This window comes from Muricomes intestini (genome assembly GCF_004346165.1).
GTDB lineage: Bacteria > Bacillota > Clostridia > Lachnospirales > Lachnospiraceae > Muricomes > Muricomes intestini.
Window position 1 is genome coordinate 1 of the sequence record NZ_SLZZ01000021.1, and the last position, 57,671, is coordinate 57,671.

Annotated in this window: 42 protein-coding genes and 1 riboswitch (1 of these 43 running past the window's edge); of the genes, 37 read left to right on the plus strand and 5 right to left on the minus strand. The window is 45.0% G+C overall.

The features are described from left to right. Positions 1 to 153: 153 nt before the first annotated feature. Positions 154 to 1,218, plus strand: a complete 1,065-nt coding sequence (locus EDD59_RS13100) for a branched-chain amino acid aminotransferase (protein ID WP_279233364.1) — start codon at positions 154 to 156, stop codon at positions 1,216 to 1,218. A 55-nt stretch (positions 1,219 to 1,273) separates the two neighbouring features. Here the strand turns inward: EDD59_RS13100 and mgtE are convergent, their stop codons facing one another. Further along, a complete protein-coding gene (mgtE, locus tag EDD59_RS13105) occupies positions 1,274 to 2,602 on the minus strand; it encodes a magnesium transporter (RefSeq protein WP_132382686.1) in 1,329 nt (442 codons plus the stop codon). Between the two features lie 141 nt (positions 2,603 to 2,743). Further along, a riboswitch (M-box (ykoK) riboswitch) is annotated at positions 2,744 to 2,910 on the minus strand. Positions 2,911 to 3,195: 285 nt separating this feature from the next. Between mgtE and EDD59_RS13110 the strand changes: the two genes are divergently transcribed. From EDD59_RS13110 to EDD59_RS13135, 6 genes are all read left to right on the plus strand, one after another. Next, positions 3,196 to 3,984 (plus strand): class I SAM-dependent DNA methyltransferase, encoded by a 789-nt coding sequence (locus EDD59_RS13110; RefSeq protein WP_132382610.1) that lies wholly within the window; start codon positions 3,196 to 3,198, stop codon positions 3,982 to 3,984. Further along, on the plus strand, positions 3,984 to 4,874 hold the full coding sequence (hslO, locus tag EDD59_RS13115) for an Hsp33 family molecular chaperone HslO (protein WP_132382612.1): 891 nt from the start codon (positions 3,984 to 3,986) through the stop codon (positions 4,872 to 4,874). The genes EDD59_RS13110 and hslO overlap by 1 nt, the downstream gene beginning before the upstream one ends. A 77-nt stretch (positions 4,875 to 4,951) precedes the next feature. Continuing rightward, positions 4,952 to 6,886, plus strand: coding sequence for an NAD(+) synthase (locus EDD59_RS13120; protein ID WP_132382614.1), 1,935 nt, complete (start codon positions 4,952 to 4,954; stop codon positions 6,884 to 6,886). Next, positions 6,873 to 7,892 (plus strand): molybdopterin-binding protein, encoded by a 1,020-nt coding sequence (locus tag EDD59_RS13125; RefSeq protein WP_132382616.1) that lies wholly within the window; start codon positions 6,873 to 6,875, stop codon positions 7,890 to 7,892. Before EDD59_RS13120 ends, EDD59_RS13125 begins: the two co-directional genes overlap by 14 nt. Before the next feature lie 67 nt (positions 7,893 to 7,959). Beyond that, positions 7,960 to 8,664, plus strand: a complete 705-nt coding sequence (locus EDD59_RS13130) for a response regulator transcription factor (RefSeq protein ID WP_132382618.1) — start codon at positions 7,960 to 7,962, stop codon at positions 8,662 to 8,664. After that, positions 8,661 to 10,064, plus strand: coding sequence for a sensor histidine kinase (locus tag EDD59_RS13135; protein WP_132382620.1), 1,404 nt, complete (start codon positions 8,661 to 8,663; stop codon positions 10,062 to 10,064). Before EDD59_RS13130 ends, EDD59_RS13135 begins: the two co-directional genes overlap by 4 nt. Positions 10,065 to 10,106: 42 nt before the next feature. Here EDD59_RS13135 and EDD59_RS13140 read toward each other — a convergent pair whose 3' ends face one another. Together EDD59_RS13140 and EDD59_RS13145 are read right to left on the minus strand one after the other, a co-directional pair. After that, positions 10,107 to 11,114, minus strand: a complete 1,008-nt coding sequence (locus tag EDD59_RS13140) for an ATPase P (protein ID WP_132382622.1) — start codon at positions 11,112 to 11,114, stop codon at positions 10,107 to 10,109. A gap of 108 nt (positions 11,115 to 11,222) precedes the next feature. Beyond that, positions 11,223 to 12,677, minus strand: coding sequence for a carbon starvation CstA family protein (locus EDD59_RS13145; RefSeq protein ID WP_132382624.1), 1,455 nt, complete (start codon positions 12,675 to 12,677; stop codon positions 11,223 to 11,225). A gap of 273 nt (positions 12,678 to 12,950) precedes the next feature. Between EDD59_RS13145 and clpB the strand changes: the two genes are divergently transcribed. The 19 genes from clpB (at position 12,951) to nifJ (ending at position 39,299) form a co-directional block, all read left to right on the plus strand. Next, positions 12,951 to 15,536 (plus strand): ATP-dependent chaperone ClpB, encoded by a 2,586-nt coding sequence (gene clpB / locus EDD59_RS13150; RefSeq protein WP_132382626.1) that lies wholly within the window; start codon positions 12,951 to 12,953, stop codon positions 15,534 to 15,536. Positions 15,537 to 15,544: 8 nt separating this feature from the next. Then, positions 15,545 to 16,789: a Y-family DNA polymerase gene (locus EDD59_RS13155; protein ID WP_132382628.1), complete on the plus strand. Its 1,245-nt coding sequence runs from the start codon at positions 15,545 to 15,547 to the stop codon at positions 16,787 to 16,789. Next, positions 16,770 to 17,783, plus strand: coding sequence for an acyltransferase (locus EDD59_RS13160; protein ID WP_132382630.1), 1,014 nt, complete (start codon positions 16,770 to 16,772; stop codon positions 17,781 to 17,783). Before EDD59_RS13155 ends, EDD59_RS13160 begins: the two co-directional genes overlap by 20 nt. A 105-nt stretch (positions 17,784 to 17,888) precedes the next feature. After that, positions 17,889 to 19,373 carry a UDP-N-acetylmuramoyl-L-alanyl-D-glutamate--2,6-diaminopimelate ligase gene (locus tag EDD59_RS13165; RefSeq protein ID WP_132382632.1) on the plus strand — a complete coding sequence of 495 codons (1,485 nt, stop codon included), beginning with the start codon at positions 17,889 to 17,891 and terminating at the stop codon, positions 19,371 to 19,373. A 9-nt stretch (positions 19,374 to 19,382) separates the two neighbouring features. After that, the gene (priA, locus tag EDD59_RS13170; protein ID WP_132382634.1) at positions 19,383 to 21,608 is read left to right on the plus strand and encodes a replication restart helicase PriA; all 2,226 of its coding nucleotides are present in this window, start codon (positions 19,383 to 19,385) and stop codon (positions 21,606 to 21,608) included. Positions 21,609 to 21,658: 50 nt separating this feature from the next. Continuing rightward, positions 21,659 to 22,135: a peptide deformylase gene (def, locus tag EDD59_RS13175; RefSeq protein WP_132382636.1), complete on the plus strand. Its 477-nt coding sequence runs from the start codon at positions 21,659 to 21,661 to the stop codon at positions 22,133 to 22,135. A 1-nt stretch (position 22,136) separates the two neighbouring features. Beyond that, a complete protein-coding gene (gene fmt, locus EDD59_RS13180; protein ID WP_132382638.1) occupies positions 22,137 to 23,078 on the plus strand; it encodes a methionyl-tRNA formyltransferase in 942 nt (313 codons plus the stop codon). 49 nt (positions 23,079 to 23,127) lie between these two features. Next, the gene (locus EDD59_RS13185) at positions 23,128 to 23,826 is read left to right on the plus strand and encodes a zinc metallopeptidase (protein WP_132382640.1); all 699 of its coding nucleotides are present in this window, start codon (positions 23,128 to 23,130) and stop codon (positions 23,824 to 23,826) included. Positions 23,827 to 23,839: 13 nt separating this feature from the next. Then, positions 23,840 to 25,195: a 16S rRNA (cytosine(967)-C(5))-methyltransferase RsmB gene (gene rsmB, locus EDD59_RS13190; RefSeq protein ID WP_132382642.1), complete on the plus strand. Its 1,356-nt coding sequence runs from the start codon at positions 23,840 to 23,842 to the stop codon at positions 25,193 to 25,195. Continuing rightward, positions 25,195 to 26,235 (plus strand): dual-specificity RNA methyltransferase RlmN, encoded by a 1,041-nt coding sequence (rlmN, locus tag EDD59_RS13195; protein WP_132382644.1) that lies wholly within the window; start codon positions 25,195 to 25,197, stop codon positions 26,233 to 26,235. The genes rsmB and rlmN overlap by 1 nt, the downstream gene beginning before the upstream one ends. Positions 26,236 to 26,246: 11 nt before the next feature. Further along, the gene (locus EDD59_RS13200) at positions 26,247 to 26,990 is read left to right on the plus strand and encodes a Stp1/IreP family PP2C-type Ser/Thr phosphatase (protein WP_132382646.1); all 744 of its coding nucleotides are present in this window, start codon (positions 26,247 to 26,249) and stop codon (positions 26,988 to 26,990) included. Beyond that, a complete protein-coding gene (gene pknB / locus EDD59_RS13205; protein WP_132382648.1) occupies positions 26,984 to 29,032 on the plus strand; it encodes a Stk1 family PASTA domain-containing Ser/Thr kinase in 2,049 nt (682 codons plus the stop codon). Before EDD59_RS13200 ends, pknB begins: the two co-directional genes overlap by 7 nt. A gap of 68 nt (positions 29,033 to 29,100) precedes the next feature. After that, complete coding sequence (gene rsgA / locus EDD59_RS13210) at positions 29,101 to 29,979, plus strand: ribosome small subunit-dependent GTPase A (protein ID WP_132382650.1); 879 nt, start codon at positions 29,101 to 29,103, stop codon at positions 29,977 to 29,979. A 4-nt stretch (positions 29,980 to 29,983) separates the two neighbouring features. Then, positions 29,984 to 30,646 carry a ribulose-phosphate 3-epimerase gene (gene rpe, locus EDD59_RS13215; RefSeq protein WP_132382652.1) on the plus strand — a complete coding sequence of 221 codons (663 nt, stop codon included), beginning with the start codon at positions 29,984 to 29,986 and terminating at the stop codon, positions 30,644 to 30,646. Next, the gene (locus EDD59_RS13220; RefSeq protein WP_132382654.1) at positions 30,639 to 31,292 is read left to right on the plus strand and encodes a thiamine diphosphokinase; all 654 of its coding nucleotides are present in this window, start codon (positions 30,639 to 30,641) and stop codon (positions 31,290 to 31,292) included. The genes rpe and EDD59_RS13220 overlap by 8 nt, the downstream gene beginning before the upstream one ends. A 36-nt stretch (positions 31,293 to 31,328) precedes the next feature. Next, positions 31,329 to 32,426 (plus strand): redox-regulated ATPase YchF, encoded by a 1,098-nt coding sequence (gene ychF / locus EDD59_RS13225; RefSeq protein WP_132382656.1) that lies wholly within the window; start codon positions 31,329 to 31,331, stop codon positions 32,424 to 32,426. A gap of 37 nt (positions 32,427 to 32,463) precedes the next feature. Then, a complete protein-coding gene (gene lgt, locus EDD59_RS13230) occupies positions 32,464 to 33,318 on the plus strand; it encodes a prolipoprotein diacylglyceryl transferase (RefSeq protein ID WP_132382658.1) in 855 nt (284 codons plus the stop codon). 140 nt (positions 33,319 to 33,458) lie between these two features. Further along, positions 33,459 to 35,549 (plus strand): sodium-translocating pyrophosphatase, encoded by a 2,091-nt coding sequence (locus tag EDD59_RS13235; protein ID WP_132382688.1) that lies wholly within the window; start codon positions 33,459 to 33,461, stop codon positions 35,547 to 35,549. Positions 35,550 to 35,756: 207 nt separating this feature from the next. Next, positions 35,757 to 39,299, plus strand: a complete 3,543-nt coding sequence (gene nifJ / locus EDD59_RS13240; protein ID WP_132382660.1) for a pyruvate:ferredoxin (flavodoxin) oxidoreductase — start codon at positions 35,757 to 35,759, stop codon at positions 39,297 to 39,299. 194 nt (positions 39,300 to 39,493) lie between these two features. Here nifJ and EDD59_RS13245 read toward each other — a convergent pair whose 3' ends face one another. After that, positions 39,494 to 40,417, minus strand: coding sequence for a magnesium transporter CorA family protein (locus EDD59_RS13245; protein WP_165920943.1), 924 nt, complete (start codon positions 40,415 to 40,417; stop codon positions 39,494 to 39,496). Positions 40,418 to 40,562: 145 nt separating this feature from the next. Between EDD59_RS13245 and glpK the strand changes: the two genes are divergently transcribed. From glpK to EDD59_RS13285, 8 genes are all read left to right on the plus strand, one after another. Continuing rightward, a complete protein-coding gene (gene glpK, locus EDD59_RS13250; RefSeq protein WP_132382664.1) occupies positions 40,563 to 42,065 on the plus strand; it encodes a glycerol kinase GlpK in 1,503 nt (500 codons plus the stop codon). A gap of 227 nt (positions 42,066 to 42,292) precedes the next feature. After that, the gene (locus EDD59_RS13255; RefSeq protein ID WP_132382666.1) at positions 42,293 to 45,220 is read left to right on the plus strand and encodes an insulinase family protein; all 2,928 of its coding nucleotides are present in this window, start codon (positions 42,293 to 42,295) and stop codon (positions 45,218 to 45,220) included. Positions 45,221 to 45,229: 9 nt separating this feature from the next. Next, entirely contained in the window at positions 45,230 to 46,129 is a 900-nt protein-coding gene (era, locus tag EDD59_RS13260) for a GTPase Era (RefSeq protein ID WP_132382668.1), read from the plus strand. Between the two features lie 116 nt (positions 46,130 to 46,245). After that, entirely contained in the window at positions 46,246 to 46,431 is a 186-nt protein-coding gene (locus EDD59_RS13265) for a hypothetical protein (protein WP_132382670.1), read from the plus strand. Then, entirely contained in the window at positions 46,397 to 47,113 is a 717-nt protein-coding gene (gene recO, locus EDD59_RS13270) for a DNA repair protein RecO (protein ID WP_132382690.1), read from the plus strand. The genes EDD59_RS13265 and recO overlap by 35 nt, the downstream gene beginning before the upstream one ends. Before the next feature lie 70 nt (positions 47,114 to 47,183). Further along, positions 47,184 to 48,575, plus strand: a complete 1,392-nt coding sequence (locus EDD59_RS13275) for a glycine--tRNA ligase (protein ID WP_132382672.1) — start codon at positions 47,184 to 47,186, stop codon at positions 48,573 to 48,575. A 32-nt stretch (positions 48,576 to 48,607) separates the two neighbouring features. Continuing rightward, positions 48,608 to 49,975, plus strand: coding sequence for an aminopeptidase (locus EDD59_RS13280; protein WP_132382674.1), 1,368 nt, complete (start codon positions 48,608 to 48,610; stop codon positions 49,973 to 49,975). Positions 49,976 to 50,173: 198 nt separating this feature from the next. Continuing rightward, positions 50,174 to 51,565 (plus strand): aminopeptidase, encoded by a 1,392-nt coding sequence (locus tag EDD59_RS13285; RefSeq protein WP_132382676.1) that lies wholly within the window; start codon positions 50,174 to 50,176, stop codon positions 51,563 to 51,565. Positions 51,566 to 51,692: 127 nt separating this feature from the next. On the opposite strand, the gene sstT is transcribed toward EDD59_RS13285, so the two are convergent. Further along, on the minus strand, positions 51,693 to 53,000 hold the full coding sequence (gene sstT / locus EDD59_RS13290) for a serine/threonine transporter SstT (RefSeq protein ID WP_132382678.1): 1,308 nt from the start codon (positions 52,998 to 53,000) through the stop codon (positions 51,693 to 51,695). 304 nt (positions 53,001 to 53,304) lie between these two features. On the opposite strand from sstT, the gene tdh reads away from it, so the two are divergent. The 3 genes from tdh to ppdK all read left to right on the plus strand — a co-directional run. After that, on the plus strand, positions 53,305 to 54,369 hold the full coding sequence (gene tdh, locus EDD59_RS13295; RefSeq protein ID WP_132382680.1) for an L-threonine 3-dehydrogenase: 1,065 nt from the start codon (positions 53,305 to 53,307) through the stop codon (positions 54,367 to 54,369). Between the two features lie 42 nt (positions 54,370 to 54,411). Next, complete coding sequence (locus EDD59_RS13300) at positions 54,412 to 55,614, plus strand: glycine C-acetyltransferase (protein WP_132382682.1); 1,203 nt, start codon at positions 54,412 to 54,414, stop codon at positions 55,612 to 55,614. Between the two features lie 205 nt (positions 55,615 to 55,819). After that, positions 55,820 to 57,671, plus strand: partial view of a pyruvate, phosphate dikinase gene (gene ppdK, locus EDD59_RS13305; protein WP_132382684.1) — the 5' portion only. It continues 779 nt past the right edge of the window; only the first 1,852 of its 2,631 coding nucleotides appear in the window; it begins with the start codon at positions 55,820 to 55,822; the stop codon falls past the right edge of the window.

The window sequence follows — 57,671 nt, forward strand, 5'->3', positions numbered from 1 at the left end:
AATCAGATTCCTTATATTTGGGACATTTTTTGAAAGTTGTTTATAAAGACATGGTTTAATTCAGGTCTATGTGGATAAAACTGCGGAAACTCAAGCAGAGTGCATTCTTGAAAATCAAATCCGCAAGTATTATAATTGACACAGAAATAGATTTTGCGGACGAATAAGAGCAGTGAAACGGAGGAGTTACAGATGGACAAGAAAAATATCGACTGGGAGAACTTAGGGTTTGACTATGTGGCGACATCTAAGAGATATGTAGCCAATTTCAGGGACGGAAAATGGGATGAGGGAATACTGACAGAAGACTCAAATATCACATTAAATGAATGTGCGGGAGTTTTTCAGTATGCACAGACAGTTTTTGAAGGGCTGAAGGCGTATACGACAGAGAATGGGCATATTGTAGCCTTCCGTCCTGACCTGAATGGACAGCGCATGACGGATTCTGCAAAAAGGCTGGAGATGCCGGTATTTCCTGTAGAACGTTTTGTGGAAGCAGTTGTGGAAACCATAAGAGCAAATGCAGCATATGTCCCCCCGTTTGGCTCAGGGGCTACATTATATGTAAGACCCTATATGTTCGGAACGAACCCTGTTATTGGGGTAAAACCTGCAGATGAATATCAGTTCCGTGTGTTCACTACACCGGTAGGACCCTATTTCAAAGGAGGAGCAAAACCCCTCACACTGTGCGTCTCTGACTTCGACAGGGCGGCTCCTCACGGAACAGGACACATTAAGGCGGGACTCAACTACGCCATGAGTCTTCATGCAATTATGACAGCCCATGCAAATGGTTTTGATGAAAATATGTATCTTGATTCCGCCACCAGAACAAAAGTAGAAGAGACAGGAGGGGCCAACTTTATCTTTATTACAAAAGACAATACAGTCGTTACTCCTCAGTCCGATACAATTCTGCCCTCTATCACCAGACGTTCCCTGCTTTATGTGGCAGAGCACTATCTGGGACTCAAGGTAGAGGAAAGAACCGTATATTTTGATGAAGTAAAAGATTTTGCCGAATGTGGACTTTGCGGGACAGCAGCAGTCATTTCTCCGGTAGGAAAAATAGTTGACCATGGAAAAGAAATCTGTTTCCCAAGCGGTGTAGAGAAAATGGGGCCGACCATTCAAAAACTGTACGACACACTGACTGGCATCCAGATGGGGCACATTGAGGCTCCGGAAGGATGGATAAAAGTAATTGAGTGAAGCACAAAGTGCGGAGCAATCCGTAGGTATCAGAGGGCAAAATACCTTTTGACCCCTACATCAATATATGTGTTGCAATATTAAAATACACCAGGAGTGAGCAGATATCCACCAATGTTGTGATAAGTGGCGAAGCCATAATTGCCGGGTCCAGATTTACTTTCTTTGCAAGAAGCGGCAGTATGCACCCGATCAGTTTGGATATGATAATTGTAACCATCAGGGAAAGACCGATGACCAGGGCCATTGTAGCATTGTGATACATAATCAGAATCCTGACCCCGTTTGCAGCAGCCAGAACAACACCTACCATGAACGAAACTTTAAATTCCTTAAACATAACCTTGAAAATATCTTTAAAGTGGATTTCGTCCAGTGCAATCCCTCGGATAATCAGAGTAGAACTCTGGGAACCACAGTTTCCGCCGGTATCCATCAGCATGGGAATGAAGGAAACGAGCAGAGGAATTGCTGCAAATGCATTTTCATATTTTGTAATAATAGTCCCTGTAAAGGTTGAGGAAAACAGTAGTATCAAAAGCCAGCCGATGCGGCGTTTTGCATGGACAAAGGCGGAAGTTTCAAAGTAAGACGATTCACCGGGGCTCATAGCAGCCATCTTTGTAATGTCTTCGGTTGCCTCCTCCACCATGACATCCATGGCATCGTCGAAGGTAACAATTCCTACCATAAAGTTGTCGGCATCCAGTACAGGAAGTGCGATCAAATCGTATTTCCTGAACAGCTCCGCCACCTCCTCTTTGTCAGTGTGTGTATTGACGGAAATGATTTCTGTCTCCATCAAATCCTCAATCGCCACATAATCCTCAGCGGTCATCAGATCTTTTGCTGTCACAATCCCGACCAGTTTTCGTCTGTCCATAACATAACAGGTGTAAATAGTTTCTTTGTGTATACCCGTCCTCTTAATGTGCGTCATGGCTTCAGAAACGCTCATATGACGCCGAAGTCCCACGTATTCTGTAGTCATAATACTGCCGGCGCTGTCATCCGGATAGTCCAGAAGAAGATTGATCATATTTCTATCAGACTGACTGACAGTGTTGAGAATACGGGTGACAAGATTTGCTGGAAGTTCCTCCAGCATATCTACTGTATCATCCATATATAAGTTATCTAATAACTCTTTCAACTCTTTTTCCGTAAACATTTCCACCAGATAAGACTGCATAGAATTGTTCATATTAGCAAATACCTCCGCTGCTTTATCCTTGGGTATCAGCCGGAATGCAAGAGCCAGTTCTTTGTCATCTAAATCAGAAAGAAGCGAGGCTATGTCCACTTCGTTCATGACATCCAAAATATTCCTTACTGCTTTGAAATGATGCTGGGTAAGGAGTTCTACAAAAATATTCTTGTCCATCATAGTTATATCTCCATTCTATATGCAAATCTTCTAATTTCTGCGAGTGATAACCGGCATCTGCGTCCATAACCTCACCTCCCTTTTTATATAGAAAAAAGCTCCATCACTGCCTGAACAATGATGGAGCTAAAAGCTTCCGCCATAATACATCGTCCAAGCTTTAGCATCACAGGGCATATCAATTGCATTAGGTTACGCCTTCACGACATAGCCTGCTAACCAGCTTGTTGTGTCTCCACAATCTCACGGCAGCAATCTCAGGAAAATCCAGATCCCTGTGGTAGCCTCACCTACCGAAAAAATTAAATTATATCCTAGTTTATTTTAGAACGCTGTGGTGGCTGTGTCAAGGGGAAATTGCCCCGCAAAGGGGTCGCAAAGGGGTCAGACCCTTTTGCGGACCATTGTCAGAATATTCTCATTATAAAAAGGGTATGGAAATTTTCTTAAGTGTACTTGACAACAATAAAATATCTGTCTAATGTTTTAAATGTGCTCTGCTGATAAATTTTGTGATATAATGCTCTTACTTGGCGAGGTGTTTGCGGGCCTAGAAAGAAAAAACGGTAATGACAGAGGTATTATATAAGATGAATAGTAATATCGAATCCAATGCATACAGCAGCTTTGCGGCTGTGTATGACACATTTATGGATAATGTTCCATATGAGGAATGGGGAGCATATTTACATGGGTTTTTGGAGGAATACAACATTGAAGACGGACTGGTGCTGGATTTGGGATGTGGCACAGGTACTATGACGGAGTTCCTGGCTGCTCTTGGATATGACATGATTGGAGTGGACAGCTCTGGAGACATGCTGGAGCTGGCACTTGAAAAGAAAGAAAAGTCTGGTCATGATATTTTATATCTGCAGCAGGACATGCGGGAATTTGAGCTGTATGGAACGGTAAGAGCAATTTTTAGTATCTGTGATTCCTTGAACTATATTACGGAGCCGGAGGACTTAAAACAGGTGTTCTACTGGGTGAATAATTATCTGGATTTGGACGGAGTCTTTATTTTTGATTTTAATACAGAATATAAATATCGGGAGATTCTGGGAAATACAACCATCGCAGAAAACAGGGAAGAATGCAGCTTCATCTGGGATAATTATTATTATAATGAGGAGCGGATCAACGAGTATGAGTTGAGCCTTTTTATAAAGGATGAAGAACTCTCATTGGGGAATGGAGATATTTATCGTAAATATCAGGAGACGCATTTTCAGCGGGGCTATACCCTGAAGGAAATGACGCAGCTGGTGAAGTCCTCAGGGATGAAGTTTTTTGCGGCATATGATGCGTTTACAAGGGAAGCGCCTTCTGAGAACAGTGAAAGAATTTATGTGATAGCAGGAAAAGGAGATTTTTAATGGCAGATTATATTGTAAGAGCAACGGCTGCAAATACACAGCTTCGTGCATTTGCGGTGATTACAACTGAGTTGGTTGAGACAGCGAGGCAGCACCACAACACAAGCCCGGTGGCCACGGCAGCTTTGGGACGGCTTCTGACGGGCGGCGTGATGATGGGGAGCATGATGAAGAATCAGCAGGACATGCTTACCTTGCAGATTAAATGCGGCGGCCCCATCGGGGGACTGACGGTCACAGCGGACAGTCAGGGAAATGTGAAAGGATATGTGAATAACCCGGATGTACTCCTTCCTCCGAAAAATGGAAAACTTGATGTGGGAGGAGCTTTGGGTCCGGGATTTCTTAATGTCATTAAAGACATGGGACTGAGGGAGCCGTATTCCGGGCAGACTATTTTGCAGACAGGCGAGATTGCGGAGGATCTTACGTACTATTTTGCCACATCGGAACAGGTACCCTCTTCCGTAGGCCTGGGTGTTTTAATGGAGAAAAATAATACGGTCCGGTGTGCCGGCGGTTTTATTGTACAGGTGATGCCGTTTATTGAGGATGAGGTCTTAAATAGGCTGGAGGAAAACATTAAGAAAATCCGTTCTGTGACTGCTATGCTGGACAACGGACATACGCCGGAGGAAATGCTGGGAGAAGTCCTGGAAGGACTGGACGTAGAAATAGTGGACACGCTCCCGGCACAGTTTTACTGTAACTGCTCAAAGGAGAGGATTGAAAAGGCAGTCATCAGTATCGGAGAGAAAGACATTCAGTCCATGATTGATGACGGGGAGGACATTGAGGTAAAATGTCATTTCTGCAATACTGCCTACAATTATACTGTTGGAGAGCTGCAGGAGCTTTTGAAAAAAGCAGGTAGCCGCAGAAGGCTGTGAAGTTATTAAAAATAAAAAAGCGGACCATATGCTGCCTGGGCATTCTTAAAGCTCCGCTTTGACATAGGAGGTCAGGTATGAAACATGGATTTGTAAAGGTTGCGGCAGCCACACCGGATATACGGGTTGCAGATGTAGAGTACAATACAGAAAGAATCTGTGAGGGCATTTCACAGGCAGCTTCAGAGGGAGCAAAAATCGTGGTATTTCCCGAATTGTGTGTTACTGGGTATACCTGTGGAGATTTGTTCACTCAGGAAGTTCTGTTAAGGTCTGCAAAATCGGCTCTGCACCGGATTGCCGCTTTTACTGCGGATAAGGATATACTGGTATTCGTGGGCGTTCCCCTCAGTGTGGATGGAGAACTGTACAATGTGGCCGCAGCGCTGAACCAGGGGGAAGTGCTTGGACTGACAACAAAAACATTTCTTCCCAATTACGGTGAGTTTTACGAGATGCGCCAGTTCACCCCCGGACCTAAGAACGCAAGGGAAATTTTGTTTGAAGGGAAACACATTCCTTTCGGACCTCAGATTTTGTTTCAGGCCGCGGAAATGGAGGAGTTGATTGTGTCTGCGGAAATCTGTGAGGATGTATGGTCCCCGGTGCCTCCCAGTATCCGGGCTGCAATGGAGGGAGCAGTGCTGATTGTAAATTGCTCTGCCAGTGATGAGACCATTGGAAAGGATAATTACCGCAGGGAGCTGATCCGGGGACAGTCTGCCCGCCTGATAGCCGGTTACGTGTATGCTAATGCCGGGGAGGGGGAATCTACTACAGACCTGGTATTCGGAGGACATAATCTGATTACGGAAAACGGAGCTGTTTTACAGGAGGCCAAAAGATTTCAGAATGATATCATTTATTCGGAGATAGATATACACAGGCTTTTCGGAGAGCGGCGTAAAAATACAACGTTCAAAATTTCTGATGAGCGTCAGCTTATGAGAGTTCCATTTTCCATAAAAATGGAAGAAACCGTACTGACCAGACATTTTCCAAAACAGCCCTTTGTCCCGCCCAATGAGCAGGAAAGAGAGCGAAGGTGTGAAGAAATTTTCACGATTCAGGCAATGGGGTTAAAGAAACGTCTGGCCCACACACATGCAAAGAGTGCGGTAGTGGGTATTTCCGGCGGGTTGGACTCTACATTGGCTCTGCTGGTAACTGCACGCGCCTTTGATATGCTGGGAAGAGATAAAAAGGATATCTTTGCGGTAACCATGCCCTGTTTTGGAACTACAGACCGGACCTACCAGAATGCATGCAGGATGGCCAGACAGGTGGGGGCACAGCTTCGGGAAGTGCCCATAGCGGACGCGGTGAGTATTCATTTCAGGGACATCGGTCATAACCCTGAAGATCACAGCGTGACCTATGAAAATGCCCAGGCAAGGGAGAGGACTCAGGTGCTGATGGATATCGCCAATGAGTCCGGCGGGCTGGTAATAGGAACAGGCGATATGTCTGAGCTGGCATTGGGATGGGCGACTTATAACGGTGATCATATGTCTATGTACGGGGTTAATGGGTCCGTGCCGAAAACCCTGGTCCGACACCTTGTGAAGTATGCGGCAGATGTGGCAGAAGATGAAGAATTGAAGACGGTGCTCTATGATGTCTTGGATACACCGGTCAGCCCGGAACTGCTTCCGCCCAAAGAGGGAAATATTGCCCAGAAGACAGAGGATCTGGTGGGGCCCTATGAGCTTCATGACTTTTACCTGTATTATATGATTCGGTTTGGATATGAGCCGGGCAAAATCTACAGGCTGGCGCTGTACACTTTCGAAGACAGCTATGATTCCGCCACCATTTTGAAGTGGCTGAAAACGTTTTGCAGGAGATTTTTTTCTCAGCAGTTTAAACGTTCCTGTCTCCCGGACGGGCCGAAGGTAGGTACAGTGGCACTTTCTCCCAGAGGGGATTGGAGGATGCCAAGTGATGCATGCGTAGATTCCTGGATGAAGGATTTGGAAAATATAGGAGACCTTTTCGATGAAATTAATTAGAACAGAAGATGCGGTGGGAAGTGTTCTGTGTCATGATATTACGCAGATTATTCCGGGAGTAATGAAAGACGCAGTATTTAGAAAGGGGCATATTGTAACTGAAGAGGATATTCCTGTACTGCTGTCGGTGGGCAAGGAACATTTGTATGTATGGGAAAATCAGGAAGGTATGCTTCACGAAAATGATGCGGCAGAGGTGCTGCGCCGGGTATGCCAGGGGGACTATATGACCCCCACGGAAGCAAAAGAGGGGAAAATCGAGCTGAGAGCGGACTGTGACGGTCTGTTGAAGGTGGACAGAAAAAAACTAAATCAGATCAATGGCATGGGGCAGATAGTCATTGCTTCAAGGCACGGAAATTTCCCTGTTAAAAAGAACGATAAGCTTGTGGGAATGCGGGTAGTTCCCCTTGTCATTGAAGAAGAGAAAATGAATAAGGTTGAAGAGTTTTGCGGAGATAAGCCTATTTTTCAGATACTTCCTTTCCATAAAATGAAAGCCGGAATAGTGACTACCGGAAGTGAAGTCTACCATGGAAGAATTACAGATAAATTTACGCCTGTGGTCATAGAGAAGCTGGAAGAATATGGAGTTGAGGTCTTGGGAAGCAAGCCCTGTGATGATGACTCTGAGATGGTTACAGGGGCGATTCAGGATTGGATACGTCAGGGGGCAGAGATGGTAGTCTGTACTGGAGGAATGAGCGTGGATCCCGATGACATGACACCTCTTTCTATACGCAATGCTTCAAATGAAGTCATCACCTATGGGGCACCCGTACTGCCGGGAGCCATGTTCATGCTTGCTTACAATGGTGATATCCCGATTATGGGGCTGCCAGGGTGTGTTATGTATTCAAAACGAACCATATTCGATTTGATGCTGCCAAGGCTGGTGGCAGGCGAAAGACTGAAGGCAGAAGACTTCACAGTGCTGGGAGAAGGCGGACTGTGTCTCTCATGCGACATATGCACCTTTCCCAATTGTGGTTTCGGCAAAGCATAGATAATCTTCACTGTTGTGGGTAAACCACTTTGTCAGGTGTAATATGCATAGATTTGGGAGGAAGGCAATGTCCGAAGGAAAAAATGTTCTTGTAGTGGATGATGAGAAAAAGATACTGGAGGTTGTTTCCTCGTATTTAGAAAGTAAGGCTCACAAAGTATATACTGCCGATACTGGCAACGAGGCACTGGATATTTTCAACAGGGAGACTATTGAATTTGTCATCTTGGATTTGATGCTGCCGGATTTGTCCGGTGAGGAGGTCTGTACAAAAATCCGAAAATGTTCCAGAGTTCCGATTCTTATGCTGACGGCAAAAACTCTGGAGGAGGATATGCTGGAAGGGCTTCATATGGGAGCAGATGATTATATGATAAAGCCTTTTAGTCTGAAAGAGCTTTATGCCCGGATGGAAGCCATCCTGCGCCGTACGGCAGAAAGTCCGATTCCTCTGGCGGCAAGATTCCTGTGGAATGAAGGGGATTTAAGCATTGATTTTGAAAAGGTAGAAGTGAAAAAGAATGGTGAGCCCATCAGCCTTACACCCAAAGAGTGGAAGATTTTGTCTGCCCTCGTGAAATATCCCCAAAAAGTATTTACAAGAGATGACTTGCTGGGCGTTGCCTTTGATGTCAGCTATGAAGGCAATGACCGTGTGATCGATACTCATATCAAAAATCTGAGAAAAAAGATTGAGGACGATCCTCAGAAACCAGTTTATGTGAAAACTGTTCATGGGCTGGGGTATCGGTTTGGAGGTGAAAAGCAGTGAGACAAAAGCTTGGCACGCAAATTTCTGCCGGTTTTGCGCTTATTGCCCTGATATCTATTTTTTTGGTGAGTATTTCCGCAAACCTTCTGATTAACAGACAATTCGAGAAGTATGCCCAGAATCAGCAGGAGAAATTTTCCGAAAATCTCGCAGAGGGGTTAAGCCTTCAGTATGATTCAGGGACAAACGGCTGGAATGTTGATTATATTCACGGTGTGGGGATGTACGCGCTAAACGATGGGTATATCATGAAAGTGTATGACAAGGACGGCGGGATTGTCTGGGATGCAGAGAATCATGACATGGCACGCTGTCATCAAATTATGGATACCATCCGTGCACGTATGGGAAAAGTCCGCCCCAGGCTGAATGGTGACTTTGTTACTCACAGGTATAACCTGAATCAGGACAGCACTTCTGTGGGGTATGTAGATATCAGCTACTACGGCCCCTATTTTTTAAATGAAAATGACTTCCGCTTTTTAGATTCTCTTAATCACATCCTTTTTGTAATAGGGATTATATCTGTGTTGGGTGCAGCACTGGCAGGTACTGCATTTGCCAGGCGTATTTCGAATCCGATTGCAAAAACCACGCAGATTACGAAGGAAATATCGGAAGGCAACTATGAAATTCGCTTTAAGTCCCAAATTGGCACAATTGAACTGCATGAATTGACCCAGGCGGTAAATCATATGGCAGAATCACTGGAACGTCAGGAAAGGCTGCGAAAAAGGATGACGACAGATGTGGCCCATGAGCTGAGAACCCCTCTGGCAAATGTGTCCTCCCATCTTGAGGCTATACTGGAGGGAGTATGGAAACCTACTCCTGAGCGCCTGCAGGGATGCTACGATGAAATCCAGAGAATATCCCGGCTGGTTTCCGATTTGGAAGGCTTAAGCCAGGCAGAGAAGGAGTATGTAACACTGGAAAAAGAACCTGTGGAACTTCTGACGCTGGCATATACCGTCCGTGATAGTTTTGAGCAGGAACTCGCTTCCAAAAGTCTGTCTTGCTCCATGACAGGTGAGACCTGTACTGTGTATGCAGATGCAAAAAGGATCAGGCAGATCATGGACAATCTTTTGTCTAATGCAATCAAGTATTCTTATGAAGGCGGAGAAATACATATTTCCGTACATGATTTTGGAGAAAGCGGTGTATTGGAAGTTGAAGATGATGGAATTGGAATTTCACAGGAGGAAATCCCGCTGATATTTGAAAGGTTTTACAGAACAGATAAGTCCCGCAGCCGTAAAACGGGAGGAACCGGGGTTGGACTGACGATTGTAAAGGCACTTGTGCAGGCTCATGGTGGAAAAGTTACAGTTGAAAGTGAGACCGAAAAAGGGAGCAGGTTTACAGTTGTTTTACCCAAAGGAGAAGACGATGAATAGGAGGCTCCATTAAGCAAAACGGTATTTATGATGAAGTCCTTGTTATTCGTAATTCATTATAAGAAATATAGGCTTGATGGCCGTGATTTCATCGTATTCCTCCTGTTCGACAGAGACGCCGGAGTTTACGGCCTGTAGATCTTCCTTTAAGATTTCTAAAGCTTCACCGATAGTTTCTGTCCTCCCATCTAAAATTATGTTTATCATCCGTCTGCAAACTACTGGATGAGCATAATGGGCGGGCAGGGGAAATGCGGGGTAGTCTCTTGCGAGAGACTGCAGAGAGTCCATTGCTCCTTCAAAACGTTCTTCTATATGCCTTTTCTGCTTTCGGGATGTTGGCAGTACACTAGAGCCTGAAAAGAAGAAGACAGCGGTCAGCCCGAACAGAAGGAAGTAAATTCCAAATCCGGCATGAGTGATAAGTGCATAGATCCCGTAAATCAAAGTACCAATACCTAGAAGCGTAATAAAAAGAGCTGCCCAGCTATAGGCAGGCTTCCTTCTCTCATAGCTTCGTTTCATTTTAGCAGAAGCACTCATTTCCAGGCATAAGTCTGAATGCTTGTCAAGATAAGAAGTACAGTCCTCCAAAATACGGATGCTTCCCGACGCTTTTTCAGAAAGGGGAGCAGCCGTCTTTGCTTTTCTTTTTTTCTCTTTTTCCAACAATCGTTTTTCGGCCTGTTCACTGTGAAGCTTTATACCAGGGCGGAGCTTTTTTATATAGTCCAGGAGATGGTCCACATCCTCCTCTGCTTTGAAAATGCACTGTTTTTCTTTCCCATCTTCAAATACAACAACCAGATAGGGGATAGTTGCAAACATTCCCTTTCCTGTAAAACCCCCTTTGCTCATGGCAATTCGTTTGTAGATTCGTTTTATGGAAGTGAATGGAACATAGTATCTCCGGTCAAAATAGAAGCTGTTTAAGTAGATGGCCTTTTCACCGGCTCCACAGGGACCAAACTTTATACAGGATTTTTTATCTTTGATCAAAACGGTATCAGACAGGGAGGAGGCTCCAAGCCTTGTTGGTTTGAATATCATAAGAATTCTCACTTCCAATATACAAATTTAGGTAATTGTTCAGAGCCAAGCTCAAGAACCTGAGGTTTCCTAGCTGTTTGGCTCTGAATAGATACACCTGTGTTATTTTTATGCAGCTGGCTCCGGCTGCTTTTTTTGCCTTTTTGTAGCACGTACGAAGATGGCCAGGAAAATAACGGCAAGGATAATTCCCGCAGGGTACGCAATTGCCGTTCCAAGGTTCAGGCATTCCGGTGCATATACAAAATATGTCATGGAAACAGCACTCATAAAAGTTGCGGGAACGGCTGTCAGCCAGTAGTTCTTTTGCTGCTGGAACAGATACATACTTGCAGTCCACAGTACGATCATTGCAAGTGTCTGGTTGGTCCAGCTAAAGTACCGCCAGATAATGGTGTAATCCAGATGTCCGATGATTGCTCCGGCACCCAGGAGAGGTACACAGAGAATCAGCCGCTTACCATATTTGGTTTGATCAATTCCAAACCAGTCAGCTAGTGTCAGACGTGCACTTCGAAATGCAGTATCTCCTGATGTAATCGGGCAAACGATAACCCCTATCATTGCCAGTACAATTCCAATCCCTCCCATGGTCTTGGAGCAAACATCATAGATTGCAGCTGACTGCCCATTTGCAAGAATATCACTTAAGCCAGTGCTTAAGCCTCCGGTTACTTCATATAAGGAGCAGCCTGCAGCAGCCCAGATCAAGGCAATTACACCCTCTGCAACCATGGCTCCGTAGAATACAAAGTGACCTTGCTTCTCCGAATTCATACAGCGGGCCATCAGAGGTGACTGGGTTGCGTGGAATCCTGATATGGCACCGCAGGCAACGGTAATGAACATAACACTCCATACAGGAGTAGCACTGGGGTGCATGTTTCTGAAATTAGACCAGATTTCCGGTATTACAAATTCTGATTTTGTGAAAATACCAATGCATACCCCTACTGCCATAATAACCAGACAGACTCCAAAGACAGGGTAAATACGGCCGATAATTTTATCAATAGAGATAAAAGTAGCAATGAAATAATAGGCCAGTATAATCCACAGCCAAAGTTCGGGACTTGCTAAAAGGCCTGTTACATTTCCATTTTTGAACAGGGTTACGATGAGCCCTGCAGGACCAACAGCAAATACTGTTCCCACCATAACAAGAAGAACAACACTAAACACGCGCATTACATTTTTCATGAATTTACCCAGATAGATTCCGCAAACTTCGGAAATAGATGCACCGTTATTTCTTTCAGAAAGCATACCTGAGAAATAATCATGCACTCCGCCCGCGAATATTGTTCCAAATGTTATCCATAAAAACACCACCGGCCCCCATAAAGCTCCCTGCATAGCTCCGAAAATAGGGCCAAGTCCCGCAATATTCAAAAGCTGTACAAGAAACAGCTTCCACTGAGGCATGACCACATAATCCACACCATCATTAATTTTTACTGCCGGTGTCTCTCTGTCATCAGGTTCAAAAGTATTTTCTACGATTTTGCCATAAACAAAATATCCTCCGATAAGCAGCGCCAGACAGATTAAAAAACTAATCATAGAGGTGCCTCCTTTTTTTTATAAAAAATTTATTCTTTGTTTATAGTTATGTGGTAATGTTAAACAAAATGCAACATATAGTGCGGAAAACTCAATCAATACTACTAATTTGGAATATAAAGACATACGAATGCAGGAGAAATCGAGCTGATGGCTGAACTGTTACATTTTTATAAACCAATTAGCACTCTCCTATTGACAGTGCTAACTGTACGTGGTATTGTTATAATGTTAATAGAACAAATAGCATGAAATGACAAAGGGGGTCTTTTTTTGAACATAAATAAATTTACGCAAAATTCGCTCCAGGCTGTCCAGGACTGTGAGAAGATTGCCTATGACTACGGCAACCAAGAGATTGCGCAGGAGCATCTGCTGTATGCCCTTGTGACGCAGGATGACAGTTTGATTCTGAAATTGCTTGAGAAAATGAATATCCAGGGAACTTTGTTTGTGAGCCGTGTGGAGGAAGCTCTTTCTAAACGGCCCAAAGTACAGGGCGGCCAGGCATTTGTCGGCCAGGATTTGAACAATGTACTGATTCACGCCGAGGACGAGGCAAAACAGATGGGGGACGAGTATGTTTCCGTAGAGCATTTGTTCCTGGCACTTTTAAAATATGCAGGCAGAGAGCTAAAAGGATTGTACAAAGAATTTGGCATTAACCGCAACAGTTTCCTCCAGGCATTATCCACAGTCCGTGGGAATCAGAGGGTAACCAGCGACAATCCGGAGGCAACCTATGACACATTAAAGAAATACGGACAGGATTTAGTAGAGCAGGCAAGGGAGCAGAAGCTGGACCCGGTCATCGGCAGGGATGAAGAAATCCGCAACGTAGTCCGCATTCTCTCCCGTAAGACGAAGAACAATCCAGTGCTCATCGGTGAGCCCGGTGTAGGTAAGACGGCAGTGGTAGAGGGACTTGCTCAGCGTATTGTGAGGGGCGATGTGCCGGAAGGACTGAAGGAGAAGACTATTTTTTCTCTGGACATGGGGTCTCTGGTTGCAGGTGCAAAATACAGAGGAGAATTTGAGGAGCGGCTGAAAGCTGTTCTGGAAGAAGTGAAGAACAGTGACGGCAAGATTATTCTGTTTATTGATGAACTGCACTTGATTGTCGGAGCAGGTAAGACAGACGGAGCCATGGACGCAGGCAATATGTTAAAGCCTATGCTGGCCCGGGGAGAGCTGCACTGTATTGGGGCTACTACATTGGACGAATACCGCCAGTATATTGAGAAGGATGCGGCGCTGGAGAGACGGTTCCAGCCGGTTATGGTGGAGGAGCCTACAGTGGAGGATGCTATCTCCATTCTCCGTGGCCTGAAGGAACGCTATGAAGTGTTCCACGGTGTTAAGATTACGGACAGTGCACTGGTTGCCGCGGTCACACTTTCTAACCGTTATATCTCTGACCGATTTCTTCCTGACAAGGCAATCGACCTGGTGGATGAGGCATGTGCCCTAATTAAAACAGAACTGGATTCCATGCCCACAGAGCTGGATGAGCTCCGCCGCCGCATTATGCAGCTGGAGATCGAAGAGGAGGCATTGAAAAAAGAGGAAGACCGGTTAAGCCGGGAACGTCTGGAGCATCTGCAGGAAGAGCTGGCAGGACTCCGCGAAGAATACTCCGGAAAGAAAGCACAGTGGGATAATGAGAAAACCACTGTAGAAAGAGTACAGAAGGTCCGGGAGGAAATTGAACGGGTTAATCAGGAAATTCAGAAGGCTCAGAGAGAGTATGACTTGAATAAAGCAGCAGAGCTGCAGTACGGACGTCTTCCCCAGCTCCAGAAACAGCTGGAGGTGGAAGAAGATAGGACTAAGGCAAAGCATTTGTCTCTGGTACATGAGGCAGTCACAGACGAAGAGATTGCAAGAATTATCTCCCGTTGGACAGGAATTCCTGTGGCAAGGCTGAACGAAAGTGAACGGAGCAAAACCCTTCACCTTGCCGAAACACTTCATAAGCGTGTGGTTGGCCAGGATGAAGGCGTGGAACTGGTAACGGAAGCTATTATCCGTTCCAAAGCAGGGATCAAGGATCCGTCCAAGCCTATAGGCTCCTTCCTGTTTTTAGGACCCACCGGTGTAGGCAAGACAGAACTTGCAAAGGCACTTGCAGAGAGCCTCTTTGATGATGAGAATAATATGGTGCGTATTGATATGAGTGAGTACATGGAGAAATTCTCCGTGTCCAGACTGATAGGAGCTCCTCCGGGATATGTAGGGTACGATGAAGGCGGACAGCTCACCGAGGCAGTGAGAAGAAAACCATATTCTGTTGTTCTGTTTGACGAAATTGAAAAAGCACATCCGGATGTATTTAACATACTTCTGCAGGTGCTTGACGATGGGCGTATAACGGACTCCCAGGGGCGCACAGTGGATTTTAAAAATACAATTCTTATCATGACTTCCAACCTTGGAGCAAACTATCTTCTGGAAGGCATCGAGGAAGATGGAACAATCGACCAGTCCAGTCAGGACATGGTAATGAATGAGCTGAAGTCCAGGTTCAGACCAGAATTTTTGAACCGTCTGGATGAAATCATTATGTTCAAGCCATTGACGAAAGACAATATTTATGCCATCATTAACTTGTTAGTAGCAGACGTAAATAGGCGGCTTGCAGACAAAGAACTCTCCATTGAACTGACAGAACCGGCAAGAATGCTCATCGTAGAGGGGGGCTATGATCCCATGTACGGTGCAAGACCGTTGAAGAGATATCTGCAGAAGAACGTGGAAACCCTTGCGGCGAAGCTGATTCTGGAGGGAAACGTAGGAAGAGAAGATATCATCTTAATCGATGTTGCTGACGGTAAACTAGTAGCAAGGGTGAAAGGATAAAAGGTTTCATGACACCGATTATTTTCCACATTGATGTCAATTCAGCTTTTTTAAGCTGGACAGCGGCAGAACAATTGAAAAAGGGTGCAAAGCAGGATATAAGGACGATACCGGCTATTATCGGCGGTGATCAGAAAAGCCGGCGGGGTGTGGTACTTGCCAAATCTATCCCTGCAAAAAAATATGGCATTCGCACGGGGGAACCTGTTGCGAATGCCTTTCGTAAGTGCCCCAATCTCGTCATGGAGCCGCCTGACCATAAAATGTACCGGGAAAGAAGCAGGCTGCTGATGGAATATCTGAAAAGCTTTACACGTGACATCCAGCAGGTCAGTGTGGATGAGTGTTATATGGATTTCACACAGATTGCATGGAAGTATCCTTCAGCCGTTGAAGCTGCGCTGATTATGAAAGATGGAGTCAAAAAAAAGTTTGGTTTTACGGTCAATATCGGAATTTCATCGAATAAGCTCCTGGCAAAGATGGCATCGGATTTTGAAAAACCGGATAAGGTACATACGCTTTTTCCGGAAGAAATCCGGGAGAAAATGTGGCCTTTGCCTATAGGAGAATTATTTATGGCGGGGAAGTCCAGCGTAGAAACTTTTAAGAAATTGGAAATTTATACCATAGGAGATCTGGCTCAGGCGGATCCTGATTTAATATGTCTGCATATGAAAAGCCATGGGAAGAAGCTGTGGGAATTTGCAAACGGAATTGACAATTCTACTGTGCACTCTGTGCAGGCGGAGGCAAAAGGTGTGGGAAATTCTACTACACTGGCTGAGGATGCGGTGACGGCAGAGGAAGCAAAGAAGGTTCTGAGGACCCTTGCCAAAAGCGTAGCAGGCAGGCTGAAAAAGTCTGATCAGAAGGCTTATATGGTAAGTACAGAAATCAGGTACTATGATTTTCAGGACATTTCTCATCAAAAGCAGCTTACAAAGCCGACGGATGAAGAGAATGTACTTTATGAGACTGCCTGTCAGCTGTTTGATGAGGCCTGGAGCGGAGAACCAATCAGACTTTTGGGAATCCGGACTGCAAAGCTGGTGGACTCTTCGGAGCCGGTGCAGCTTTCTATATTTGACATTGAGCTGCCCAAACCCCCCGACGAAAAGCACAAAAAACTAAATAAAGCGATGGATGAAATACGGACAAAATACGGGAAAGACGCCGTAGTAAAGGCAAGTCTGATGAAGAAAAGCACGGAAAAAAAGGCTAGGAGGTACTATGACAAAAAAGAATTATAATATGGAACTTATTAGAACTGCTTCATTTGTGATGGTGGTTATCGTTCATGTTGCCAATTACTATTGCAGAGCATATGCCGATATCGGCAGGGGAGAATACGTATTTGCACTTATTTTGGATACGGTGTCCAGGATCAGCGTACCTTGTTTTTTTATGCTTAGCGGGGCACTGCTGCTCAATAGAAATGAACCTCTCCGTAAAAACGGAAGACGCTTGATACACATCCTGACTGCACTGATTTTCTGGAGCATAATCTATTACTTCTTCAATACCCGCTTCATGGGCACTCCTTACAACCTGGCGGAGGTGCTTGAGACCCCGGTGGAAGCGCACCTCTGGTATCTTTACGCAATTATTCCCATATATCTGGTTATCCCCTTTTTTCAGGTTATGTGCAGAGGAATGAATGAGACTTTGGACAGAGCACTTCTCGCTGTAGGTTTAGGGACGACTATGTTCCTATATATTTTATCTTTTACAGAGAGAGAAACTTATCTTGATGTGCCTATTATTGGTGATCGGGCATATATGGTTTATTTTTTCCTGGGCTATTTCATTTTCAAATACAGGGATGAATTAAAGAAGCATTTTTCTTTGCTCATGGGAATTTTTCTGGGGAGTACGGCATTAAATATAGGAATGACATTGTGGTTTACGTATCAGACAGGGAATCACTATGAACGGTTCCTGGAATATGGCTGTCCGCTGATAATGATAAGCGGAGCATCCTTCTTTGCTCTGCTGATGCAGATTGACAACGGAAATATTCATCTGAAAGACAGGACAAGGAGAAGGATAGATTTATGGTGCGGATGTTCTTTCGGAATCTATCTCATTCACATTATCTTTCTGGACTCTTACAAGAAATATGTGAATCCGGAGCAGCTGTCTGCCTGGATTGCCGTTCCCGGGCTTGCTGTGGGAATACTAGTTCTGTCCCTTATAAGTGTTTACCTTATCCGCAAACTGCCCTTTGGGAAATATATTTCATAAATGGTTGTTACAATAATTTCCCCGAGAAGTTTTACAAGGGGGGATTATTTGTGTTATTCTATATAACACATCCGTTTGAAGGATTTTTCATAAGGAGGAACATGGATGAAACTGAATCAGTTATTAGAACGTTTAGAATATGAAGTGACACAGGGAAGTGATGAAATTGAGATTACAACACTGATTAATGACTCTAGAAAGGTAGAAAAAGGCTCCGTATTTGTCTGTATTTCCGGCGCCGTATCGGACGGGCATGAATTTGTCAGTGAGGTGGCAGAAAAGGGTGCTTATGCTGTGATTGTGGAAAAGGAAGTAACGGCGCCTGAAGATGTGACTGTCATCCGGGTGGCGGACACAAGATATGCACTTGCTCTGATGTCTGCAGCTTACTTTGGGTATCCGGCGGAGAAGATGAGAATCATCGGAATTACCGGGACAAAAGGGAAGACCACAACCACTTACATGATTAAGTCTATTTTAGAGGAAGTAGGCCATAAGGTGGGTTTGATAGGAACCATAGAGGCAATTATCGGAAACAAAAAGATACCTGCGTCAAATACCACTCCGGAGTCATTTACCATACATCAGTATTTTGCGAAGATGGCAGAGGACGGGTGCGACTGTGTGGTAATGGAAGTGTCCTCCCAGGGACTGATGCTGAACAGGACAGCGGGGATTCCCTTTGAAATCGGGATTTTTACTAACTTGGGCAGAGACCATATCGGACCTAATGAGCACAAGGATTTTGAAGATTATAAACGATGCAAGGGACTTCTCTTTAAACAGTGCAAGCTGGGAATCGCCAATGTGGATGATCCATATTTTAAGGAGGTGTTCTCAGGTGCGACCTGCAGGACAGAAACCTTTGGATTTTCAGAGAGGGCAGATTTAAGGGCAGTGAATACGCATCTGATGTCTCGTCCCGGCTATCTTGGAGTCTCCTACCATGTCACCGGTCTGTTGGATTTTGACGTGGAGATTGACATTCCCGGCAAATTCAGTGTCTACAATTCTCTGACGGCTATCGCAGTATGCAGACATTTTCAGGTGCCGGCAAAAAAGATTCAGGAGGCGTTGAAGGTGGCAAAGGTCAAGGGCAGGATTGAGATGATTAAGGTATCGGATGATTTTACCCTGATGATTGACTATGCGCATAATGCTATGAGTCTGGAGAGTCTCCTGACGACTCTGAAGGAATATAATCCGGCACGCCTGGTATGCCTGTTTGGCTGCGGCGGCAACCGCTCAAAGGAGCGTCGATATGAGATGGGAGAGGTGTCAGGACGTCTGGCGGATTTGACGATTATTACGTCGGACAATCCGAGATTTGAAGAACCTCAGGGTATCATAGATGACATTAAAACAGGTATTTCCAAAACGAATGGCAAATATGTGGAAATCTGTGACAGAAAGGAAGCCATCCGTTACGCTATAGAGCATGGACAGCCGGGGGACGTCATTGTGTTGGCGGGCAAGGGACATGAGGACTATCAGGAAATCAAAGGAGTCAAGCACCCCATGGATGAAAGGGTGTTGATTAAAGAAGTTTTAACCGAGTTGAAAAAACAGAAGAAAACACAAAGTAGGTGAGCATATTTCATGTATGCGGACATTATCGTAGATATCACACATGAAAAACTGGATAAAATATTTCAGTACCGAATTCCCTCCCGGCTGGAGGGAGAGCTTGCTGTGGGTATGGAGGTACTTGTCCCTTTCGGGAGAGGAAACCGAGAGACGAAGGGGTATGTCATAGGATTATCGGACACCTGCGGATATGACGAAGCGAAGGTGAAGGAGGTTCAGGATATTTCTCGGAAGGGCGTAGCCATAGAAGGAAAGCTTGTGGCTCTGGCAGCCTGGATGAAGGAACAGTACGGGGGAACCATGATTCAAGCTTTGAAGACGGTTCTTCCCATTAAACAGAAGGAAAATGCAAAGGTAAAGAAGCGGATACGTCTTTTGCTGAGCGAAGAAGAAGGCAGACAGAAACTGGAACATTACCTGGAAAAGAACCAGAAGGCACGGGCCAGACTTATGGCCGCACTTTTGGATGACAATATACTGGAATATGAACTGGTGATGAAAAAACTTAACATTACACTTTCTGTCGTGCGTGCACTGGAAGAACAGGGAGTTCTTGTTCTGGAATCCCGGCAGGTTTACCGAAATCCTGTAAAAGGGGAAAAGGAAGAAAGCTGCATTACGTTTACAGAAGAACAGAAAGCTGCGATTTCTGCTTTCTGGGAAGACTATAGCCGGGGAAAACGAGGCACCTATCTGGTATATGGGGTCACCGGAAGCGGGAAGACGGAAGTGTATATAGAAATGATACGACGGGTAGCCGCACAGGGAAAACAGGCCATTGTTTTAATCCCTGAAATTGCCCTGACCTATCAGACGGTCATGCGGTTTTACCGGAATTTTGGAGATCGGGTATCTATTATGAATTCCCGCCTATCGGCAGGGGAGCGCTATGACCAGATGATGCGGGCGAAAGAAGGCAAGATTGATGTTATGATAGGACCGCGTTCCGCTCTTTTTACGCCCTTTCCTAACTTGGGTCTGATTGTGATAGACGAGGAGCATGAGCCTACATATAAGAGTGAACAGGTTCCAAGGTACCATGCCAGAGAGACGGCACAAGCCCGGGGAGATATGGAAGGGGCAAGCCTTGTTCTGGGCTCTGCCACACCGTCCATGGAAGCAATGTACCGGGTCAGAAGGGGAGAATACGTACTTTTGGAAATGAAAAACCGTTCCAGGATGCAGGATATGGCTAAGGTATATACAGTGGATTTGCGGGAAGAATTAAAGGAAGGAAACCATTCGATTCTGAGCCGGAAACTGCAGGAACTTATTGCTGACAGACTGGAGAAGAAAGAGCAGACAATGCTGTTTTTGAACCGACGGGGATATGCAGGGTTTATCTCCTGCAGAGAATGCGGGCATGTGATAAAATGTCCTCACTGCGATGTATCCCTTTCCTATCACAGGGGCGGCAAAATGGTGTGCCACTATTGTGGCTATGAAGAGCCTAAAAAACAGCATTGTCCCGAGTGCGGTTCCCGCCATATAGGGGAATTTAAGGCGGGTACTCAGCAGGTAGAGGATATTGTAAAGAGGCAGTTTCCAAACGCCCGGGTGCTGCGCATGGATATGGATACTACCCGGCAGAAAGACGGCCATGAAAAGATATTGTCGGCATTTGCGGACGGGGAGGCGGATATTCTGGTGGGGACGCAGATGATTGTAAAGGGACATGACTTTCCGAATGTGACCCTGGCAGGTGTCCTGGCTGCGGATATGTCCCTTTATGCGGACGACTATCGGGCAGGGGAACGGACCTTCCAGCTTCTGACCCAGGCGGTGGGAAGAGCCGGCCGGGGCAGTAAGAAGGGCGAAGCGGTGATTCAGACCTACAGTCCGGATCATTACGGGATTGTGACGGCGGCGGCTCAGGACTATGAAGCCTTCTATGAAGAGGAAATCCATTACAGAGAGCTGATGGGATACCCTCCGGTGGAAAATCTGCTGGCGGTGCTGATAAGCTGTGAGGATGAAGCTCTTCTGGAAAAAGGAGCCGGGTACTTAAAGGAATATGCTCTCCGTGTCAGCAGAGGGAGAAGCATAGAGATTATTGGACCTGCAAGTCCTGGGATTGGAAAAGTAAAGGACGTGTATCGGAAAGTTCTCTATCTGAAAGCAGAAAGATATGATACACTGATAAGGATAAAGAATTATCTTGAACAATACATTGAAATAAACACCGGATTTCGAAAAATGCGGATACAATTTGATTTCAATCCGATGAATGTTTTTTAGAACAAAGTAAAAAGGTAACTATTCAGAACAGTTACAAGACGGAGGAAGCTATGGCAATCAGAGAAGTTAGAGAGATTGGGGACGAGATTCTGACGAAAAAGAGCAAAGAAGTAACAAAGATGACTCTTCGAACAAAGATCCTGATCAATGACATGTTGGATACATTGTATGAAAAAATGGGAGTAGGCCTTGCAGCTCCCCAGGTTGGAGTGCTCAAAAAAATTGTAGTCATTGACGTGGGAGAAGGTCCTATTGTGTTAATCAACCCGGAGATTCTGGAGGCGTCGGGAGAGCAGACAGGCGAAGAAGGATGTTTAAGCGTGCCTGGAAAATGGGGAATCGTAACCAGACCGAACCATGTGAAGATCCGTGCCCTGAATGAAGATATGGAAGAATTTGAGCTGGAAGGAGAAGGACTGCTGGCAAGGGCATTTTGTCATGAAATCGATCATCTCAACGGTGAGCTGTATGTGGACAGAGTGGAGGACGGCCTCCACGATGTACAGTATGAGGAGGATGAGGAGTAAGATGAGAGTGATATTTATGGGAACTCCTGAGTTTTCAGTGGGAACTCTGGAAGCACTGATAGAAACCGGACACGATGTGTGTCTGACAGTGACTCAGCCTGACAAACCCAAGGGCAGAGGAAAAGAGATGCAGTATACGCCTGTGAAAGAAGCAGCAGTCAGACATGACATACCAATCTATCAGCCTGCAAGGGTGAGAAAGCCAGAATGCGTAGCCGAGCTTAAGAAATACCAGGCGGATGCTATTGTTGTTGTGGCATTTGGACAGATACTTCCCAAAGAGATTCTGGAGATGACACCTTATGGATGCATCAATGTCCACGCGTCATTGCTGCCCAAGTACAGAGGTGCAGCGCCCATACAGTGGGCGATTATCAGTGGTGAGGCAGTAACAGGTGTCACGACCATGCAGATGGACGAGGGCCTGGATACAGGAGATATGATCTTAAAGACTCAGGTGCCCATCACAGAAGATGAGACTGGTGAAAGCCTGCACGATAAATTGGCATTGGCGGGGGCTAAGCTTTGCGTGAAGACATTGAAAGCACTGGAAGAAGGCACTGCTGTATTTGAAAAACAGGGGGAAAGCCCCACTCCCTATGCGAAAATGCTGGATAAGAAGATGGGAAATATTGATTGGAGCCGGCCGGCAAGCGAGATCGAGAGACTGGTACGAGGGCTGAACTCCTGGCCAAGCGCTTATACCCACTGGGGTGACACAGTGCTGAAAGTATGGAGGGCAAAGGCAGAACCCGCGGCAGAGGGTACACAAGAGCAAACACCGGGAACCGTGCTGGGTGTGAATAAAGACAGCTTTACAGTGCAGACAGGAGACGGACGGCTTCGCGTCAGTGAACTTCAGATTCCGGGGAAAAAGAGAATGAAGACAAGTGCATTTTTGAGGGGATATACACTGAAAAAGGGCACACTGTTCACTCGCTAGTGCACTAGCCCTACTGAACAGTTACAGTTTCAACAACGGAGGAATTTTTATGTTTTATTATTATTATGACCCTACTTATATATTAGTTTTAATCGGGGCAGTCATCTGTATACTGGCATCGAGCCGGGTAAACCGGGTGTTCAATAAATATGCTCAGGTGCGCAGCCACTCAGGGCTGACCGGGCGTGAAGCGGCAGAAAGTATCTTAAAGTCAAATGGAATTTATGATGTTCAGGTGCGCCACATATCGGGAAATCTGAACGATCATTATGATCCCAGAAACAAAACGCTAAGTCTGTCAGATGCCACCTATCAGTCGGCTTCTGTGGCGGCCATCGGCGTGGCGGCCCACGAATGCGGCCATGCAGTCCAGCACAGTGTGGGGTATGTTCCTTTGAAAATAAGAGGCGCATTAGTCCCGGTTGCAAATTTTGGCTCCGCCGCGGCCTGGCCGCTGGTAATTATCGGCCTGTTTATCCGGGGAAATGCCTCTGCTTTTTTGATTAATCTTGGAATCTTTCTGTTTTCAGGGGCTGTTCTATTCCAGCTTGTAACTCTTCCGGTGGAGATTAATGCCTCCAGAAGAGCGGTAAAAGCGCTGGAAACTTCAGGAATGCTTTATCCTGAGGAAATAGGAGCTACAAAGGAAGTCTTAAGTGCCGCTGCACTGACTTATGTGGCAAGCGCGGCATCCATGATACTGCAGCTTTTAAGGCTGCTTTTCATCGGCGGACGCAGAAGAGATTAGCGGAGGATATTAAATGGCAAAGCCCTTAAATGAGCGGGAAATTGTACTGGGAATTCTTATGGACGTAATAGAGCACGATGTGTACAGCCACATTGCCCTGGGAAATACCTTAAGTAAATACCAGTATCTGGATAAAAAGGAGCGTGCTTTTATCACAAGAGTGACAGAAGGGACGCTGGAACACATGTTGGAGATTGATTATATCCTGGATCAATTCTCAAAAGTAAAGGTCAAAAAAATGAAGCCGGTTATCCGAAATATTCTGCGGAGTGCCGTATATCAGCTGAAATACATGGACAGTGTACCGGATTCTGCGGTGTGCAACGAGTCGGTGAAGCTTACAGTAAAAAAAGGATTCGGGCCTTTGAAAGGATTTGTAAACGGAGTGCTGCGAAGTACAGCCCGGGGACTTGGCGGGACAGAATATCCCAAGGACCCTGTGGCTGAACTGTCTGTCAGATATTCCATGCCCGAGTGGATTTTGAGAAAATGGCTGGCCGAATATGATATGGATACAGTAAAGAAAATACTGACTTATTTCCAGAAAGAAAAACCGGTGACGGTCCGCTGCAATACAAGCCGCCTCACTTTGGAGGAATTGGTGCAAAGGCTGAGAACAGAAGGAGTGACAGTCAAAAGCCATCCATATCTGCCTTACGCCCTTTCTATTGCAGGGTATGATTATCTGGGCGGCCTTTCCAGCTTCAGGGAAGGTCTTTTTGCCGTACAGGATATCAGCTCCATGCTTGTAGGAGAAATCGCTTCCCCAGAGGAGGGCAGCTATATTATGGATGTGTGTGCTGCCCCCGGGGGAAAATCTCTTCATCTTGCGGAAAAGCTGAATGGAACCGGACATGTAGAGGCGAGGGATCTGACAGAATATAAAACAGGGCTAATCCAGGAAAATATTGACAGGATGGGGCTGGAAAATATATCGACTGTAGTACAGGATGCTATGGTATTGGACAAAGCCTCCATGGAGAAAGCGGATATTGTAATTGCAGATCTGCCTTGTTCGGGACTTGGAGTGCTTGGACGGAAAACTGATCTGAAATATAAGACTACAGAAAGGCGGCTGGAAGAGCTTGCCCTTCTTCAACGGAATATACTTAGTGTGGTCTGCCGGTATGTGAAGCGGTCAGGTACGTTGATTTACAGCACTTGTACGATCAACTGCACTGAGAATATGGAGAACGTACAGTGGTTTTTGAAGACACACCCCGACTACGTTCTGGGCTCCGTACAGGATAAAGTCTGCTCCAGGCTGCAGGATGCTATTCAGGAAGAAGGATGTCTCCAGCTGCTGCCGGGAATTCATGACAGCGATGGCTTTTTCATAGCAAGATTGATTAGGAAAGGCGCAAGATAATGAAAAAAGATATTCGTGCGTATACATATGAACAGCTGCAAAATGAAATGGAGTTGCTCGGCGCAAAAAAATTCCGGACAAAGCAGGTATATGACTGGCTTCATGTAAAGCTTGCAGACAACTTTGAGGAGATGACAAATCTGCCCAAAAATCTTCGGGGGAAACTGGATGAGGAATATGTAATTCTCCCCGTGGAGCTGGTAAAGAGACAGGAGTCCGTTCTGGATGGAACGAATAAGTTTTTATTTCAGCTCTGCGATAAAAATATGATAGAAAGTGTTCTCATGCGCTACAAGCATGGCAATTCGGTCTGCATTTCTTCTCAGGCGGGCTGCCGGATGGGATGTCGTTTCTGTGCCTCCACAATCGGAGGCCTGTCAAGGAATCTTTCCCCTTCGGAAATGCTGGGACAAATCTATCACATTCAGAAGCTGACAGGGGAACGGGTTTCCAACGTGGTTATTATGGGAACGGGGGAGCCTCTGGACAATTACGATAATTTTCTGCGCTTTATCCGTCTGCTGACCGATGAGCATGGACTTAATATCAGTCAGAGAAATGTAACAGTCTCAACCTGCGGAATTGTGCCGCGTATGCTTGAACTGGCAGAGGAGCATCTTCAGATAACCCTTGCTCTTTCTCTGCACGGAGCAACCCAGGAAAAGCGCAGCAGCCTCATGCCTGTAGCAAATCAGTATGAATTACAGGAAGTGCTCTTGGCATGTGACGAATATTTCCGGAAAACTGGGAGACGTGTCACGTTTGAGTACAGTCTGGTACACAAAGTCAACGATACGGACGAGGATGCCAATGACCTGATTAAAATATTGGCCCCCAGAAACTGCCACCTGAATCTGATACCTGTAAATCCTATAAAAGAACGTTCCTTTGAGCGTCCGGACAGGAAAAATGCGCTAAATTTCAAAAATAAACTTGAAAAACGCGGAATAAATGTTACTATAAGAAGGGAAATGGGTGCAGATATCGATGGAGCCTGTGGACAGCTCAGACGCACGTTTGTCCAGACAAACAAAGAATAAAGGAGTAAACTATGAAGACATTTTCCATTACCGATGTAGGCATGGTAAGACAAGTAAATCAAGATTATGTCTATACGACAAATCATCCCTTAGGACCTCTCCCCAATTTGTTTGTAGTGGCTGACGGCATGGGCGGACACCAGGCCGGCGATTATGCTTCAAAATATACAGTAGAAGTTTTAAAAAGAGAATTGAAACAAAGCCGGGAGAATGACATAGAAAAAGCCCTGGTTCTGGCAATTAAGACTGCGAACCGGGAGATTATTAAAGCGGCTTCCAAGGATTCTCACCTGAAAGGAATGGGAACCACCATAGTGGCAGCCACCATGGTGAACCAGATGATGTACTTTGCAAATGTAGGGGACAGCAGGCTTTACCTTATCAACCAGGGCATTGTACAGCTGACAAAGGACCATTCACTGGTTGAAGAGATGGTACGTCTGGGGGGAATTAAGCCTGAGGAGGCAAAGCATCATCCGGATAAGAACATCATCACGAGGGCAATCGGCGCAAAAGAAAATGTAGAGGTAGACTTTTATGAGCACCGTTTGAAAAAGGGAGACATCATTTTGATGTGTACAGACGGTTTAAGCAATATGGTGGAAGATGACGAGCTCTTCCACATTGTGCAGGGGGGCAGAGACATCGTGGAAGCAGCAGAGTCTCTGGTAGAAACAGCAAAAGAAAACGGCGGTACGGATAACATAGGGCTTGTGCTGGCAGAACCGTTTGCAGATGAGGTGAGTGTATGTTAAAAGAAGGGATTTTTTTAGGAAAACGTTATGAAATATTGAGCCGGATCGGTTCGGGCGGAATGGCGGATGTTTATAAAGGAAAGGATCATAAACTGAACCGGTATGTGGCAATCAAGGTACTGAAAAGTGATTACCGAACAGATGAGGTTTTTATACAGAAGTTCTTAAGTGAAGCACAGGCCGCTGCAGGGCTGATGCATCCCAATGTGGTAAACGTCTATGACGTAGGACAGGACAGGGGTCTGTATTATATGGTCATGGAATTGGTTGAGGGAATCACTTTAAAGGAATACATTGAGAAAAAGGGAAAACTCACTGCAAAGGAGACTATCAGCATTTCTATACAGATGGCGACAGGTATTCAGGCTGCCCATAATCAGCACATCATTCACCGGGATATCAAGCCTCAGAATATTATCATATCCAAAGAAGGAAAAGTAAAGGTAACGGATTTTGGGATTGCCAGGGCGACTACGGCGACTAAAACCATCAGCGGTAATATCATGGGTTCCGTTCATTATACTTCACCAGAACAGGCCCGGGGCGCTGTTGTAGATGAAAAAAGTGACATCTATTCAGCTGGAGTCACGATGTATGAGATGATAACGGGGCATGTGCCCTTTGACGGGGATTCGACAGTAACCGTAGCTCTGAAGCACCTGCAGGAAGAAATCATTTCACCGGCAAAAGAAGTGCCGGATATTCCATACAGTCTTGAATGTATCATTATGAAATGTACCCAGAAGATTCCGGAGCACAGATATTTGAACTGTCACGATTTGATCCTAGATCTGAAACGCTCCCTGGTAAATCCGGATGGTGATTTTGTCAATATGTTTTCCCGCAGCTCGGGGACTGACACAACAATTGTGATGCCTACCGAAGAGATGGCGCGTATACAGGAACGTGATTATGATGAGGATGACGACTACGACGATTATGATGATGATTACGATTACGACAGCGAAAATTATGACAGTGAAGAAGATGAACAGGGCGGCAGAAAGAAAAATGATGTAGACCCTAATATGAAGAAAATCATGAAAATACTCATGATAGTAGCAGCGGCAGTCATTGCCATCGGGGTGATTTTCATGGTGGGAAAGGCGGCAGGACTCTTTAAGATAAAACCAAGTTCTGCCCAGACGCAAACTGAAAATAAGGTTTCAGTGCCCAATCTGGTCGGAATGACAGAAGAGGAAGCAAAAGCCGCTCTGAGTAAGAAGAATCTGGGATACTATGTGTCTGGAAGAGAAGCTTCTGATAAGTATGATAAAGGGATTATCATCCGTCAGGAAACGGCTGCAAAGAAAAAGGTGGCAAAAAATTCTCAGATTAATGTTGTTGTCAGTACAGGGAAAAAACAAAAGACGGTGTCTGTACCCGATGTTGTAGGACAGGATGAGGCTTCAGCACAGAAGGCACTTGAAGCTGTAGGCCTTGTGGTGGCCAATTCTGAAGCACAGTACAGTGATACTGTAGCTGAGGGCAAGGTGATTTCTACCAGTCCATCCGCAAGGGCCGAAGTGGAAGAGGGGGCCAAGGTTACCATGGTGGTAAGCTTGGGTGTGGAGAAAGCAACTGTTCCTACTCTGACGGGATTGGCGGCCGCAGATGCGGATGCAGCACTGGCTGCGGCGGGTCTGGCCGGGGGCAATGTTACGGAAGAATACAGCGATGAGTATGAAGCAGGTATTGTAATGAACCAGGGAACAGAGCCGGATAAAAAGGTGACAAAGGGAACCGCAGTTGATTATGTAGTCAGCAAAGGCCCTGAAGTGGAGATGGTGAATGTTCCATCGCTTACAAATATGACGGAGGATGCTGCATTACAGGCTCTGGAAGATGCAGGTCTTGCAGGGAATGTAACCTATCAAAGCAGTAGTGTTACGCCAGGGTATGTGATTTCCCAGAGTGCAGCCCCGGGAAGCCAGTTGGAGAAGGGAACAACAGTAGATATTGTAGTAAGTGAGGCACAGGATTCATCTCAAGATGGCAGCGGCAACGGAGATGGTACAGGTGAAGGTACAGGAGAGCCGTGAACTTATTGGGGTAATTATTTTGACAGACTTAAGGGTTGGAACAGATAAGAAGGGATATCAGCAAATTTATGCAGGGAAAGATCATAAAAGGAATTGCCGGGTTCTACTACGTTCACGTGGTAGAATCCGGTGTTTATGAGTGCAAGGCGAAAGGAATTTTCAGAAAAGAGAAAATAAAGCCTCTGGTGGGAGACTGTGTAGACATCAAAGTTCTTGATGACATCGAAAAGGAAGGAAATATTGTAGAAATTCTGCCAAGGAAGAATGAGCTGATTCGTCCCGCCGCAGCAAATATTGACCAGGCTCTGGTTGTTTTTGCTGTGTCCAATCCGGAGCCACATTTTAATCTGCTGGACAGATTTCTGGTGATGATGGAGAGCAAGGAGATCCCTGTGATACTATGCTTTAATAAGAAAGATATTGCAGCACAGCCTGAGTTGGCTCAAATTAGGGAAATTTATCAGGCCTGCGGATATGAGGTTGTCTTTACCAGTGCACTGAAAAAGGAAAACATGGAGCCTGTAAGGAAACTGCTGGAGGGAAAAGCTACAGTCATTGCAGGACCCTCCGGGGTGGGAAAGTCTTCTTTGATTAACCTCTTACAGACAGAGGTTCAAATGGAGACAGGCAGTATCAGTGAAAAAATTGGCCGGGGGAAACATACTACCAGGCATTCGGAGCTGATAGCTATAAATGAAAACTCGTATATTATGGACACCCCGGGATTTAGTTCTCTGTATGTCAATGAGTTTGATAAGGGAGAACTGAAATATTATTTTCGGGAATTTGCTCCCTATGAAGGAAAGTGCAGGTTCGTCGGCTGCAATCACGTGCATGAACCCGGCTGCCTTGTAAAAGAAGCAGTAGAGGCCGGGAAGATTCATTCTATTCGCTATGAGGACTATTTGGAAATGTACCGGGAATTACAGGAAAGGAAGAGGTATTAGAGTGATGAAAAACATATTGGCGCCATCCATATTATCGGCAGACTTTAAAGTTCTGGGTGAGCAGATTCGTCAGACGGCGGATAACGGGGCAGGATATCTTCATTTTGATGTCATGGACGGAATGTTTGTGCCCAGTATTTCTTTTGGCATGCCTGTGCTCAAATCCATCCAGGGGGTGAGCAGGCAGGTAATGGATGTACATTTGATGGTTACGGAACCGATTCGTTATGTAGAAGCGTTTCAGGAGGCGGGAGCCGATCTCCTGACGGTACATCTGGAGGCATGTGAGGATATACAGGCGACTCTGGATAAAATTCATTCCTGTGGCATGAAGGCAGGGGTTTCCATAAAACCCGGTACACCTGTGGATGCATTGTACCCGATTCTTGACCAGGCAGAAATGTTCCTGATTATGAGTGTGGAGCCTGGTTTTGGAGGACAGGCGTTCATCCCCCAGTCTCTGAATAAAATCAGAGATCTGAAAGTATTGCTGGAAGAGAAAAAACTGGACAGTGACATTGAGGTAGACGGAGGAATTTATCTCACAAATGTAGGGGAGGTCCTTTCTGCCGGAGCAAATGTGATTGTGGCAGGCTCAGCAGTGTTCCACGGAGATATTGGGGAAAATGTCAGAGGATTCATGGAGATTTTAAAGAAAAATGAGTAAGCGCACAGTAATTGTCAGCGGAGGTCTTCTGGAAGAAGAATTTGCTACAGGCATTTTAAAAGATGAAGAAACAGAATTGATTATCGGGGTAGACAGAGGACTTACTTTCCTCTACGAACATGGGCTTCTTCCGGATTATATTGTTGGGGATTTTGACAGTGTCCCGGAGAAGGTCATTGCATATTACAAAGAGAAGACAAAGGTTCCTGTCAGGCAGTTTAACCCTGTAAAAGACGCGACGGACACAGAAATTGCACTGAGACTGTGTCTGGAACTTCACAGGCACAATATATGGATTCTGGGCGGAACAGGAACAAGAGTGGATCATGTATGGGCCAATGTCCAGACACTGAAGATTGCACTGGATGCCGGAGCTGATGCAAGAATTGTGGATACTCATAATCAGATACGTCTCCTGAAGGAAGACTTTGTGTTGAAGAGAGAGGAGGCTTACGGCCCATATTTTTCTGTTTTTCCTCTTGGAGGTACTGTGGAAGATTTTAACCTTAAGGGTGCAAAGTATCCCTTGAACCATCATGATCTGACGGCATTTGACAGCCTGTGTGTCAGCAATGAGATTATGGGAGACAAGCTGGAAATCTCCTTTCCTTTTGGTGTAGTTATCCTGATGGAAACCAGAGATTAAGGTGCAAAAAGTTTATATAAGGAGAGAATATAGAAAATGAAATTAGGAATTGTGGGATTGCCAAATGTTGGGAAAAGTACATTGTTTAATTCGCTGACAAAGGCGGGAGCTGAGTCTGCAAACTATCCTTTCTGCACAATTGATCCGAATGTGGGTGTCGTGACTGTGCCGGACAAGCGTCTGGATGTGCTGGGAGAGATGTACCATACGAAGAAGATTGTCCCTGCGGCAATTGAGTTTGTGGATATAGCAGGGTTGGTAAAGGGCGCTTCCAAAGGTGAAGGACTGGGAAATCAGTTTTTGGCTAACATCCGTGAGGTGGATGCAATTGTGCATGTAGTCAGGTGTTTTGAGGACAGCAACATTGTACATGTGGACGGAAACATCGATCCGCTGCGGGATATTGAGACAATTAACCTGGAGCTAATCTTTTCCGACCTGGAGATTCTGGAGAGAAGAATTGCAAAGACAGTAAAGGTAGCAAAAAATGATAAGACGGCAGCGAAGGAACTTGGACTTTTACAGCGGGTGAAAGCTCACTTGGAAGAGAACCGGATGGCAAAAAGTTTTACTGCTGATGATGAAGAAGAACAAATTTGGCTTGAAAGCTACAATTTGTTGACCGCGAAGCCGGTTATTTTTGCAGCAAATGTAGCAGAGGATGATCTGGTCGATGACGGCGCTTCAAATGAAGGTGTACAGGCAGTCCACAAATATGCAGAAGAGGAAGGCTGTGAAGTTTTTGTGGTTTGTGCACAGATTGAGCAGGAAATTGCGGAGCTGGATGATGAAGAAAAGAAAATGTTTCTGGAAGATTTAGGTTTAGAAGAATCAGGACTGGAAAAACTGATTAAGGCAAGCTATCATCTTTTGGGGCTTATCAGCTATCTGACAGCAGGGGAGCCGGAGGTACGTGCATGGACAATTAAGAGGGGGACAAAAGCGCCCCAGGCGGCGGGAAAGATTCATTCAGATTTTGAACGCGGGTTTATACGCGCGGAAATTGTCAGCTACGATGATCTGATGGCGTGCGGTACACATGTGGCGGCAAAAGAGAAAGGTCTTGTCAGGCTGGAAGGCAAAGACTATGTGGTGCAGGATGGGGACATCATTTTGTTCAGGTTTAATGTTTGATTTCGGACTATCGGTACATTAGAAAGGAGCGTGAGGCATGCATTACAATATTAACTTTCCACATTTGGGAATTCACCTGGAGCATGTAGGAAAATCCATCAGTATATTTGGGTTTGAAATCGCATATTACGGGATTATTATCGGGTGTGCAATTCTGATTGGTTTTCTGATTGCCACATCTGAGGCAAAGAGAACCAGGCAGAATCCTGAAGATTACCTGGACATGGGAATTATCGGGGTCATCTGCGGGATTCTGGGAGCGAGAATCTATTACGTTGTTTTTTCCTGGGACATGTATAAGGATAATCTGCTGGACATTCTGAACCTGCGGGAAGGAGGTCTTGGATTTTACGGAGGTTTGATTGGAGCTGTTCTCACAGTGCTTGTGTGTGCACGGGTAAAGCATTTAAAGACTATGCAGATATTTGATACCGTAGCTCTGGCTCTTGTGAACGGGCAGATGCTGGGACGCTGGGGAAATTTTTTCAACAGGGAGGCTTTTGGGGAATATACAGATAGTCTTTTTGCTATGCAGCTTCCTCTGGATGCGGTAAGGAACAGTGATGTGACAGAAACTATGCGTGCGAATATTCAAGTGCTGGATGGAATCAGCTATATTCAGGTGCATCCCACATTTCTATATGAATCTCTCTGGTGCTGCGGACTGTTTATAGTCCTGTTCCTGTACAGAAAGCATAAAAAATTCGAAGGCGAATTATTCTTGCTCTACCTGCTGGGGTATGGGCTGGGGAGAGCCTGGATTGAGGGATTAAGGACAGACCAGCTGCTGATTCCTCAAATAGGACTTCCGGTATCCCAGCTGCTGGCAGCAATACTTGTAATCCTTTGCTGCGGACTTGTAATTTATTTCAGAAAGAATCGTAAGCGGTAAAAACCACTGCGGTTCTTTTTAAAGTTTATACTTTATTAGTTTTGTGCCCTTTGCTGATTTTTATTGATATTTTTCCAAGAAAGTTATACTATTATAATAGGAAAAAATTTGATTATGGAGGGAGATACATCATGGACAGTATGTTGGCAATTTTAACGTTGATTGGCTCGGTAGCAGCACTTGTTTTTGCGTATACCAGGGCGAAAAAGGTTCTGAGATTTCCGGCGGGGAGTGAGACAATGAAAAAGATATCCGCTTCCATTCATGAGGGCGCAATGGCTTACCTGAAGCGGCAGTACCGGATTCTGGTTATCTTTTTTGTGGGAATGTTCTGTATACTGCTTATTATGGCGGCAGCAGGATTTCTCACATGGTTTGTACCCTTTGCATTTATTACAGGCGGATTTTTTTCTGGGTTGTCAGGGTTTGTTGGAATGCAGATTGCTACCAGGGCGAATGCAAGAACGGCAGCAGCCTGCCAGAAAGGTCTGAACAAAGGTTTGAATGTGGCATTTTCTGCCGGTTCTGTTATGGGATTCACAGTGGTAGGCCTGGGACTACTGGATATTTCTATCTGGTATTTAATTTTAAGTGTAGTATTCAAGCTTCCCATTGAGGATATTACCGGTGCAATGATTACCTTTGGTATGGGTGCATCCTCTATGGCTTTGTTTGCCCGTGTGGGCGGGGGAATTTACACGAAGGCTGCGGATGTAGGGGCAGATTTGGTTGGAAAGGTGGAAGCAGGGATACCCGAAGATGATCCAAGGAACCCTGCGGTTATTGCAGATAATGTAGGCGATAATGTGGGAGATGTGGCCGGTATGGGTGCAGATTTATATGAGTCTTATGTAGGCTCTATTGTTTCTTCATGTGCCCTTGGTGTCGTTGCTTTTAAAAACATTGAGTCTGTTGACCAGTTAAGTGCGGTTATGATACCGATGATTCTTGCTGCAGTAGGAGTGCTGGCATCCATTATCGGGGCACTTCTTGTGAGGACAGGTGAAGATACCCGGCAGAGTACACTGCTTCGTTCCCTGAGAGTAGGCACGAACACCAGTGCGGTCATTATTGCGGTAGTTGCATTCCCGCTAGTATGGGTGATTTTAGGCAAAGAATTTATTGGAATTTATTTTGCAATTCTGTCAGGACTGCTGGCAGGGGTACTGATCGGGCTCTCGACAGAATATTTTACATCAGATACATATAAACCAACACAGAATCTGTCAGGGAAATCTCTGACTGGTTCAGCCACCATCATTATAGGGGGACTGAGCCTGGGAATGTTGTCCACCGCTCTGCCGATCATCATTATCGCAGTGTGCATCATGGCTGCTTATGGTTTTTCAGGCGGATTTGCCGATGCTACAAGAGGACTTTACGGTATTGCACTCGCGGCAGTGGGGATGCTGTCTACGCTCGGTATCACTCTTGCAACAGATGCCTATGGACCGATTGCGGACAATGCGGGAGGAATCGCTGAGATGGCAGGCTTGGATGCAGAGGTGCGCACACGTACGGACGCGCTGGATTCACTGGGAAATACTACAGCAGCAACAGGAAAAGGTTTTGCTATCGGATCGGCAGCACTGACAGCCCTGGCACTGATTGCCTCTTATGTAGAAAAGGTGCAGCAGGTGGGCGGCAGTTCAGTGAAGCTTGACATGAGTGTCATGAATCCGACTGTTCTTGTGGGACTCTTCATTGGTGCATGCCTTCCCTTCATATTTGCTGCGCTGACTATGTCATCTGTGGGGAAAGCAGCCCAGAGCATTGTTGTGGAGGTAAGACGCCAGTTCCGGGAAATCACAGGCCTTATGGAAGGAACAGCGGAAGCAGACTATAAGACCTGTGTTGACATTTGTACAAAGGCAAGTCTGCGGGAAATGATCCTGCCTACGCTCCTGGCAATTATAACACCGATTGTCACGGGATTGATCCTCGGCTACAACGGTGTGATAGGCCTTTTGACAGGGGCAACAGCCTCCGGATTTGTAATGGCAATCTTCATGGCCAATTCAGGCGGGGCATGGGATAATGCGAAGAAATATATTGAGGGCGGAAATCACGGCGGCAAAGGAAGTGAGGCGCATAAAGCAGCTGTTGTGGGCGATACGGTAGGTGATCCGTTTAAGGATACCTCGGGTCCGTCTATCAATATTCTGATTAAACTGCTGTCTATGGTATCCATAGTATTTGCAGGTTTAGTTGTGAATTTTCATCTTTTTTAACTGTTACTGCAAATTTGGGGGATATTCAGAAGAAAGGTCACTTTCACCTGTATATCCCCCCTTAAATTGGGAGTCTGTGTTCCGTTTTGTACCCGAAAATAAACAAAAATCCCCCTTTGTTCTATGGACTTTTGGCCTTTTTAGGGATATAATAAAGAAACACGTGATAAAATAACTGTATAATGTATTTTTAAGGAGGAACAAGAAATGGCAAGAAAAATGAAGACCATGGACGGTAATCAGGCTGCGGCTCATGTTGCCTATGCGTATACTGAAGTAGCTGCAATTTACCCGATCACCCCATCATCTGTTATGCCGGAACATATTGATGAGTGGGCGACAGAAGGCAGAGAGAATATTTTCGGACAAACTGTTAAGGTGACAGAGATGCAGTCTGAGGCAGGAGCAGCCGGAGCTGTACATGGCTCATTATCAGCCGGAGCATTAACTACAACATTTACGGCATCTCAGGGCCTGCTTCTGATGATTCCGAACATATATAAAGTAGCAGGTGAACAATTACCGGGGGTATTCCATGTATCAGCACGTGCAATTGCCAGCCATGCTCTTTCTATTTTCGGAGACCATTCTGATGTTTACGCCTGTCGTCAGACAGGTGCTGCTATGCTTTGTGAATCAAGCGTTCAGGAAGTTATGGATCTGGCACCGGTTGCTCACTGCGCAGCTTTGGAAGGTAAACTTCCGTTTATTAACTTCTTCGATGGATTCAGAACATCTCATGAGATCCAGAAGATCGAGACTTGGGATTACGAAGAGCTGAAAGAACTGGTGAACATGGACTCTATCGACGAATTCCGTGCACATGCCCTGAATCCAAATCATCCATGTCTCAGAGGTTCCGCCCAGAATCCGGACATCTTCTTCCAGGCAAGAGAGGCAAGCAATTCATATTATGACGCTCTCCCGGGAGTTGTTCAGAAGTACATGGACAAGGTCAATGAAAAGATCGGTACAGATTATAAATTATTCAACTACTACGGAGCACCGGATGCAGAGAGAGTCATTGTTGCTATGGGTTCTGCCTGTGATACAATTGAGGAGACAATTGATTATCTGCGCGCAGCAGGCGAGAAAGTCGGCGTTGTAAAAGTCCGTCTTTACAGACCATTCTGTGCAAAAGCACTTATCGACGCTATTCCCGATACAGTAAAGACAATCAGCGTACTCGACAGAACAAAAGAGCCGGGAGCAATTGGAGAACCACTGTACCTGGATGTTGTTGCGGCGCTTAAGGGAAGCAAGTTTGACGCCGTACCTGTACTGTCAGGACGCTATGGACTGGGCTCCAAGGATACAACACCGGCACAGATCGTTGCTGTATTCAATAACACAGAGAAGCACGAATTTACAATCGGTGTTGTAGACGATGTGACAAATCTGTCACTGGATGTAAAGGAACCGCTTGTTACGACTCCGGAAGGAACAATTAACTGTAAGTTCTGGGGACTTGGAGCAGACGGTACTGTCGGAGCCAATAAGAACTCCATTAAGATTATCGGTGATAATACAGACATGTATGCGCAGGCATATTTTGATTACGATTCCAAAAAATCGGGCGGTATCACACTGTCTCACCTGCGTTTTGGAAAGAAGCCAATCAAATCCACATACCTGATTACACAGGCTAATTTTGTAGCATGTCACAATCCGTCTTATATTGACAGATATAACATGGTTCAGGAGCTGGTTGACGGAGGAACCTTCCTTTTGAACTGTTCTTGGGATATGGAGGGCCTGGAGAAGCATTTGCCGGGACAGGTAAAGGCTTATATTGCCAACCATGGTATTAAATTCTACACAATTGACGGTATCCGGCTTGGTAAAGAAATCGGGCTTGGCGGGCGTATCAATACGATTCTGCAGTCTGCATTCTTTAAGCTCGCAGCCATTATTCCGGAGGAAGAGGCAATTACCCTTATGAAGGAAGCTGCAAAGGCTACTTACGGAAGGAAGGGTGACAAGATTGTACAGATGAATTACGATGCAATCGACGCAGGCGCTAAGAAGGTTGTAGAAATCGCAGTTCCGGACAGCTGGAAGAATGCTGCGGATGAAGGTCTTGCAACACCTCATGTAGGCCACGAAGCAAATAAAGATGTTACTGATTTCGTTAAAAATATTCAGTCTAAAGTGAATGCTCAGCAGGGAAATACACTTCCGGTATCTGCATTTACCGAATATGCAGATGGATCCACACCATCCGGAACTTCTGCTTTTGAGAAGCGCGGTATTGCAGTAGATATTCCAGTTTGGAAACCGGAGAATTGTATCCAGTGTAACCGCTGTGCATATGTTTGTCCACATGCAGTTATCCGTCCGGCTGCAATGACAGAAGAAGAAGCTGCCAACAGACCTGAAGGAATGGACACACTGGACATGATTGCTATGCCTAACATGAAGTTTTCTATCGTGGTATCTGCTTATGACTGTACGGGCTGTGGCTCCTGTGCTAATGTATGTCCCGGAAAGAAGGGCGAGAAGGCCCTTGTTCTCGAGAATATGGAAGAAAATGTAGGATGTCAGAAGTATTTCGATTATGCAAGACAGCTTCCTGTAAAACCAGAAGTTGTTGATAAATTTAAAGTAACTACAGTAAAGGGAAGCCAGTTCAGACAGCCCTTGCTTGAGTTCTCCGGAGCATGTGCAGGCTGTGGTGAGACACCGTATGCAAGATTGGTTACACAGCTGTTTGGTGATAGAATGTATATTGCCAATGCAACAGGGTGCTCATCCATCTGGGGCAACTCTTCACCGTCAACACCATACACCGTAACTGCGGCGGGAAAGGGACCGGCATGGTCAAACTCCCTGTTTGAAGATAACGCAGAGTTTGGATATGGTATGTTGCTTGCTCAGAACACCATCAGAAGCAGAATGAAGGTTCATGTTGAGAACCTTGTTGAGAATTCAGGCAATGAGGATGTAAAGGCTGCGGCACAGGAATATATTGATACATTTAAGTCAGGAGCTGCAAACGGAATTGCTGCAGATAAGCTTGTGGCAGCACTGGAAGCTTGCAACTGTGATTCAGAAGACAAGAAAGAATTGTTGAAAGCAAAAGATTTCCTTGCTAAGAAATCTCAGTGGGTATTCGGCGGTGACGGCTGGGCTTATGATATCGGATTCGGCGGCCTGGACCATGTAATTGCAAGTGGCGAGGATATTAACATTATGGTATTCGATACAGAGGTTTACTCCAACACAGGCGGACAGTCCTCCAAGTCTACAAATCTGGGCGCTACAGCACAGTTTGCTGCAGGCGGAAAAGAGACCAGAAAGAAAGATCTTGCAGGAATTGCTATGAGCTATGGTTACGTGTATGTGGCACAGATTGCTATGGGTGCAGATTACAACCAGACTGTAAAGGCTATTACAGAGGCTGAGGCTTACCCGGGACCATCCGTGATTATTGCTTACTCTCCATGTATCAATCATGGTATTAAGTCAGGTATGGGTAAGGCGCAGACCGAAGAGCAGCTGGCTGTACAATGCGGATACTGGAATAACTTCAGATTTAATCCGGATGCAGAAGGCAATAAGTTCTTCCTTGACAGCAAAGAGCCTAAGATGGAGAATTATCAGGAATTCCTTAACGGAGAAGTCCGCTACAACGCTCTAAAGAGAGCAAATCCGGAAAAGGCTGAAAATCTCTTCACTCAGAATGAGAAAATAGCAAAAGAAAAATATGCATATTTGCAGAAGCTTGTAACACTTTACGGAGAAGAGTAAAGAGACTGTTGCAAAAGTAGTAAATCATCTCCTGTAAAGAAATGATAAAACAGCTGTAAAGAGATACTATCCCTGTATAGGATACTGTGATACAATGGTTCCTAGACAGGGATATTTCTTTACACAGTTGTTTTTGATATATAGGAGGACAATTATGCCCAAAACCAATGTATTCAAAATACTAATTTAAAGAGTTAATCAAACCAATCTTTTATTTTAAAGAGCCAGATTTCCACTAGCACGATCAGGAGGCTTAAGACACAGATGATGATGTAGCCATATGATGATTCCAGCTCCGGCATATGGGTAAAATTCATGCCATACCACCCGGTAATCAGAGTCAGCGGCATGAAGATGGTGGTAACGATAGTTAGAAACTTCATAATCTGGTTTTGATGCATATCGACCTGGGTCTGATGCATTTCTCTTAGCTGCATTGAATATTCCTTGAGCATCTGTACATTCGAATACAACCGTCCGGCTTTGGCTGTGAACAGACCAAACAGAGGGGCAGCCGATTCTTTTATCTCAGAAAGCGGACCTTCCTCCAGATCTTCTCCCATATCCTGAAGCTGTTCATAAAAGGCACCAAGGGCAGCCAGTTCTTTTCTTATCAGCAATATCCTGTGGTTAAAAGATGAATCATTTCTCGCCAGGATGGCTTCTTCCAGCTTCGTGAGAGTTTCTTCGAAATGCTGAAGAAAAAAGACATCATCCTTGATCAGATACTCCAGAAAAGCAAGAAAAAAATGAGCGGTTGATCTGGCGTCTGACAGAGGATAATCTTCCATTTGCTTTAGGAGAGGGATGGTAAAATTCTGATCATCGACAAATATTAGCTCAGAATCCGTCATATAAAAGGCAAATGAACAAAAGCCTTTCCGCTGTTTTCCTCTGGGGGGAATCGAAAGGGTGCCAATTGTAAAACCATTCATTACATCGGCCTTGCAATAGTGAATATGAGAAAGGCTTGCCTTTAGCATCCGGTAATGTTCTGTTTCCCGGAAGTGCGCATCATATTCATCGGAGGTGAGGACCGTGATAGCTCCGCATTTTTCCGGAAAGTCAGTTGTCTCTGAAAGAGGCATCAATTTTTCTTTTAAGAAATATTTTATCATACTATAAAACATCCTTTTCTATGAGGTTACTATCATCATATCCAGTCGTCTTTAAATTTTCAACCCCAATTCAGTAAAAAGCCTGTTTTCAGGTACATTTTGTGGTATAGTAAAAGAATCTTTAAGCGGTACAGGGAGGCTTTTTATGGCAAAATATGTGATGGCGCTGGATTCCGGGACGACCAGCAACAGGTGTATTCTTTTTAATGAAAAGGGTGAGATGTGCAGTATGGCTCAGAAAGAGTTCACGCAGTATTTCCCCAAACCAGGTTGGGTGGAACACGACGCGGAGGAAATCTGGTCCAGCCAGTTGGAGGTAGCATGGCAGGCCATGGCAAATATTAATGCCACGGCGGCGGACGTTGCAGCCATTGGGATCACGAACCAACGTGAGACAGTGGTTGTGTGGGACAAGAATTCAGGAAAACCTGTTTATCATGCCATTGTATGGCAGTGCCGCCGCACATCGGAGTATTGTGATGAATTAAAGTCAAAAGGGCTGACAGACAAGTTCCGCCGGAAAACAGGACTTGTTATAGACGCATATTTTTCCGGGACAAAAGTAAAATGGATTCTGGATAATGTGAAGGGAGCAAGGCAGCGGGCCGGGCGGGGAGAGCTTCTGTTTGGAACTGTGGAGACATGGCTGATCTGGAAATTAACCAAAGGAAATGTCCATGTGACGGATTATTCCAACGCGTCCAGAACGATGATGTTCAATATTAATACTTTAAATTGGGATGAAGAGATCCTGAAGGAGCTGGACATTCCTATGTGTATGCTTCCTGAAGCTAAGCCTTGCAGCTGTATTTACGGTGAAGCGGATGTGAGCTTTTTTGGAGCGCCGATTCCCATTGCAGGGGCAGCGGGAGATCAGCAGGCGGCTCTGTTCGGACAAACCTGTTTTAGGGAAGGAGAAGCGAAAAATACATACGGAACAGGATGTTTTCTTCTGATGAATACGGGGGAAAAGCCGATTTTTTCTAAAAACGGTCTTGTGACCACTGTTGCATGGGGACTGGACGACAGGGTAAACTATGCACTGGAGGGTTCCGTATTTGTGGCAGGAGCCGCCATACAATGGCTTCGGGATGAATTGAAATTGATTGACTCTGCCCAGGTATCAGAATATATGGCTCAGAAGGTAAAAGATACAAATGGCTGCTATGTCGTGCCGGCCTTTACGGGCTTAGGCGCACCCTATTGGGATCAGTATGCCAGAGGCACCATCCTGGGACTGACCAGAGGAGTAAATAAGAATCATATCATCCGCGCCACGCTGGAATCCATAGCCTATCAGGTAAATGATGTACTGAGTGCCATGAAAGCAGATATGGGAAAAGAAGTTTCCATACTAAAAGTGGATGGCGGGGCCAGCGCAAATAATTTCCTTATGCAGACACAGGCAGACATCAGCAATGTTCCCGTAGAGAGACCTCATTGTGTGGAGACAACAGCTATGGGGGCGGCATACATGGCAGGTCTTGCAGTGGGATATTGGAGAAATAAGGAAGAAATAGCAAAAAACTGGGCTGTGGACCGTACATTCAGGCCTGAAATTGAGGATACAGTAAGAACAAAGAGGATAAAAGGCTGGAACAAAGCCGTGAGATACTCCTATGACTGGGCAAAAGACGAAGAAGAGTAAATAAATACCCCCCCCCTTTTATTGTGTTCCCGAAGATGATATAATGCTCTTACTTGGCGAGGTATTTTCGAGCCTAGAAAGACATATACCTAAACACTTAGCGAGGTGTTTGCGAGCTTAGTATTTATGGTATAATGCTCTTACTTGGCGAGGTATTCCCGAGCCTAGAAAGACATATACCTGAGCAATGAATAGTTACAGAAAATCGAATGAAAGAGAGATACAGTATGAGTATTTTTGATTTAACGACATATGAGATGATACAACAAGAAGGTTTACCCGATTTGAAATCAAAAGGGTATCTGCTGAGGCATAAAAAGAGCGGAGCTCATGTTCTGCTGATGGAAAATGATGATGAGAACAAGGTTTTCTCAATTGGCTTTCGGACACCCACCACTGACAGTACCGGAGTGCCTCATATTATGGAGCATTCTGTATTGTGCGGTTCAAAGGAATTTCCTGTAAAGGATCCTTTTGTAGAGCTGGTGAAGGGCTCTCTGAATACTTTTTTGAATGCCATGACCTACCCTGATAAAACTGTTTATCCCGTTGCAAGCTGCAACGACACGGACTTTCAGAATCTGATGCATGTATATATGGATGCAGTATTTTACCCCAATATATACCGGCATGAAGAAATTTTCAGGCAGGAAGGCTGGAGCTACAAGCTGGATTCCGCAGATGGTAAGCTGGAGTACAACGGTGTCGTCTATAATGAGATGAAAGGCGCATTTTCATCACCGGAGGGAGTGTTGGACCGGATGATCCTGAATTCTCTTTTTCCGGACACTACCTATGCAAATGAATCCGGAGGAGATCCGGAGGTGATTCCGGAGCTGACGTATGAGCAATTCTTGAATTTCCATAAAAAATACTATCATCCCTCCAACAGCTATATTTATCTATATGGGAATATGGATATGGAAGAAAAGCTGAACTGGCTGGACAAGGAGTATTTAAGCTCGTTTGAGAAGATTGAAGTGAATTCTGAGATTGGATATCAGAAACCCTTTGGCAAAGTTAAAGAATTTGAGATGGAATACTCTATCTCAAGTGAGGAGACAGAAGAGGACAATACGTATCTGTCTTATAATAAAGTGATTGGAACAAGCCTTGATGAAAAGCTCTATCTGGCCTTTGAGATACTGGACTATGCACTTTTGTCGGCGCCGGGGGCCTTTCTGAAGAAAGCACTTGTGGATGCAGGAATCGGCAAGGACATTATGGGATCCTATGATAACGGGATTTACCAGCCTATCTTTTCTGTCGTTGCTAAGAATGCAAATATAGAGCAGAAAGAAAAGTTCATTTCTGTAATAGAAGATACACTGAAAGATATTGTGAAGAATGGGATGGATAAAAAAGCACTGGAAGCTGGAATTAACTATTATGAGTTCCGGTTCAGAGAGGCCGATTTCGGTAATTTCCCAAAGGGGCTTATGTATGGACTTCAGATATTTGACAGTTGGCTTTACGATGAGAACAAGCCATTTATCCATATGCAGGCGATTCCCACTTTTGAATTCCTGAAGGCCCAGATCGGCACAGGATATTTTGAAGCTCTGATTCAGACCTATATTCTTGATAATACACATGCCTCCATAGTTGTTGTAAAGCCGGAAAAAGGACGCACAGTACGTCTGGACAAAGAACTAGAAAAAAAGTTGCAGAAATATAAAGAAACCTTAAGCGCTGAGGAGATCGGCAAGCTGGTAAAAGCTACAGAAAATCTGCTGGCTTATCAGGAAGAAGAGTCACCGAAAGAAGAACTGGAAAAGATTCCCGTTCTGAGCAGGGAGGACATTTCAAAAGAAATTGCGCCTATATATAATGAAGAAAAAGAAGTGGATGGCATAAAGCTGCTGCACCACAATGTGGATACAAATGGTATCGGGTATGTTACCTTGATGTTTGATCTGTCCGAGGTTCCTGAGCAAAAGCTTCCCTACGCAGGAATGCTGCAGTCCGTATTAGGCCTGGTTGACACGGCAAACTATGAATATGGTGATCTTTTTAATGAAATTAATGTTCATACCGGTGGAATTGGCACTTCGCTGGAGCTGTATGCGGATGTGACAAAAGTTAAAGAAAAGGAATTCCGGGCCACTTTTGAAATGAAGGGAAAAGCCCTGTATCCGAAGATGGATGTGCTGTTTGCTATGATGCGTGAGATCCTGATGGAGTCAAAGCTGGAGGATGAGAAGCGTTTGAAGGAAATTCTTTCCATGCTGAAATCCCGGCTTCAGATGAGCTTCCAGTCATCTGGCCATACAACAGCTGCCCTGCGCGCGTTATCCTACGATTCACCTCTGGCCAAATTCAAGGATGATACGGATGGAATCGGTTTTTATCAGCTGGTAAAGGAAGTTGAAGAAAATTTTGAAGAAAAGAAAGAGGAATTGATATCCAATCTAAAGGAAATTGCAGCAAACATTTTCCGGGCTGACAACATGATGGTTAGTTATACGTCAGAGGAAGAGGGGCTGAAAGCTGTTTGTGAAGAAATTAAAAAGATAAAGATATCCCTGTATGAAGAAGAAAAGATTGGAAATGCGCCTTGTGTTATACACTGTAAAAAAAGAAATGAAGGCCTTAAAACATCCTCAAAGGTTCAGTATGTCGCAAGGGTGGGAAATTTCATTGATCACGGCGCAGAATATAACGGTGCCCTGCAGATATTAAAAGTTATTTTAAGTTATGACTACCTGTGGCAGAATCTACGTGTAAAGGGCGGTGCATATGGATGTATGAGCAGCTTTAACCGGATTGGAGAGGGATACTTTATCTCTTACCGGGATCCGAATCTGAAGAGAACGATGGAAATTTACGAAGGCATAGTAGGTTATCTCAAGGACTTTACAGTTGATGAGAGAGATATGACAAAATATATTATTGGAACAATCAGCAATATTGACCGGCCTATGACTCCCGCAGCCAAAGGAGACCGTTCCATGAATCTTTACATGAATCATGTGACAGCAGAAATGATTAAAAAAGAACGTATGGAAATTCTTGAGGCAGAACAGGAGGATATCCGCAGGCTTTCTAAGGTAGTGGAGGCAGTCCTCTCTGCGGGCCAGTTTTGTGTTATCGGAAATGAGGAAAAAATAGAAGAAGAAAAAGAGATGTTTGGCGAAGTAAAGGTTTTATTCTAAGGAGGATGAATGGAAGAAAATTTTAAATCGGGCTTTGTTACCTTAATTGGACGCCCAAATGTGGGAAAGTCTACTTTGATGAATCATTTGATCGGACAGAAAATTGCGATTACATCAAATAAGCCGCAGACTACAAGAAACCGTATTCAGACTGTTCTCACAACAGAAGAGGGACAGATTGTGTTTGTGGACACACCTGGAATTCATAAAGCGAAGAATAAGCTTGGCGCATATATGGTGAATGTGGCTGAGAAGACGCTGAATGAAGTAGATGTAATCTTATGGCTGGTAGAGCCGTCCACATTTATAGGGGCGGGAGAGCAGCATATCATCCAGAGGCTGCAGAAGGTCCGTACCCCCGTTATTCTCGTGATAAATAAAATTGACATGGTTAAAAGAGAAGTAATTCTGACTTTTATAGATGCATACCGCAAGGTTTATGATTTTGCAGCCATTGTGCCGGCGTCAGCGAGAAGCGGGGACAACACAGACGAACTTGTAAAAGTGATATTCCAGTATCTTCCTTACGGGCCACAGTTTTACGATGAGGACACTGTCACAGATCAGCCGGAGCGCCAGATTGTGGCGGAGCTGATTCGTGAAAAGGCTTTGTATTGTCTCCAGGAGGAGATTCCCCACGGAATCGCTGTGGCTATTGACAGCATGAAAATGCAGAAAAAAGTCATGCACATTGATGCGACAATTATCTGTGAAAGAGATTCCCATAAAGGGATTATTATCGGAAAGCAGGGAAGTATGCTGAAAAAAATCGGCAGCACTGCCCGTTATGAAATTGAGCGGTTCCTCGATTGCAGGGTAAATCTGAAGCTGTGGGTAAAGGTACAGAAAAATTGGCGTGACAGCGACTTTCTGATGAAAAATTTTGGGTACAGGGAAGAAAAAATATAAGGCCTGAAATCAGTTTGTCAAGGCATTTTGAGAAAAATCTACTGGTATATTTTACGAGGTATATGCAGCTTTATATCGGAGAACCTAATAGTATAACGTAAGAAGAGGGTGATCCGATGGAGCAGAGATACTGGGACAAATTTATGGAAACTGGAAGTGTGAAGGATTATCTGTCCTACAAAGCGGGGGGATTCGCTGAGAAATCGGGACAGAAAGAAGAAAGAAGCATGGGAGTAAGCAGCAGTGAATCAGATCGTACTGACAGGAATGGTGCTGTCTACGGCACCCGTTGGGGAATATGACAGAAGAGTCGTCATCCTGACGAAAGAGCAGGGGAAAATAGCTGCGTTTGCCAAGGGTTCAAGACGCCCCAACAGCCCTTTGGCAGGCGCAGTAAATCCGTTTACCTTTGGGAAGTTCACCATGTACGAAGGCCGTTCTTCCTATACCATACAGTCTGCAGATATTTCAAACTATTTTCAGGAGCTTAGGGAAGATCTGATTGGGGCATATTATGGTTTTTATTTTCTCGAATTTACCAATTACTATACAAAGGAATTTAATGATGAGCGGGACATGCTGAAGCTTTTATATCAGACTCTGCGTGCCCTGGCCAATGAACATATTCCCGATAGATTGATCCGATACATATTTGAATTGAAAGCTTATTGCATTAATGGAGAAGGGCCGGAGGTTTTCCAATGTGTTGTCTGTGGGGACAAGGAGAGACCGGCTGTTTTTAGTACAAAAAAGGGCGGCCTTGTCTGCAGCGAATGTGATGGGGATGTGATAGACGGAGTTTCGTTGGAGCAGTCTACATTATATAGTATGCAATACATAGAGAGCAGCAAGGTAGAAAAATTATATACGTTTAAAGTGACAGATGAAGTACTGGAACAACTGGCTTACGTATTGGACCATTACAGGGAAGTTTATGTAGAAAAAAGATTTAAATCGCTGGAAATACTGGAGGCATTGCTCTAAGGCTTGAAAAAGAATAGCTAAACCGTTATAATAGGTAGCAATTGAAAAGAATAGAATGTGAGGACGTATTATGGTAGAGAAAACGATGGACAAAATTGTGGCTCTTGCAAAATCAAGAGGATTTGTATATCCGGGTTCAGAAATATATGGCGGGCTCGCCAACACCTGGGACTATGGAAATCTGGGGGTAGAGTTGAAAAATAATGTGAAAAAGGCCTGGTGGCAGAAGTTTGTTCAGGAGTCTCCTTATAATGTAGGTGTGGACTGTGCAATTCTGATGAATCCTCAGACATGGGTTGCATCAGGACATCTGGGCGGATTTTCAGACCCGCTGATGGACTGCAGGGAATGCCGTGAACGGTTCCGTGCGGATAAATTAATCGAAGATTACTGTGCAGAGCATGATATTGCTATTGAAGGTGCTGCAGATGCATGGAGTCAGGAACAGATGACGGCATTTATTGAGGAACACAATGTCTCCTGCCCGTCCTGCGGGAAGCATAATTTTACGGATATCCGTCAGTTCAACCTGATGTTCAAGACTTTTCAGGGGGTTACCGAGGATGCTAAGAATACAGTGTATCTGAGGCCGGAGACTGCGCAGGGAATTTTTGTCAACTTTAAAAATGTACAGAGAACCTCAAGGAAGAAAATACCCTTTGGTATAGGACAGATCGGAAAGTCGTTCAGAAATGAAATTACACCGGGAAACTTTACTTTCCGCACAAGGGAATTTGAACAGATGGAGCTGGAGTTTTTCTGTGAGCCGGGTACAGATCTGGATTGGTTCATTTATTGGAAGAAATTCTGCCTTGACTGGCTGAGCTCTCTGGGGCTAAAAGAAGACGAAGTGAGATATCGTGACCACGATAAGGAGGAACTTTCCTTCTACAGTAAGGCCACAACAGATGTGGAATTTTTATTCCCCTTCGGCTGGGGTGAGCTGTGGGGTATCGCCGACAGAACAGATTATGACTTGACACAGCATCAGGAAGTATCAAAGCAGGATATGTCCTATTTTGACGACGAAAAGAAGGAAAAATATGTTCCTTATGTAATTGAGCCATCACTGGGGGCAGACCGCATGGTTCTTGCTTTCCTCTGCAGCGCCTATGATGAGGAGGAACTGGAAGGCGGAGATATGCGCACGGTTCTGCATTTTCATCCGGTTCTTGCACCGGTGAAAATCGGTGTTCTGCCTTTGTCCAAGAAATTAAATGAAGGTGCCGAAAAAGTTTATGCAGAGTTGTCAAAGCTGTACAATTGTGAATTTGATGACCGTGGGAATATCGGCAAGCGCTACCGCCGTCAGGATGAGATCGGAACTCCTTTCTGTGTGACATACGACTTCGAATCAGAAGAAGATCACGCAGTGACCGTCCGTGACAGAGATACAATGGAGCAGGAGAGAGTAAAGATCGAAGACTTAAAAGCTTATTTTGAAGAAAAGATGCGGTTTTAGAAATGCGCTGCAACTAGAAAGGTAATTTTACTATGGATAAAAATTTATGGGAAGTTTACACAGATGAGCAGCTAAGTAAACTGAATTCCTTAAACGAGGATTATAAAAAATTCCTGGATGCAGGAAAGACAGAGCGTGAATGTGTTACAGAAATTATCAGGCAGGCTGAAAGGGGCGGCTATAGGGAGCTTTCTTCTGTACAGCGGCTGAATCCGGGTGACAAGGTTTACGCAGCGTGGATGGGAAAATCTATTGCACTTTTTAACATCGGAGAAAATGACCTGGAGCAGGGCATGAACATACTCGGTGCCCATGTTGATTCTCCCAGGATGGATCTGAAGCAGAACCCTTTATATGAGGAAAGCGGATTTGCGTATTTTGACACCCATTATTACGGTGGAATTAAGAAATATCAGTGGGTAACGCTGCCACTGGCAATTCACGGCATAATCGTGAAAAAGGATGGGACGAAAGTTGAAATATCTATCGGAGAAAAAGAAGAAGAACCTGTATTTGTGGTCACTGATCTGCTGATTCATTTGTCCGGCAAACAGATGGAAAAGAAGGCCGCCACAGTTGTGGAGGGAGAAAACCTTGATATTTTGATAGGCAGTAAACCGCTGGCAGGGGAAGAAAAGGATGCGGCAGCCGCACAGATTCTGAAGCTGCTCAAGGAAGCTTATGATATAGAAAAGGAAGATCTGATGTCGGCAGAGCTGGAGGTAGTACCGGCGGGAAAGGCAAGAGACTGTGGCCTGGACAGAAGTATGATTATGGCATACGGCCAGGATGACCGTGTATGTGCTTATACTTCCCTCGCTGCCATGCTGGAAGTAGATCATGTAGAGCGCACATCCTGTTGTATTCTTGTGGATAAAGAGGAAATCGGCAGTGTTGGTGCAACAGGTATGCATTCTAGGTTCTTTGAGAATGCGGTTGCAGATCTAATAGATAAAATGGGGTGCTTCTCTGAGTTAAAGCTGCGCCATGTAATGGCAAATTCCGCTATGATTTCCTCTGATGTAGGCGCAGCTTATGATCCAATGTATGCAGACGCTTATGATAAGAAATCCTCCTCCTTCTTTGGAAATGGACTTGTTATTAAGAAACACACCGGAGCTAGGGGAAAGAACGGCTCTAACGATGCAAATGCGGAATACATAGCAAAGCTTAGAAAAGTGTTTGATGATAATGAGGTTTCATTCCAGATGACGGAGATGGGAAAAATCGATGTAGGCGGAGGCGGCACTATCGCATACATACTGGCACAGTTCGGCATGGAGGTTATTGACGGCGGTGTTGCAGTCTTAAGCATGCATGCTCCCTGGGAGGTTGCAAGCAAGGCTGATGTGTATGAGGCATACCGCGGATATTGCGCGTTTTTAAAAGCTATGAGGTAAATAGATATATATAGACAATGAAAAAGAGGCGGACTGATAGCAAAAAGTTATCAGACGTCTCTTTTTGATGGAATAGATTCTGGGAAAATCATCCATACTATGATGTGGGGGTCAAAAGGTATTTTGCCCCCTGATACCTACGGATTGCTCCGCACTTTGTGCTCCCGCAATCTGGTGGAGAGAGGAAGGAAAGATATTATGGAGAGAAAAAACGCCTGGAATTATTACAGTACAGAGGAAAGAAAACGTGTGGAGGATATCAGCCGCGCCTATTGCCATTTCCTGGACTGTAGTAAAACAGAACGGGAGTGTACAGCCTCTGCGATCAGACTTGCAGAGTCCCGGGGATACAAAAATCTGGAAACAATAATAGAAACAGGTGGAACTCTGAAGTCTGGTGACAGGATATACGCCTGTCATATGGGCAAAACTGTGGCGTTATTCCAGATTGGCGCAGAGCCTTTTGAAAAGGGAATGAATATTCTGGGCGCACATATTGATTCTCCGAGAATCGACATTAAACAGATTCCTATATATGAAGAGCAGGGAAACGTTTACATGGATACACACTATTACGGAGGTGTGAAAAAATATCAGTGGCTGGCACTGCCCTTGGCAATTCATGGAATCATTGTCAGGAAAGACGGTACAAAAGCAGAAATAAAACTGGGGGAAAAGGAAAGAGATCCTGCCTTTGTCATTACGGATCTGCTTCCTCATCTTGGAAAGGAGCAGAATGAACAGAAGGTTAAAGATTTTATTAATGCTGAAAAAATGGACCTTTTGGTAGGAAACCTTCCTTCAGCATCTGAGAAAAACGAAAAAGAGCCTGAAGTAGTTAAAAAGACGGTTTTAAAATTGCTTCAGGAACAATATCAGGTAGGAGAAGAGGACTTTATTTCGGCGGAGCTGGAGATAGTGCCTGCGGGAAAAGCCCGGGACTGTGGACTGGACAGAAGCATGATACTGGGATACGGGCAGGATGACCGAAGCTGTGCGTTTACGTCCCTGCTTGCACTTCTGGAAGTGAAAATGACGAAGCGTACATCATGCTGTGTGCTGGTTGATAAAGAGGAAATCGGAAGTGTGGGTGCTACCGGAATGCATTCTAAGTTCTTTGAGAATACAGTGGCAGAATTGCTAGAGTTGTATGGTGGTTACTCGGCATTGAAGCTTCGCAGGACCATGACAAATTCCAATATGCTCTCATCGGATGTAAGTGCAGCCTATGACCCTATGTTTGCCGAGTACTATGAGAAGAAAAACTCTGCCTATCTGGGGAATGGACTTGTGTTTAACAAATATTCGGGAAGCGGCGGGAAATCCGGTGCAAATGATGCAAATGCTGAATATATGGCAAGGCTCAGGCAGGTTATGGACAAACATAAGGTTGTCATGCAGACCGCAGAGCTGGGAGCCGTGGATAAAGGGGGAGGCGGTACTATAGCCTATATCATGGCAAATTACGGTATGAATGTAATCGACTGTGGAATCCCCGTACTGAATATGCATGCACCCTGGGAGGTATCCAGCAAAGCAGATATTTATGAAGCACTGAAGGGATATATTGCATTCCTGAAAGAGGCATAATCCCTGTCAATCAAACAGTGTCCTATGAAAAAGAAAATAAAAAACGGTTGACCCAAAGAGGCTAACCGTTTTTGTAATGTTTGACTTTCGTTCTCATGTTGAGATAAGCTATTTATAAGATTCCCGCTTATTTTACACTGTTCGCATATACCTCAGATTGTCCCTGGTTTTCTCCTGAAGGTGCATTTGTGGTATATAATTCAGGATGTTTGCGTCTGTCTCTGAATTCTGCACAGGCTGTGTACAGAACATCAGTTGAAGAATTTAGGGCAGTCTCACAGGAATCCTGAATAACACCTACGATGAAGCCGACACCAACTACCTGCATGGCAATGTCATTTGGAATACCAAACAGGCTGCAGGCCAGTGGAATCAGAAGTAGTGATCCTCCGGCTACTCCCGACGCACCGGCAGCACTTAAGGCAGATAATACGCAGAGAATAATGGCGGTTAAGAAGTCTACCTGTATGCCCAGAGTATTGGCGGCGGCAAGAGCCATTGTAGAGATGGTGACTGCAGCTCCGGCCATATTTACAGTAGCGCCGAGAGGTATAGAGATAGCATAAGTATCCTCACTGAGCCCCAGCTTTTTACACAACTCCATATTGACCGGAATATTAGCTGCAGAACTGCGGGTAAAAAATGCGGTAATACCGCTGTCTTTCAGGCAGGTAAATACCAGAGGAAACGGATTTTTCCGTGTGCAGATAAAAGTGACGAGGGGATTCATAATCAGTGCTACGAAAAGCATAGTTCCGACCAGAACGAGAATCAGCATTCCATAGTCTAATAAAACATTCAGTCCCTGCTCAGAAATGGTGGTAAAAATCAGTCCCAGAATACCAAAAGGAGCACAGTTGACAATCCACTTAACAGCTGTAGCAATTGCATCGGATATGTTTTCCAGTGCACGTTTGGTACCGTCTCCCGCTTTCTTGAGAGCGAGTCCGAGAATGACAGCCCATGCCAGAATTCCGATATAGTTTGCATTTACGAGAGCATTTACAGGATTATCTACCACATTCATCAGAAGGTTGGTCAGCACTTCTGTGACACCGCTTGGAGGTGCAATATCAGCAGTGTTCGTATTTTTTGAAAAAGTAAGTGTAATCGGGAATATATAACTGGCTAATACTGCGGAAAGGGCTGCCAGCAGGTTCCCAAGCATATAAAGCATGACAATAAAGGTCATGTTGGTCTTCTGCCCCTTTCTCATCTGAGACAGTGCGCTCATGACCAGGAAGAATACCAGAAGAGGAGCAACGCCCCGCAGCGCCCCAACAAACAAGTTTCCCAGAATGGAGATTGCCGATGCCTGAGGAACAGCCAGTCCGAGAATGGTACCGACAATTAATCCACAGATAATTCGTTTGATAAGACTAATACTGTTCCACTTTTTAATGACATTGATAACAGGATTAAAATTTTTTTTCATTTTTCATTTCGCGGATATACTAACACATTATATCCACATCCCTCTCTTTCATTTTTAGATTTGTTTTTCCCCAACATAAATTATTATTACATAAGATTGGGGGAAATGCCACAATAAATTATATTTTAACAATGTCAGGATGTGAAAAATAATGTATAAAATGAAAGGATAAAGACAAAACAATAAAAAATGCACAATAAAATATACGCTGCAGCGTTGTATATGAATGAGAGGAATGCTATAATTGAAAAGAAATCATCATCTGGGGAATATGATAAAACAAAAAAATTGGAGGTTTATTGTCATGAGAGAAACGCAAAATGATGGGTTGATGTGGGCTCTTGTAAAGGAGAGGCCGGAAGAAGGTTTGTGGATGAAGAGAGTTCCGACTCCAAAGGTTGGGCCCAATGATGTCAAAATCAAGATTCACAAAACCGCAATCTGCGGGACGGACGTACACATTTATCAGTGGAATGATTGGGCACAACACACCATACCAATCGGCCTGACAGCAGGCCATGAGTATGTAGGAGAGGTTGTGGAAACAGGGGAGGCAGTGCGGGGATTCAAGCCGGGTCACCTTGTATCCGGAGAAGGCCATATTACGTGTGGAAAATGCAGGAATTGCCTGGAGGGGCATAAGGAGAACTGCAAGGATGCGAAAGGAGTAGGAGTGAACAGAAATGGTGCATTTGCCGAATATCTCGTTATTCCTTCCTGCAATGTATGGCCGTGCAATCCTGCAATTCCGGAAGAAATGTATGCGATATTTGATCCCTTTGGGAACGCTACCCATGCAGCACTGTCCTACGATTCTCTTGGGGAGGACGTGTTGATTACCGGTGCGGGTCCGATCGGGTGTATGGCAGCAGCTATTGTGAAATTTTCAGGTGCAAGGAATGTGGTTGTGACAGACTTTAATGCTTACCGCCTGGAGCTTGCCGGGAAGCTGGGGGCAACCAGAGTTGTAAATCTTAAAGAGGAGAAGCTGACGGATGTTATGAAAGAAATCGGGATGACCGAAGGGTTTGATGTAGGACTTGAGATGTCCGGTGCACAGGCGGGGCTTAGCGAGATGATTCACAATATGAAACACGGCGGAAAGATTGCTCTTCTTGGCCTGCAGAGAGCAGATGCTGCTGTAGATCTTGAGACGGTGATCTTTAATGGACTCAATATACGCGGCATATATGGAAGAAAGGTATGGGATACATGGTATAAGATGTCTACAATGCTGCAGGCAGGCCTGGACATTTCACCGGTTATTACCCATCACTTTGATATCAGGGATTATGAAAAGGGATTTGAAGCAATGATTTCCGGTCAGTCTGGCAAGGTCATATTAGACTGGTCTCGGGTAAATGGTTAACAATAAGGCATAGTTAAATACAAAGAAAGAAGGATATAATTAATGGCGCGTAAAGACGATATCTTAAACATCTATTTAAAAGAAGTGGAGGAAATTAAGGAAGCAGGCCTTTTTAAGGGGGAAGCACCCTTTGTTTCTCCCCAGAGGGCAAGAGTAAAAATGGAAGACGGCAGGGAGCTTCTGTGCATGTGTGCAAATAACTACCTGGGACTGGGGGATAGCCCGCGTCTGATTGAGGCGGCGAAAAGGACTTATGATGAGAAGGGCTACGGAGTCGCATCTGTGCGTTTTATCTGTGGAACTCAGGATATTCATAAAAAGTTGGAGAAGAGGATATCCGACTTCCTGGGAACGGATGATACCATCCTGTATTCCTCCTGTTTTGATGCCAATGGGGGTCTGTTTGAGACAATTCTTTCTGAGGAGGATGCCGTCATCAGCGACGAGCTGAACCATGCATCTATTATTGATGGAGTGCGCTTGAGTAAAGCAAAGCGGTTCCGCTACAAAAATAATGATATGGAAGATCTGGAAGCCAGGCTGAAAGAGGCAGATGGCGCAGGTGCAAGGGTGAAGTTAATTGCTACCGACGGTGTATTTTCCATGGACGGAATCATCTGCAACTTAAAGGGCGTATGTGATCTTGCTGATAAATACAATGCCCTTGTAATGGTGGATGACAGTCATGCAGTAGGCTTTATCGGAAAGACAGGCCGGGGAACTCCGGAGTACTGTGATGTACAGGGACGCGTGGACATTATCACGGGAACTCTGGGAAAAGCTTTGGGAGGGGCATCCGGCGGATATACTTCAGGAAGAAAAGAAATTATTGATCTTCTGAGGCAGAGAAGCCGGCCGTACCTGTTCTCTAATTCAGTGGCTCCCGCAATTGTGGGTGCAAGCCTTGAGCTTTTTGACATGCTGGATGAGAGCACAGAGCTTAGGGATCATTTGGAGGAAGTAACCCTATATTATCGAAAGCTATTGGTGGACAACGGCTTTGATATTATTTCCGGTACTCATCCTTGTGTGCCGGTCATGCTCTACGATGAGAAGACAGCCGCAGAGTTCGCAGAGCGCATGATGGATAAAGGGGCATATGTGGTGGCCTTCTCCTATCCGGTTGTGCCCAAAGGAAAAGCAAGAATCCGTACGCAGGTGTGCGCCAGCCACACAAAAGAAGATATAGATTTCATTATAAAATGCTTCAAAGAAGTAAGAAGCGAAATGGGATTGGAAAAATAACGTTAATAAGTGGACAAAATGCTTGACGGGGGTAAATAAAACCAGTAAACTATTATATGCGACATGATGCTATTTTATTCCCGCGAGCAACGAACCAAGCGGAAATGCTTGCATTTCCATTTGACGACTGCCGCGAGGATCAAATACCCCGCAGCTTGCTGCAGAGTATTTGACTTGAAAAAATTATTTAGGAGGTCATTGGAACATGGCAAAATGGGTTTATATGTTTACAGAAGGTAATGCAACCATGAGAAACCTTCTTGGCGGTAAAGGCTGTAACCTTGCAGAGATGACAAATTTAGGTCTTCCGGTACCCCAGGGGTTTACAATTACAACTGAAGCGTGTACTCAGTACTATGAGGACGGCGAGAAGATTAATGATGAGATCATGGAACAGATCATGGACTCTATTGTTAAAATGGAAGAGATTACCGGAAAGAAATTCGGTGATAAAGAGAATCCGCTTCTTGTTTCCGTACGTTCAGGAGCAAGAGCTTCCATGCCGGGTATGATGGATACCATTCTGAACCTTGGCTTAAATGAAGAAGTTGTCAATATACTTGCTGAGAAGTCAGGCAACCCCCGCTGGGCATGGGACTGCTACAGAAGATTTATTCAGATGTATTCCGATGTAGTTATGGAAGTCGGTAAGAAATATTTTGAAGAGCTTATCGACAAGATGAAAGAAGAAAAAGGTGTTACACAGGACGTTGACCTGACAGCAGAGGACTTAAAGGTTCTTGCCGGACAGTTTAAGGCAGAATATAAAAAGATGATTGGCGAAGATTTTCCGACGGATCCAAAGAAACAGTTGATCGGAGCTATCAAGGCTGTATTCCGTTCATGGGACAACCCGAGAGCTAACGTTTACCGCCGTGACAATGACATCCCGTATTCATGGGGAACAGCTGTCAACGTGCAGATGATGGCATTCGGCAATATGGGAGACACTTCCGGTACAGGTGTTGCATTTACCCGTGATCCTGCCACAGGAGAGAAGAAGCTCATGGGAGAATTCCTGATGAATGCACAGGGCGAGGATGTTGTTGCCGGTGTCCGTACACCTCAGAAGATCGCCCAGTTACAGGAGGTTATGCCGGAAGTTTACAAGCAGTTCGTAGACATCTGCCATACATTGGAAGATCATTACAGAGATATGCAGGATATGGAGTTTACCATCGAGGACAGAAAGCTTTACATGCTGCAGACACGTAACGGTAAGAGAACAGCACAGGCTGCTCTGAAAATCGCATGTGATCTTGTAGATGAAGGAATGATTACCGAAGAAAAAGCTGTTGCAATGGTTGATCCGAGAAACCTAGACACATTACTTCACCCACAATTTGACGCTGCTGCTCTGAAAGCTGCCGTGCCGGTCGGACGTGCGCTGGGCGCGTCACCTGGAGCTGCATGTGGTAAGATTGTATTTACAGCAGACGATGCAAAAGCATGGGATGCAAGAGGAGAGAAGATTGTACTTGTACGTCTTGAGACATCTCCTGAAGACATTGAAGGTATGAAAGCTGCACAGGGTATCCTGACAGTACGCGGCGGTATGACCTCACACGCTGCTGTTGTTGCCCGTGGAATGGGTACATGCTGTGTATCCGGATGTGGTGACATCGCAATGGACGAAGCAAACAAGAAATTTATACTTGCAGGGAAAGAATATCACGAAGGAGATGCAATTTCGCTGGATGGCTCCACAGGTAACATCTATGACGGCATAATCCCGACCGTAGACGCTACGATCGCCGGCGAGTTTGGAAGAATCATGGGCTGGGCTGATAAGTACAGAACTATGAAGGTCCGTACAAATGCAGATACACCTGAGGATGCTAAGAAGGCACGTGAACTGGGAGCAGAAGGTATCGGACTTTGCCGTACTGAGCACATGTTCTTTGCAGGTGACAGAATTGATGCATTCCGTGAAATGATTTGTTCAGATACAGTAGAAGAGAGAGAAAAGGCACTGGAGAAGATTCTTCCGGTACAGCAGAAGGACTTTGAAGAATTGTATGAAGCACTGGAAGGCAATCCGGTAACCATCCGTTTCC

What these genes read in the sequence shown, in the direction of transcription:
- mgtE (WP_132382686.1), bottom strand. Translation starts at nt 2,602, where the DNA reads ATGGACAAGAATATTTTTGTAGAACTCCTTACCCAGCATCATTTCAAA.
- EDD59_RS13110 (WP_132382610.1), top strand. Translation starts at nt 3,196, where the DNA reads ATGAATAGTAATATCGAATCCAATGCATACAGCAGCTTTGCGGCTGTG.
- hslO (WP_132382612.1), top strand. Translation starts at nt 3,984, where the DNA reads ATGGCAGATTATATTGTAAGAGCAACGGCTGCAAATACACAGCTTCGT.
- EDD59_RS13120 (WP_132382614.1), top strand. Translation starts at nt 4,952, where the DNA reads ATGAAACATGGATTTGTAAAGGTTGCGGCAGCCACACCGGATATACGG.
- EDD59_RS13125 (WP_132382616.1), top strand. Translation starts at nt 6,873, where the DNA reads ATGAAATTAATTAGAACAGAAGATGCGGTGGGAAGTGTTCTGTGTCAT.
- EDD59_RS13130 (WP_132382618.1), top strand. Translation starts at nt 7,960, where the DNA reads ATGTCCGAAGGAAAAAATGTTCTTGTAGTGGATGATGAGAAAAAGATA.
- EDD59_RS13140 (WP_132382622.1), bottom strand. Translation starts at nt 11,114, where the DNA reads ATGATATTCAAACCAACAAGGCTTGGAGCCTCCTCCCTGTCTGATACC.
- EDD59_RS13145 (WP_132382624.1), bottom strand. Translation starts at nt 12,677, where the DNA reads ATGATTAGTTTTTTAATCTGTCTGGCGCTGCTTATCGGAGGATATTTT.
- EDD59_RS13155 (WP_132382628.1), top strand. Translation starts at nt 15,545, where the DNA reads ATGACACCGATTATTTTCCACATTGATGTCAATTCAGCTTTTTTAAGC.
- EDD59_RS13160 (WP_132382630.1), top strand. Translation starts at nt 16,770, where the DNA reads ATGACAAAAAAGAATTATAATATGGAACTTATTAGAACTGCTTCATTT.
- EDD59_RS13165 (WP_132382632.1), top strand. Translation starts at nt 17,889, where the DNA reads ATGAAACTGAATCAGTTATTAGAACGTTTAGAATATGAAGTGACACAG.
- priA (WP_132382634.1), top strand. Translation starts at nt 19,383, where the DNA reads ATGTATGCGGACATTATCGTAGATATCACACATGAAAAACTGGATAAA.
- def (WP_132382636.1), top strand. Translation starts at nt 21,659, where the DNA reads ATGGCAATCAGAGAAGTTAGAGAGATTGGGGACGAGATTCTGACGAAA.
- fmt (WP_132382638.1), top strand. Translation starts at nt 22,137, where the DNA reads ATGAGAGTGATATTTATGGGAACTCCTGAGTTTTCAGTGGGAACTCTG.
- EDD59_RS13185 (WP_132382640.1), top strand. Translation starts at nt 23,128, where the DNA reads ATGTTTTATTATTATTATGACCCTACTTATATATTAGTTTTAATCGGG.
- rsmB (WP_132382642.1), top strand. Translation starts at nt 23,840, where the DNA reads ATGGCAAAGCCCTTAAATGAGCGGGAAATTGTACTGGGAATTCTTATG.
- rlmN (WP_132382644.1), top strand. Translation starts at nt 25,195, where the DNA reads ATGAAAAAAGATATTCGTGCGTATACATATGAACAGCTGCAAAATGAA.
- EDD59_RS13200 (WP_132382646.1), top strand. Translation starts at nt 26,247, where the DNA reads ATGAAGACATTTTCCATTACCGATGTAGGCATGGTAAGACAAGTAAAT.
- pknB (WP_132382648.1), top strand. Translation starts at nt 26,984, where the DNA reads ATGTTAAAAGAAGGGATTTTTTTAGGAAAACGTTATGAAATATTGAGC.
- rsgA (WP_132382650.1), top strand. Translation starts at nt 29,101, where the DNA reads ATGCAGGGAAAGATCATAAAAGGAATTGCCGGGTTCTACTACGTTCAC.
- rpe (WP_132382652.1), top strand. Translation starts at nt 29,984, where the DNA reads ATGAAAAACATATTGGCGCCATCCATATTATCGGCAGACTTTAAAGTT.
- EDD59_RS13220 (WP_132382654.1), top strand. Translation starts at nt 30,639, where the DNA reads ATGAGTAAGCGCACAGTAATTGTCAGCGGAGGTCTTCTGGAAGAAGAA.
- ychF (WP_132382656.1), top strand. Translation starts at nt 31,329, where the DNA reads ATGAAATTAGGAATTGTGGGATTGCCAAATGTTGGGAAAAGTACATTG.
- lgt (WP_132382658.1), top strand. Translation starts at nt 32,464, where the DNA reads ATGCATTACAATATTAACTTTCCACATTTGGGAATTCACCTGGAGCAT.
- EDD59_RS13235 (WP_132382688.1), top strand. Translation starts at nt 33,459, where the DNA reads ATGTTGGCAATTTTAACGTTGATTGGCTCGGTAGCAGCACTTGTTTTT.
- nifJ (WP_132382660.1), top strand. Translation starts at nt 35,757, where the DNA reads ATGGCAAGAAAAATGAAGACCATGGACGGTAATCAGGCTGCGGCTCAT.
- EDD59_RS13245 (WP_165920943.1), bottom strand. Translation starts at nt 40,417, where the DNA reads ATGATAAAATATTTCTTAAAAGAAAAATTGATGCCTCTTTCAGAGACA.
- glpK (WP_132382664.1), top strand. Translation starts at nt 40,563, where the DNA reads ATGGCAAAATATGTGATGGCGCTGGATTCCGGGACGACCAGCAACAGG.
- EDD59_RS13255 (WP_132382666.1), top strand. Translation starts at nt 42,293, where the DNA reads ATGAGTATTTTTGATTTAACGACATATGAGATGATACAACAAGAAGGT.
- era (WP_132382668.1), top strand. Translation starts at nt 45,230, where the DNA reads ATGGAAGAAAATTTTAAATCGGGCTTTGTTACCTTAATTGGACGCCCA.
- EDD59_RS13265 (WP_132382670.1), top strand. Translation starts at nt 46,246, where the DNA reads ATGGAGCAGAGATACTGGGACAAATTTATGGAAACTGGAAGTGTGAAG.
- recO (WP_132382690.1), top strand. Translation starts at nt 46,397, where the DNA reads ATGGTGCTGTCTACGGCACCCGTTGGGGAATATGACAGAAGAGTCGTC.
- EDD59_RS13275 (WP_132382672.1), top strand. Translation starts at nt 47,184, where the DNA reads ATGGTAGAGAAAACGATGGACAAAATTGTGGCTCTTGCAAAATCAAGA.
- EDD59_RS13280 (WP_132382674.1), top strand. Translation starts at nt 48,608, where the DNA reads ATGGATAAAAATTTATGGGAAGTTTACACAGATGAGCAGCTAAGTAAA.
- EDD59_RS13285 (WP_132382676.1), top strand. Translation starts at nt 50,174, where the DNA reads ATGGAGAGAAAAAACGCCTGGAATTATTACAGTACAGAGGAAAGAAAA.
- sstT (WP_132382678.1), bottom strand. Translation starts at nt 53,000, where the DNA reads ATGAAAAAAAATTTTAATCCTGTTATCAATGTCATTAAAAAGTGGAAC.
- tdh (WP_132382680.1), top strand. Translation starts at nt 53,305, where the DNA reads ATGAGAGAAACGCAAAATGATGGGTTGATGTGGGCTCTTGTAAAGGAG.
- EDD59_RS13300 (WP_132382682.1), top strand. Translation starts at nt 54,412, where the DNA reads ATGGCGCGTAAAGACGATATCTTAAACATCTATTTAAAAGAAGTGGAG.